Genomic DNA, 57671 nt, shown 5'->3' with positions numbered 1-57671 from the left:
TGATTTTGAGGCATTTAGAGAGGCCTTGGCTAAATTAAGTTTAAATGATGCTTCTCTATTTTACGAACCGGAATCTTCAGAGGCTTTGGGATTTGGTTTTCGTTGTGGCTTTTTAGGCATGTTGCATATGGAAATTGTGCAGGAGCGATTAGAGAGAGAATATAATCTTGATTTGATTTCTACTGCACCTACTGTAGTTTATCAAATAGTGACCCAGAAAGGTGAGACTTTACTAATTGATAACCCATCTCATTTGCCCCCAATTCCACAAATCAAAGAAATGTATGAGCCAATAGTCAGAGCCAATATTTTAGTCCCACAAGATTATTTAGGGCCTATTATAACTTTATGTGTTGAAAGACGTGGCGTTCAAGTCAATATGACTTATAGTGGTCGGCATGTTTCTGTTGTTTATGATATTCCCATGAGTGAAGTGGTATCTGATTTCTTTGATCGATTGAAATCAGTTAGTCGTGGTTATGCCTCTCTGGATTATAATTTCCAACGATTTCAGATTGCTGATTTAGTTAAGATGGATATATTAATTAATAGTGAGCGTGTTGATGCTCTTGCTGTGATTGTCCATCGAGATTCTGCTCAGAGCCGCGGAAGATTAATTGCAGAGAAGATGCAAGAGCTGATTCCAAGACAGATGTTTGATGTTGCTATCCAGGCAGCTTTAGGAAGTCATATTATTGCCAGGCAAACAGTGAAAGCATTACGTAAAAATGTTACTGCGAAATGTTATGGTGGTGATGTGACCCGTAAGCGAAAGCTATTGGAAAAACAAAAGGCTGGAAAGAAAAGAATGAAACAAGTTGGGCATGTGGAAATACCTCAGGAAGCATTTATGGCGGTGTTTCAAACTGATAAGAAAAAGTAGGGTGATGGGATTGTTATAATTATGGCGTGTTAATAATTTATCTTTTCTTAAAATTGTCTCGTGCTTTATGGTTGGAAAACCCGCGATGCAATAGGATATTGCAAACATATCGCGGCACGTGATTGTAGTAGGGTAATTATTAATAGAGCTTGGTTTCAAATTGGGGATATTGAGTTTATGAATTTCGCTTTAATACTAGTCATATTATCTGCTGTTAGCGGATTAATTGCTTTATTCGATTGGTTGTTTTGGGCAAAAAAACGTGCTCCTGGACAAAAACCTGGTCGCATAATTGAATATTCACGTTCTTTTTTCCCTGTATTTTTTATTGTCTTGTTATTACGATCTTTTTTAATTGAGCCTTTTCGTATTCCTTCTGGATCACTAGAGCCTACTTTGCTGGTTGGAGATTTTGTGGCAGTCAATAAATTTGCTTATGGTTTGAGGCTTCCTGTATGGGAAAAAAAGGTGGTGCCAATCGCCAACCCTAAGACTGGTGAGATTGCTGTTTTTCGTTGGCCACCTGAACCATCTTATGACTACATTAAAAGAGTTATTGGGGGGGCTGGTGACAGAATTTCTTACCATAATAAAAAATTAACTATTAATGGTAAAGAAGCAAAACAAACCTTTGTTGAGTACACTACGGATGAAAGTTCTGGAAAAGCAGTAACTAAGTATAAAGAGGATTTAAATGGTGTTGTACATGATATATTTATCAGACCTGATGTGCCTGCTGTAGATTTTGATGTGGTTGTGCCTGAAGGAAATTATTTTATGATGGGTGATAACCGCGATGATAGTGCTGATAGTCGATTCTGGGGATTTGTACCGGATAGCTATTTGAGAGGAAAAGCCTTTTTGGTCTGGATGAGTTGGAATGGGAAGACGGATAACGTACGTTGGTCGAAAATAGGTAGATTAATTAATTGAAGGAACAATTTATGGGAAAACAACAGGGAATGACATTAATTGGTATGCTGTTTACTGCTGTTGTAGTTGTTATGGCTGGAATATTTATTATGCGAGTAGTGCCAGTTTATATTCAACACTATTCTATTATACATTCGATAAAATCATTAAATTCAATTCCCGCCTCCTCTCTGTCAGGGGACCCATATGCGGATGTTGTGACATTAAGAGAAAGTGTGACCAAACGATTGGATATCAATGGAATAGAAGACTTGAAACCAGAGCAATTGATTATTAGTCCTGCTGGCACTAATAAGTTTAAAATCAGGCTAAAATATCAAGTCATTAAGCCATTAATATATAATATGAGCTTATTATTTAATTTTGAAAACAGTTTTGAGGTAACGGCAGGTAGTGAAAATTAATTTAGAAAAATTAAGTAGGCGTTTAAATTATCATTTTAATAATATCGCTTATTTGAAGCAGGCTTTGACTCATTGTAGTGCTGGTAGTGATAATTATGAGCGTTTTGAATTTCTAGGAGACTCTATATTAAGTTTCATTATTGCAAACGAACTGTTTAGTCGTTTTCCATTGCACAGCGAAGGACAGTTGAGTCGGTTGCGCTCTTTCCTGGTTAAAGGTGAAATGTTAGCAGAAGTAGCCAAGGAAATAGATCTCGGTGATTATCTTTTTCTCGGACAAGGCGAGTTAAGAAGTGGAGGATTTCGGCGAGCTTCTATATTGGCGGATGCTTTAGAGGCTGTATTAGCGGCTATTTATTTGGATGGCGGCATCAATGCTGCCAAGCAGACTATTTTAACACTTTATAGCTCAAGACTAGATGATCCTGATTTAACTCATTGCCTAAAGGATGCCAAAACACAATTACAGGAATTTTTGCAAGCATCAAAATATGCTCTACCTGAATATTCTTTGACAAAAATCGAGGGTGATGAACACGATCAAACGTTTTATGTCACTTGTACGGTGGAGGGAGTGGGGAACGTAGCTTATGGCCAAGGCCCAAATAGAAGAAAAGCCGAGCAGTTAGCAGCCAAATCTATGCTAGAGCAACTGCAAGGCTGATTGGCAATTTCTTTTATTTTTCCAAGCTTTCAATAATATAGCACACATCTAGCCATTCCTCTTCTGTGTTACTTAAAGAGCGATGAGTAATATCCCGTTCCTTCAATAAACCATCCAATTTGCTCTTGTGTTTGGAATCCTCATAAAGAGACGTATCGGCTAACTTCTTATCAAAATAGTGGAGTTGTTCCTGATAATGATTAATAAGCTGTTCCAGTTTTTTTAGCTTATTTTGATAGCTCTTTCTTTCCTTATATTCATCCATTGAAGTAGATAATTTGGATTCTTTTACTGAATCTCTGGATTGTAGCCAAATATAATAATCATCAAGATCTCCTTCAAACGGCTGTACTTTTCCTTGATAAATGAGGTAAAAGTTGTCAACGCTCGATTTAAGCAAATGGCGATCATGAGAAATCAAAATTAATGCGCCTTCATAAGTTTGCAGAGCTAATTCAATAGCTGAGCGCATACCAAGATCCAAATGGTTGGTTGGTTCATCAAGTAAAAGAAGATTTGGTTTTAACCAAACTAGCCTTGCTAATGCTAAGCGAGCTTTTTCTCCACCTGAAAAGTGGTGGATAGGTTGTACTGCCATATCTCCTATGAAATTAAATCCACCTAAAAAATCCCTTATGGTTTGTTCTCTCACTTCCGGTGAGAGAACTTGAATGGTTTCAACTGGGCTTAATTTACAGTCCAGTTGCTCCAGCTGATGTTGTGCGTAATAGCCTATTTGTAAATGGGGCGAGCGATGGATATCACCACTGTGTACTGGTAAATTACCCGTTAGGGTTTTAATTAACGTTGATTTTCCTTCCCCATTGGGACCTAATAATGCAAGCCTGTCTCCAGGATTAAGAGATAGTTTGATTTTTTTCAAGACAGGTGGTTGATTGGCATACCCTGCATCAACCTGGTTACATTGAATTAAAGGGTTTCCAGCGCGTGGACAAGGAAAAAAATCAAAAGAAAATGGGGAGTCAGCTTGTGCTGCTGCAATTATCTCCATTTTTTCTATGGCTTTGATTCGACTTTGTGCTTGTTTTGCTTTCGTTGCTTTTGCTTTAAACCTTGTGACAAAAGTCATCATATGTTTGATTTTGGTCTGTTGTTTTTCATGCATTGCTTGTTGTAAAGCCAGTTGTTGGGCATGTGTTTTCTCAAAACAACTATAATTTCCTGTATAGAGAGTTAGGTTTCGATTTTCTATGTGCAAGATATGACTCACAAAGGCATCAAGGAATTCTCTATCATGCGAAATAAGAATAATCGTACTTGGGCTTTGTTTTAAATAACGCTCTAACCAAAAGATGGCTTCCATATCCAAATGGTTGGTCGGTTCATCAAGAAGAAGAAGGGCAGCTGGTTTCATTAGGCAGCGGGCAAGGCTTAAGCGCATTCGCCATCCACCAGAGAAGCTGTTTACTGATTCTTGTTGTTGATCCCTGTTGAAACCCAGACCTGACATAATTGTAGCTGCTTGAGCTGGCTTGCTGTAGCCTCCTGACTGTTCTAATTCTTCGTGACAATACAAGACTTCTTCGTCATTGCCATTTTTTTCAGCATCAGACAGACGTCTCAGCAATTGGATATGTTCTACATCTCCACCAAGCACAAAATCCAAGGCCTTTTCATTACTATCAGGTAATTGTTGGGACAAATGGCTGATACTGAGCTGGGGATTAATTAAGTATTCTCCCGTATCAGCGGTTAGTTCGCCTAAGAGAAAATCAAATAAAGTCGATTTACCACAGCCATTGTGACCAATTAGACCTATTTTCTGCTTTTCATAAAGGCTGACATTAACTTTATCAAGTAAAACCTTATCGCCTCTGGACAAGGTTATTTGACGCAAGGTGAGCATGTTAAACCATAAATCATTAAACTAATGCATTATTTTATCATAAATTGATGGCAGCTTCCTATTTTTGAACTTTTTATAAAATTTACTCTCCAGGTTCAATCGTTTTTTTTCTGGCAGATTGATATCGTGCCTGTTTTTCTATATCTATATACCTGTCAGTTGTTGCACTTGAGCTATGGCCAGCATCATCTCTTACATGTTCTCGAGGCCTGATTTTTACGTCTTCTGATATTCCTGTATGCCTTAGCCAATGCACGGTAGCAGAAGACAGGTTATCAGCTTCCTCTGCTAATCCTTTTATTCGAAGTTGTTCACCTGCCATGTCAAAACATCTTTGAACTATACGTCGTATAGGTGCTGTATCACTCATCGGACCATTACCTCGAAGTTTAGGGAGCAAAGGAGAATTATCTGCGGGTGATGGAAGTGGTGTGAGGCCAAGAAATAGACGCCAGCGTGTGAGGCTTTCTAACATGGCATCGCTTACGGCAATTTGCCTCTCTTTATTTCCTTTTCCAACCGTTGTAAACCACCAATGACCATTACTGTCTTTGGAAAAATCATTCATACTGGGTATCCATCGGTCATTTGCAGCAAGTTCTGAAATTCGTAAATACATGCCAAATAACAAGCTTAATATAAAACGAGTCCGCTCATGTTTTTCAGGTGAGTCTTCCGCTAAGGTTTCAGCCGCTCGCAGAACTTCTTCCCATTGAATTAAACTTAACCGTCGTATAGGCGCATTGTTTTGTCTTTTGCGAATAAATTTGCTTTTTTGCCTGATGAGGGCGACTGGATTGGAAACAAGATATTCTTCGGCAATTAAAAAATTGAATAGGGTACTTAAAATAGCAAATATTTCCTGCACGGCACCCTGAGATAGCTTAAATTGATCTATTGATACACTATGGCCAATTTTTCTGGATGCTTTGCTTATAGTGACTACAAAAGGGCGCCATTCCTCATTGGGTGTCCGCTTACCATTTTTTTCGATGAATCGTGGGACTTTTTTTAAGCTAATCCATGATTTTGGCGGGTTTTGACAGAAATGAATGTACTGTTCAATATCATCACGTCTTAATGAATCGATAGAAGAATTTTTAATAAGCCACGACCATTGTAAGAGACGTTCTGTTTCTCTTCTGTAACTATTAAAGGTTCCTTCACTTCCTGTATAGCTCTTTAAAAAATTCAAACAGTAAGTGAAGTCATTATGAAATCGATTATCAGGCAGTATCACGTTGTCATGATTTTTATGAATGTGATTTAGATTATCAAACAAAGGTAAAAGTTTCGCTTTCATGATCGGACATAATTCGTAGATAATTAGTTATGCTAACTGAATTCCTGGATTTAGTCATTGTTTTGGTAAAGAGGGTCTGTTTGATAATCCTCCATAAAATGAGCTTTGCGATCTCAAAAAAATTTTGAAACTTTGTTCTCCCTGACGTAACTAAAATAATGACAAAAGTTAAGTTCAAATCAATGGAATAAAAATTAAATGTTAAAGGATATTGACCTTAAGGATAGCTCCTAGTATTATCTGCGCTCTGTCCTTGGGACGGGTTTCGGGGTGTAGCGCAGTCTGGTAGCGCGCCTGCTTTGGGAGCAGGATGTCGGGGGTTCGAATCCCTCCTCCCCGACCAATTAAGCGCCCGTAGCTCATCTGGATAGAGCATCGGCCTTCTAAGCCGAGGGTAGCAGGTTCGAATCCTGCCGGGCGCGCCAGCCGCCTTGTTTTTGTGGTACTGTAGCTGGAACAGGGTTTACGAAACCCTCCATAGTAAATAGAAATTTTTAATGAGGGAATTCAACTCAATTTAATAACCATGTTAAAAATTTTCTAATGTAGTGATTTGGGGATTTTCGTAAGCCCTGGGTGAAATGATTAGATTTATGGTGAGCGTAGCTCAGTTGGTAGAGCCCCGGGTTGTGATCCCGGTTGTCGTGGGTTCGAGTCCCATCGTTCACCCCATTTGTAGCAAATTTAATGTATAGTCTACCGCTAAAGATTCCATCTGAGTCTTTACAAGACTGAATTACTGATTGATAATCCAACCTGATTGCGAAAGTGGCGGAATTGGTAGACGCACTGGATTTAGGTTCCAGCGGGGCGACCCGTGAGAGTTCGAGTCTCTCCTTTCGCACCATTTCATGATAACTTCCAAGAGGTGAATTAATGCAAGTTTCTGTTGAGACCCTAAAAGGTTTGGAACGTAAGGTTACAGTTTCTGTGCCTACAGAGAAAGTTGAGGAAGAAGTGAGCTTGCGTCTCAGAAATCTTGCTCGCAAAGTTAAATTGGATGGTTTTCGTCCCGGGAAAGTACCATTTAATGTGGTAAAAAGTCGTTTTTCTGACAGTGTGCGCGAAGAGGTTGCGCGAGAAATGGTACAATCTACTTTGTATGAAGCTTTACAAAAAAACGAATTAATACCGGCAGGTTATCCTTCTGTTGAACCTTTAGAAATTGAACCAGGCAAAGATTTTAAATACACAGCAATATTTGAGGTGATGCCAGTTTTTGAAGTTGCTGAGTTAAATCAGGCTACTGTGGAGTTGATTCGCTCTGAAGTCACTGATAAAGATGTTGATGGCATGATTGAAAAATTGCGTGAACAAAATAAAGAATGGCATGAAGTGTCTCGCGCAGTTAAAAAAGGTGATAAAACAGTCATAGATTTCCAAGGATTCTTAGATGATAAACCTTTTGATGGGGGAAGTGCTGAGAATTATGAGCTTGTAATTGGTTCTGGATCAATGATTCCCGGGTTTGAAGATGGAATCGCAGGTGGAAAAATAGATAAGCCTTTTGATATAAAAGTCAATTTCCCTGAGGACTACGGTCACAATGATTTAGCTGGAAAGGAAGCGATTTTTAAGATTACTGTTAAGAAAGTAATGGAAGGTAAGTTGCCCCCTTTGGATGAAGCATTTGCAGAGAAATTCAATATTAAGGAAGGTGGTATCGAGGCGCTTAAAAAGGACATTAAGGAAAATATGGCTCGCGAATTGGAGCGGCGCGTCAGCATGATGAACAGAGAGAAATTGTTTGATAAATTAATGTCTGTGAACAAAGTTGATTTACCACTGGCTTTGATAGATAAGGAAATTGAGCATCTAAAACATGACATGTATCATCGTTTGTTTGGTCATGAACATAAAGAGAACGAAAAAATTCCTGATTTCCCAAGAGATTTGTTTGAAGAACAAGCCAATCGACGTGTACACTTAGGCTTACTCTTCGCAGAATACGTTAAAAAACATGAAATCGTCGCTGATACAGACAAAGTAAATGCTATGATTGATAAGTTTGCCAGTGCTTATGAAAGTCCAGATGAACTTCGTGCATGGTATCAAAGCAGCAAAGAGCATATGGCTGAGGTTGAAGCATTAGTTATGGAAGATATGGTTGCAGATAAAATAGCTGCAGATGCCAAACTTAAATATAAAAATATGGACTATGATTCAGTGATGAATCCCAAAAAGGGCACTGAGAAAAAAGGAGAGTAAGCATGCCAGGCTATTCGGATGATGTTATCCGCAATGCAAGCGGATTAATACCAATGGTGATTGAACAAACTTCACGTGGTGAACGTTCATATGACATTTACTCAAGGTTATTGAAAGAACGTATTATTTTTCTCTTGGGTGAAGTAGAAGATCATATGGCTAATTTGGTCGTTGCTCAATTGTTGTTTCTTGAGTCTGAAAATCCTGAGAAAGATATTTCTCTATATATCAATTCTCCTGGTGGTGTGGTTACAGCAGGTCTTGCAATATATGACACTATGCAATTTATTAAACCTGATGTAAGTACTTTGTGTATAGGGCAGGCAGCAAGTGCTGCTGCCTTATTACTTTGTGCTGGTGCTGACGGTAAACGGTTTTGCTTGCCTAACTCAAGAGTTATGATTCATCAACCCTTGGGTGGCTACAGGGGACAAGCAACTGATATAGAAATTCATGCGCGGGAGACACTTGCAGTCAGGGAACGCTTGAATAATATTATGGCTAAACACACCCAGAAAACACCTGATCAAATCATGCATGATACTGAAAGAGATAACTTTATGAGTGCTACCCAGGCAATGGAGTATGGCTTAATTGATAAAGTTCTCTATGACAGGCAAGTGACAGGGCATTCTACAGATCTATAATTTAACTAGATACTCCTTAATTTATCTAGGGTATAATCTAGGTTGGTTTGAAAGGAGTGTAGTAGCATTTTTTTGTCTGATTGGTTAAAATTTTACATGTAATTACTTAAAATATTAGTAAAAGCTGTAAGAAGGGGTTTAGTTATGAGTAAATCCGGTAACGGAAGTGGAGATAAGGTTCTGTACTGCTCTTTTTGTGGCAAGAGTCAACATGAAGTAAAAAAATTAATTGCAGGACCTTCTGTATTTGTGTGCGATGAATGTGTGGAATTATGTAATGATATCATTCGAGAGGAAACACATGAGTCTCATGAAGAAGCTGAAGCACGCTTGCCTGCACCAAAAGAAATATCTAATTTTCTTGATGAATATGTAATAGGGCAACAACATGCGAAAAAGGTTTTGTCAGTAGCGGTATATAATCATTATAAGCGACTGCAACATAAAAATGAGGATGGTGTAGAGCTCGGTAAAAGTAATATTTTGCTTATAGGGCCTACTGGAAGTGGTAAGACACTTTTAGCTCAAACCTTGGCTCGAATCCTAAATGTCCCGTTTGCTATGGCTGATGCCACTACTCTTACCGAGGCAGGTTATGTTGGTGAAGATGTAGAAAATATTATTCAAAAATTATTGCAGAAGTGTGACTACGATGTAGATAAAGCTCAGCAAGGTATTGTATATATTGATGAAATCGACAAGATTTCACGAAAATCAGATAATCCCTCTATTACCAGAGATGTTTCAGGTGAAGGTGTTCAGCAAGCGTTACTGAAATTAATTGAGGGTACTATTGCATCAGTCCCACCTCAAGGTGGTCGTAAGCATCCTCAACAAGAATTTTTGCAGGTGGATACCTCCAATATTTTATTTATTTGTGGTGGCGCCTTCGCAGGATTAGATAAAGTAATTCGTGAGCGCAGTGATAAATCAAGCATAGGATTCTCTGCCCAATTAAAAAGCAAAAAAGACAACAGTGATGAAATATCCAAAGTCTTGGGACAACTCGAAGCAGATGATTTAATTAAATATGGTTTGATTCCTGAGTTTGTGGGTCGCTTACCTGTTGTAACTACCCTGCAAGAACTTGATGAAACAGCTCTAATAGACATATTAACTCGACCTAAGAATGCTTTAACAAAACAGTTTCAATCTCTTTTCAAAATGGAAGGTGCTGAACTTGAATTTAGAGAAGAAGCTTTAATTGCTATTGCAAAAAAAGCATTGGCAAGAAAAATGGGTGCTCGAGGCTTGCGATCGATACTTGAAAATATTCTTTTAGACACCATGTATGACTTACCTTCTCTGGAAGGGGTGAACAAAGTTGTTATTGATGAGAGTGTAGTCAATGATTTGTCCAAGCCAATTCTCATTTATGAACAGGATGAGAAAAAAAGTGCTTCTGGTAGCGAGAAAAAGAGTGCTTCTGGTAGCAAGGATTAGTTAATTGTTTTGATTTCCACAATAAAGTCAAATCATTGTGGAAATCTTTTATGTTTCATCTTTAAAACACTTAAAACGAAATAGTACCAATTTCTGTTTTTTGAATATCAATAGCTTAACTCTCATTTTACGAATTGTTCACTAGCTCCAATATCTGTATACTCGTAAGTAACAAGATACGAAATTATAACTCAGAATTTTTCCTTTGAATAAGGGTCATTATGTCTAATGAAAATGAAATGATATCAAATGAGACTGTGAAAACTTCAACCTTGCCTGTACTACCGTTAAGGGATGTGGTGGTATACCCTCATATGGTTATACCACTCTTTGTAGGTCGGGGAAAATCGATAAAAGCTCTTGAAGCTGCGATGATTGATAATAAACAAATTTTTTTAGTCGCTCAGCGTAAATCGGCACATGATGATCCTGGCCCAGAAGATATCTATCAAGTGGGAACAGTATCCAGTGTTTTGCAATTACTGAAGTTACCCGATGGTACCGTAAAAGTTCTTGTGGAAGGCGAGCAGCGTGCTCGTGTTAAGGACTATAACCAAGATAAGGGATACCTTGAAGCTACTCTTGACCCAATTGAGGACGTAAGTTCAACGATACAAGAGCAGGAAATTGGAATTCTAATGCGATCGCTGATGTCGCAATTCGAGCAATATATAAAACTCAATAAAAAAATTCCCCCAGAAGTTCTATCTCCATTAGCAAGTATAGAAGAACCAGGTCGCTTGGCCGATACTGTTGCTGCTCACTTAACTCTTAAAGTGGATGACAAACAAGAATTACTTGAAACCATGGATGTGGGAACTCGGCTCGAGAAATTAATGGCTGCAATTGAAAATGAAATTGATCTATTGCATGTGGAGAAGCGTGTAAGAGGTCGGGTCAAGCGCCAAATGGAAAAGAGCCAAAGAGAATATTACCTAAATGAACAAATCAAGGCTATTCAAAAAGAATTAGGCGAGATGGGCGAGGAAGGCAATGAGATTGAACAACTTGAAAATTCAATCAAAAAAGCTGGAATGCCAAAAGAAGCCAAAGAAAAGGCATTAGCAGAATTGCATAAATTAAAAATGATGTCTCCAATGTCTGCTGAAGCCACCGTTATTCGGAATTATCTTGATTGGATGTTGATGGTTCCATGGAAAAAGCGAACTAAAATTCAATTTGATCTATTGAAAGCAGAAAAATTGCTTGATAAAGAGCACCATGGTCTTGAACGGGTCAAAGAACGTATTATTGAATACCTTGCTGTCCAACAAAGAGTAAAAAGAATGAAGGGACCCATTTTATGTTTGGTTGGACCTCCTGGAGTAGGTAAGACATCTCTTGGACAGTCAATCGCCAATGCTACAGGAAGAACTTTCATACGCATTGCTTTGGGTGGAGTGAGGGACGAAGCTGAGATTCGTGGCCACAGAAGAACCTATATAGGGTCAATGCCCGGTAAAATTATTCAAAAATTATGTAAGGCAGGAGTTAAAAATCCTCTTATCATGTTAGACGAAGTGGATAAAATGGCTATGGATTTTCGAGGTGATCCGGCGTCTGCATTATTAGAAGTATTAGACCCAGAACAAAATCATACGTTTAGCGATCATTACCTGGAAGTAGATTATGATTTGAGCGATGTCATGTTTATTGCTACCGCTAATTCACTCGAAATCCCAGCGCCATTATTAGATAGAATGGAAGTTATTCGATTACCAGGATACACGGAAGACGAAAAGGTCAGTATCGCTGAAAAATACTTAGTGCCGAAACAGATTCTATTGAATGGATTAACAAATGAAGAAATCCATATCAGCGAAGGCGCTATCAGGGATATTATTCGCTACTACACACGTGAAGCTGGGGTGCGCAATCTTGAAAGGGATATAGCAAGTATATGCAGAAAAGTTGTTAAAGAAATACTCTCAGGCAAAAAAGGTAAGAAAAGCAGAACAATCAGCATAACAGTCAGTAATATTACAAAGTATTTAGGAGTTAAAAAATATCGTTATGGCTTGGCTGAACAGTATAACCAGATTGGTCAAGTAACTGGCCTGGCGTGGACAAGTGTTGGTGGTGAACTCTTAACAATTGAGGCATCCATAATGCCAGGTAAGGGGAAAGTAACTCATACTGGCCAGCTAGGCGAAGTTATGCAGGAGTCGATACATGCTGCAATGACTGTGGTTAGAAGTCGTGCCAAGGCATTTGGACTGTCTGATGATTTTTATGAAAAACATGATTTTCATGTCCATGTTCCAGAAGGAGCAACACCTAAGGATGGCCCAAGTGCGGGTATAGGAATGTGTACTGTATTAGTTTCTATAGTGACTCAAATCCCGGTTAAGGCTGATGTGGCGATGACAGGCGAAATTACTCTACGCGGGCAGGTTCTCCCGATTGGTGGATTAAAAGAAAAATTATTGGCAGCACACCGTGGTGGCATTAAGCATGTCATTATTCCCGAGGAGAACGTAAAAGACCTTGAAGAAATCCCTGACAATATATTAAGAAAGCTCACGATTCATCCTGTTAAGACTATCGAACAGGTTCTGGAACTGGCTCTAGAAGGCAATCCTTGGGTAGAAGGGACAACAAATGCACAACCTGGTCCTGTATTGAGTAAAAGATCAAAAAAAATTAAAAATAATGATTTACACGCTCATTAATACAGAGTATATTTCTTTACGTAGCCCGCTGGTGGCGGGCTCTGCAAGGATGTACGAACTTGACTGGAGCAGTTGAATCTGTTTAAATCAGCTCCGGAATATGGATGATTAACTGTAAAGGGGAAAAGATGAATAAGAGTGAATTAGTTGATGCTATAGCAAGCGGTTCAGGTTTGACCAAAGCTGACGCAAGCAGAGTTCTTGAAACTTTTATGGCTACTGTAACTGATGTCTTAAAGAAAGGCGATCAAGTTGTAATACCTGGATTTGGTTCTTTTTCAACAGGTAATCGTTCAGCACGTACTGGCAGAAATCCGCAGACTGGAAAAACCATCCAAATCAAAGCGTCACGGGTAGCCAAGTTTAAAGCAGGTAAAAATCTGAAAGAAGCAGTACAACAAGCTTAAGTTTTCAGGGTGCTTAGCTCAGCTGGGAGAGCATCGCCCTTACAAGGCGAGGGTCGTAGGTTCGATCCCTACAGCACCCACCAAGAAATGGAGTGGTAGTTCAGTTGGTCAGAATACCGGCCTGTCACGCCGGGGGTCGCGGGTTCGAGCCCCGTCCACTCCGCCAGATAAACGCGCTGCAAGGCGCGTTTTTTTTATCAACTTATGGTACAATCGCTTTCATCAGGCTTTGTTAATATCAAAAATGGATCTCGGGACATGTTGCAGAAGTTAAATGAACACATTCAGGGTGTTGTAGCGTGGTTGGTTATTATATTAATTGCTATTACTTTTACACTTTTTGGTGTTGATTATTATTTTCAATCTCGACAAATATCCAATGCAAAGGTAGTGGTGAATGATAAACCAATTACTATGCAAGCATTTGAAACTAACTACAGACGTACACGAGCTCAACAAGATTTACCACAAATGACTGCTGTTGATGAAAAGAATCTGCAAAATCAAGTAATTAATCAAATGATAACAAATGAGGTTAGTATTCAAGCTGCCCGAAAGTTTGGATTTGAAGTTAGTCTAAATCAAGCAAATGCAGCTATAGTAAATATTCCTCAATTTCAAGAAGATGGACATTTTTCAGCTCAACGTTATCAACAAGCTTTGAGTGGCGCATTATTTACTCCTGAGACCTTTCAAAATGAAGTAAGACAAGGGATGCTCCTGAATCAACAACGCTTTGCATTTATGGGAACATCGTTCGCCCTGTCTGATGAAATAAAACGGTTTGTTCGATTATATATGCAAACCAGAGATTATGAGTATTTGACAGTTCCTTCGGCACGTTTTGAGCAACAAGCTAAAGTGTCTCAAAAGAATATTGAAGATTATTATAAGCAGAATCGCAAAAAATTCATGACTCCTGAACAAGTAGTGTTAGATTACGTACTTTTGTCTATGCATGATATCAAATCGCAAATCAAAATTTCAGATGAAGAAATCAAAAATTATTATGAAGAAAATAAGAGCAATTATTTGACACCAGCCCAATGGCAGGTTGCTCACATTTTATTTGCTATTCCTGAAAATGCCACTAAAGAGGAAGAGGATGTAATTAAGCAAAAGGCCGATGAAGTGTACTCCGATTTGCAAAAACATCCTGAGCAGTTTGATAAATTGGTTGTTTCTAAATCAGATGATAAGTTATCAATATCAAACAAAGGAATTCTTCCTTGGGTCACAGGAGGTCAGAATGAATATGATAGAGTGTTATCTAATTTAACAGAGCCAGGGCAAATTTCAATTCCAGCAAAAACAAAATACGGCTATGAAATTTTTAAATTAATTGCGTATAAACCGGTTACAACAAAATCCTTGTCACAAGTAGAATCTGTTATTAAAGATCAATTATTAAGTGATATGGCTCAGGCTAAATATGCCCAGGCTTTGGAGCAATTAACAGATTTAAGTTACCAGACTCCTGATTCACTAGACCCAGTGTCAGATTCTCTGAATCTGAAAATACAGCATACAGAGCCTTTTTCTCGCCATGGAGGCAAACAATCTATTACCAAAAATAAACAGGTTATCCATGCAGCATTTAGTAATGATGTTTTGGAGTTAGGAAATAATAGTGAACCTATACAGCTTGATAATGACTCAGTAATGGTTCTACGGGTAAATAAACACATTCCTTCAAAAGAACAAACCTTGGTTGAGGTACGAGATCAAATTGAAAAAATACTTGCAAAACAATATGCCGATGCAAAAGCAAAAGAAATTGGCACCAGTTTGCTACACCCGGTAGAGGATAAACAACAGCAAGCGTTAATCAATGATAATCAGCTTGAATGGCACTCTATAGCACAAGCTTCCAGAGACAGTGATAAATCCAATTCTTTAATTAATGACTTGGCATTTAATTTATTACGCCCAGAAAGTCGCGACGGTGTGATTTTGGATAATGGCGACTATGTTGTTGTTAAGCTAAAGCGTATTAATGATGGAAAGTTAAGTTCTTTAGATCAGGAACAAAGAGACAGTTTAATACAACAAATTGAAGCCAGCTATGGAATGATGGATTATGATTTGTATATTAATAATTTGCTTAATCGCGCCAAGATAACAAGGAATTAGAAGTTACAGGTGGGCAGTAAGTATGGCTTTAACTCCCAATTTACTAAATCACCATCAGGATTGTTTCAGAAAGGTGCTAGGGGATAATAACAACGAAATTTATACTGAAATATATTATGCTCCTCAGTACCATTTTGAGTCACCTAAAGCTAGCCTCTATCAATCGAAGAAGGAAGTTTAAAGTTTATTGTTCTTTTAACGTCATATTTTGAGCTTTACCTATATTTACTCAACAATGGAATTTTCTGTATTTTACCAACCCAAATATAATCCAAACAAAACCCATAATTAATAAATATAATAGTTACCAATGTAAAGATCTGGTTTTATTTAAATAGTTGATAATTAGTTCTATTACTCATCATTCTCAGCATAGTCAGGTAATTAACTTCATCGGATATAATCAACGCCAACCTGTATATAAACAGACTGGAAATGATAATGATCATGATAATTCAATAGGTTATTATCAGGTGGATTGCGACGCTCAGTTTAATAGCAAGACATCAGCAATATCAAAAGTGACCTCACTACGGTTTGGATGAAGCCACTACGAAATCAAAAGAGTCATTCCAGAATGGGATTTTTTATTCTGATCTTCAAATTCCAGAATTCTGTGTCAAAAACTTTTTAGTCAGCAATAAATGAGTATCGGCTTAGGGTTATTTTATGCCAACATAATTTATAATAAATACTTGGGGAAACAGAAGGAGATATTTCCCCCAAGCTGGAATTAAACTACCCTAATTCACTCATAGTTGATACAGCATGATAGCCTGCATCAACGTGTACTACCTCACCAGTGATACCAGAAGCAAGATCAGAACATAAAAATGCCGCAGTATTTCCAACTTCATCTGCAGTCACATTTCTTTGTAAAGGTGTAATATTAGCGTAAGCAGCATGGATTTTACGAAAATCTTTAATTCCTGCAGCTGCTAATGTTTTAATAGGGCCCGCTGATATCGCGTTGATTCGTAGTCCTCTTGAACCTAGACTTGCTGCAAGATATCGAACAGAAGCTTCCAGGCTTGCTTTGGCTACGCCCATGACATTGTAATTGGGCACAGCTTTTTCTGCACCATAATAGCTTAACGTTAAAATTGAGCCTTGTGTGTCAACCATCATAGGCAATGCTGCTTGAGATAGCCCTATTAAGCTGTAAGCACTAATATCATGAGCGATTTTAAATCCTTCTCTATTCGCACATTCCAAAAAATCACCACTAATTTGATCTGCGGGAGCATAAGCTACAGAATGAACCAAGATATCTAATTTATCCCAGTGATTGCGCAAATCATCAAATACTGATTTTATTTCCTCGTCACTTGCGACATCACACGGAAAGGTTAGAGTGGAATTGAACTCTGCCGCCATTGTTTCTACACGTGATTGTAATTTTTCATTTTGATAAGTAAAAGCTAGTTCAGCACCTTGAGTATGAAATGCTTTAGCAATACCGTACGCAATAGATCTATTGCTTGCTAGTCCAACAATAAGTGCTTTCTTTCCAGTTAAAAATCCCACAATATTACCTCCTCCCATTATTTTTAATTTAGTAGGGCGAAGTGAGTATTTCTTCGATCCTAGACTAAAATTGCATTTTCTTTTTGCTTGCTTTTAAAGTAGTAATAAAATATCAACTCCCTCTGGTGTGTGAGGCTAATAATTCTCGCATTTTAGCTTGAATCATCTCTATAGCTATTCTGTTTTCACCACCTCGCGGCACTATTATATCAGCATAGCGGCTTGATGGTTCTATAAATTGTAAATACATCGGGCGCACTGTAGTTTCATATTGATGAATTACTGATTCAAAAGATCTATGTCTTTCTACAACATCTCTTTTTAGACGCCGAGTCAGACATACATCAAGAGGAGTCGACATGAATATACGAATATCCATAATTTCACGCAGAGCTTTATCGCTGAAAAGCAGAATCCCTTCCAGTACAATAATGGCATGCTGACCTACTGTTCTTGTTTCGGGTAAGCGTAGATGTTTGGAGTGAGAATAAATTGGAATGTGAACCGCATTACCAACTCTTAATTGGCGAAGATGATCATAGAGTAGAGCATGGTCGAAAGAGTCAGGATGATCGTAATTTATTTTTTCTCTTTCGGGAAAAGGTAAGTGCCCGTTGTCTTTATAATAGGCATCCTCAGAGATAACGACAACTTGTTCGGAGCCTAATTCATTCACTATAGTATTTGCTAATAAGCTTTTTCCGGATGCTGAGGGACCGGAGATCCCTATAATAATCGCTTGCTTTGTCATGATGTGTTCATTAAAAATTTTGTACGAATAGTAAAGTTTTTTTAGTTAAAATTCAATCATTCTCTCCGGTCTTATGAAAGGTTATAGCCTTGAATTGATGTAAGAACAATTAATTTCCAAAGGAGACCTTGTTGTCCCTATGCAGGAGGGGAATCATTTCTCTAATAGTCCTTTAGTCCGATTAGAAATGGATTCTACCTGTGTGGAAAAGACCTGTTCTTTTGACATCTTAATCCAAGGTCACATCCTTATGAAAGATATGTAACACTTCAAATAAGGGTTGTCCAACAGCTGCCGCGGGTGGTTTAATCAGTAACAACGATGATAATGTTGGGGCAATATCTGTTGTAAATACCTGCCGAAATATGCGCTTGGGCTTTAAGCTGGGATGGACAAATAATAGAGGTACATAGGTATCGTATTGCCATGGACTACCATGAGCGACTCGATCTTCGCTTTTTGCGCCATGACTTTGGTATGGAGGTTGTACAATATATATATCACCTGCACGATAGGTATAGGACATGCGATCTACTTTTGCACTGAGCCAATCTTTTTCAATATCACGTATTGGTAATGGATAGGCTTTAAATATTCCTGGAAGAAGGCTAATCTCTTCTGCAATGTAAAGACTGATCTCGGCAATACTCAAATTTTTTTCCTTTATAATTTGATGGTCAAGGTATACAAAAGGAGGGGTTATTGACATTAAGGTTTGTGAAGGAAGATTGAAACGCTTGAATAATAACTGTTTGATAAACTCTCCAGTAGCTTCAATATTGATTGGTTTAATTTCCGGTATTTTATGAGATTTAAGATAAGATGGGCCGTCACTGACGCCATGGTCGGCTGTGAGTATAATTAAAGTATTGTTAAGCCCAACTTCCTTATCAATAATTTTAAAGAGTAGACTCAATGTGTTATCCAGAGCTATTAAATTATCTTCAGCCTCCAGGCTGTTAGGTCCAAATTGATGACCAATAGCGTCTACTGCGGAAAAGCTAATTGCCAGGTAATCCGTTTGACCAGCTGTTTGACCTAATTTTTCATTGACTAACAGCTGTTCAGCAAAATCTGCAGTAAGTTCGTCTGCTTTAGGTGTTCTGGAAAGCGATTTGAAATATTCTTCAGATGGGGGATTTGTTACATGATGGGGAAAAGTTTGGCCAAAGCTGCCATAATTATGGCGAAATGGAGGCGTATCAGCATTCTGATAGAATGATTTATCTTGAGCAAGGTTCCAGTCATATGCTTTGGGGTGATAATTTTTATTCCAGTTGTCTACCCATAAAGGATAACTGGAATAATAATAATTGCTTGTAATAAACCCCCCATTAGTTTTATCAAACCAAAACGCTTTTCCTGCATGCCCAGCCAGAGTGATTGCCGCTCTGTCCTTTAATGATACGGCAAAAGCCTTCCCTTTTTTTGCTAAAATAATCTCATCGCTTAATGTGGATGGTTTAAGATTCCGCGGTGAGCGACCTGACATTTCGTTATGGGTGTGCAAGGTTGGTAAAATTCTGGCCTGCTGATCTTCCATGCAGTACTTTAGTTGTCTTGTTTTTCTATCATACCAGTCATTATCAACGATACCGTGCAAAGAGGGGTAGCTTCCTGTCGCAATGGTGCTGTGCCCCGCACAGGTTGTTGTGTTGGCATGTGGGTGATGGGCATTATGGTAATCCAGGCCATGTGCCAGTAAATAGTTAAAACCAGAAGGTCCAAATTGCTTGTGGTAGCGATAAATTAAATCGCCACGCAATTGATCGACAACTATTTGTAGAATTAGCTTTGGTTGAGAGGGATCGGCATAGCAAATTAGGGTAGATAAGAATAGAAGAATTCCGCCAGCTATTTTTCTCATTTTAGAAACCACTTTAATAAGGCAAGTTGATGCGTAAATTAAATCAAATATTTTATAAAAACAATAAATAAATGTGTTTAATTAAATCAGAGGGATGAATTGTCAGCATGTCCAGATTATAACTCTTGCGTTGGGAGTTCAGATGTATAATGGAGTCCCTTATTCTAATGGAGTTCGATATCAAAAAATGATGCTATTTTTTTGATATCGAACCAGACTATTTTGGAGTGGGTCCCATATCAATGCTACACATCCCCGCTTTCGCTGAGGACAAGCTTTATGAGATAACATTCATTTCGCAAAATAAAAGGCATTTTCTTGCCTTAGTTTTTTTACTATGTCTTAAAGGGCACAAATCTATACCGAAAAGAAGTATTATTAAGGTGGTCAATAGCGCCAAAATCATTAAATTTTTTATTAAAATCAATAGATTGAAAATTAATTAAATAGTAAAAAGAAAAAGCATGACGAAAAGAAATAATTAGTTTAAACTGAGCTTCGGTGAAAGTATTTCACTAGTCCTGTTCATGGAGTTTAAGGAGAAAATGATGTCGTTTGATTTGGTCGCATATGAAAAATTAAAAGGGAGTATCAAGGAAAGTATTATCACGTTAATCAAGTCTCATAACGAAAAAGCCAAAATCATCGAGGATAAATTAGAAGAATCGGTGAAAGAGGTTTCCGAAGAGAGACAACCTCAGGTACTAACCCTGTTAACAACCATCTCACTACTGGATAATTCATCCAAGCCAACTGAGGAAAAAGCCCGTGTATTAAATGCGATAGCCTACTATATCCGGGACCAGATTGCAGCAACTTACAAATACACTTCGCCTGAAAACAGTGATTTCTATAAGTCACTTACTATATCACTTGAGTTAACAAAAGATAATAATCCTAATCGGGAAGATCTCGCGGATATGTATTCCACTTTAGAGAAATTCTTGCGTTCTCACGTTTATAATAAAGGCGATCCAAGGAAAGGTTATTTGGAGCAGCAGCCTTTCTCATTTAAGAACCACTCGTCTGCCTCACTTAAGAAATATTCGGTTGTTCAGGATATTCGTGAATTAGCTGGAAGAGTATATCGATTAAGAGATGAAATTATTGTTGCTGCTGAAGAACTGCATGCGTTGCAACAAAAGCCGAAACACTCCAAAAGTCTCTTGGGGGGTATGTTTAGTGGTACACCAAGCAAAGATTCAAAAGCACCAGATAACGGACAGAATATATCCAATGGGTTACACTAATTGCTTCACTGACATCTTATACCTCTTCATTTACGAAGGGGTATAGGACTCTTGCTCTACTGGATAGCCACTCATTGCCCAAGCCATGATTCCACCGTCCACGGAATAAACTTCGGAGTATCCTAAGCCTATTAAACACTGTGCAGCATATAATGATCTTACTCCACTTCGGCAATGTAAATAGATTGGTTCGTCTTTGTTCGGTATCCTGGTTTGAATTTCTAATAGAATGCGATCCTTAGGAATAAGGAGGGCTCCATGTATGTGCATAGTTTCCCATTCATCCAGTTCACGTACGTCAATCAAATTCAAATTTTTTTGATCATCCATTTGACGTTTTAATTCATGAACGTCTATGGTTTTGATATTATGCTTTGTCATAACGAGTTTCTCTCATGGCTGGTCTGGTTAAGGTAGAGTGGTGAAGTAACCAGTAAATGGTCGCAGTAATTACTCCACCAATTAAAGTTGCAAATGCCCAGGTAGGAGCAGAAACTAAAACTGGTTTTTGACCTAATCTGTAGAGACTTCCTGCGTCCCGGGCCACCGCTCCGGCAAAGATAAAATGCAAAAGACCATTAATTAACATAATTAAATAAAAAAATGTTTGAATTTGTGTACTGAATTGTTTTGCTAATTCATTGAGCATGAATCAGGCTCCTTGAGTTTGTCTTGACTGTCTCCATGATAACAGAAAAATAGCAGAAACCACTAAAGCAATTGCCAGGCTCTGTATGGAGGATGGAGTTTCATCAAAAACCAGGTATCCCCAGAATAAGCCAGTTAATGCGACAACACCACCGGTTAAACTATAAAAAACAGGTCCTGCCATTCGGATAAGAATAAAGAAAAGAAAATATCCTAAACTGGACAAAATAATCTCCAGGATGACAATTTGTTTTACAAGTGTAAACGGTGCTGAGAGAGAATAAAATGCATTCTGATTGAGAACAAGTGGTATTAACAGCAGTGATGCTGCTAATAACATGCCACAAGCTGCCTGGAGTGCGTTGATTTCCTTAGGTTGTTTGGCTCCTATATAAATTGAGCAAACAGCAAAGCCAAGAGGGCTGAGCATAGCCAATAAAGTCCAACTAGAATAAATTCCTGTAGTGTTTATTCCAATAATTGCGAGTATCCCTCCCATACCGAGTAACAAAGCCAGAAAGCGCCATCCATCAATTTTTTCTTGGCCGGACAGAAGGGCTAAAGGATAGACTAATAACGGGACAGTGTTAACCAACACCGCTAGCAATCCGGCAGGGATATGGCTGGCAATAAAATACATATTGGTATTGGGAATGGCGATACCTATTAACCCGCAAATAAAAAAATATGGCCAATAAACAGGGTGTAATGAATTGGTTTGTTTTGTGAGGAAACTGACAATAGTTAATAACACAGCAGGACCTAATGATTGCCAAAAGGCATAGCCCAAAGGGGTAACACCATTAGTCATTGCAAATTTTGCTAAAGTATATCCTGATCCCCAGATGAATCCTAAAAGAATAAGCAGAACGGTTGCTTTGATGGTTTTTCGGTAAAGCATAAAAGATATTTAGAACAATGATTTTTCACTCATTATGCCATTTTAAGTGGAAAATAACGACATAGAAATTTAGACTTTAAATTTTATATTGGTTTAAATTAGTTCCAATATACCCAGTAATTCTGATCCATCACCTCAATAGTAAAGATGGATAAAATGGTAATGGCCTTATACATAAATGATGTCAGCAATAATTGTTAAGAACATATAAATACTTTCATTTTATGAATAACATAGGTAACATCGATTGATTTTAAAATTTAGGGAGTATGGATGAACACGAATGAAATCCCCGTTCCACATTTGACTACCGCTCATTCTGGTCCTTTGCATCATGTGGAGAAAATAATTTTAAATAAGCTGGCCGAAATAGAATTCTGGTTTAGGAAAAAATGGCAGGAAACACCAGCTCCTTTAACTTCGTCTGTAGATTTACGACATGCGGGATTTAAACTGGCTCCTGTTGATACCAATTTATTCCCAGCCGGTTTTAACAACTTGAATCCAGAATTTCTCCCTTTGTGCATACAAGCAGCCCAATCAGCGTTGACAGAATATATACCAGATTGCACTAAAATTTTGATTCTTCCAGAAAGTCATACGCGAAATAAATATTACCTGCAGAGCCTAAATGTATTAAAAAACATTTTTATTAAAGCAGGCTTTATAGTACGAATAGGCAGTTTAGATCCAGAGTTGACAGAGCCAAAGGAAATACACCTGGAACACGGTGAAACTTTATTAATCGAACCCTTACAAAGGCAGGGTGACAAGATAGGGCTGGATGATTTCAATCCTTGCTTTTTGCTTTTAAATAATGATCTGTCTTCTGGTGTTCCCGAAATATTAGAGGGTATACAACAACGCATTAGGCCTACAGCCAAATTAGGTTGGGCTTCTCGTTTGAAGTCGAGTCATTTTCAATTTTTTGAAGAAGTAGCCAATGAATTTTCTGATTTGGTGAGTATCGACTCATGGTTTATTAATCCTTACTTTAGTGCTATAGAAGGTGTGGATTTTATGGCTCAGGAAGGAGTTGAACACCTGGCTCAGGAAGTGGATAAAATATTATCATTAATACATGATAAATACGCTACTTATGGAATAGAAGACAGACCCTTCGTTGTAGTGAAAGCGGACAATGGCACTTATGGCATGAGTGTTATGATGGTGCATGATGGAAATGAAATTAGGCAATTGAATAGAAAACAACGGACCAGAATGTCCACCAGTAAAGGAAGCAGAAAAGTAGACAGGGTAATTATTCAGGAAGGAGTTTACACGTTCGAAACCATGCCTGATGGTTCAGTGGCAGAACCGGTAGTATATATGATAGGTCAATTTGTAGTGGGTGGGTTTTATCGCGTTCACAAGAGCAAAGGCATTGATGAAAATCTCAATGCTCCGGGAATGCATTTTGAGCCTTTGGCTTTTGCACAAGCTTGTAATATGCCTTGTGATGATTTGGAAGTAGTAGATTATACCAATCGTTTCTACGTATATGGGGTGATTGCTCGATTAGCTGCCTTGGCAGCGGCGCGTGAAATTGCAGCAATCGGAGGCGAATGATGAAACTAGCAGTTCTCATGGATCCATTACATCTAATAAAACCCTATAAAGACTCTACTGTCGCCATGATTAAAAGTGCGCAGAACTTGGGTTGGTCATGTGCCTACTTTACTCCAAATGAATTGTATTGCAGTGACGGACATGCTTATGCACATGTTCATGATATTAGGATTGGGGATGAGCATAGCGTGGATTGGGCTAAGGCCAAGGATTTAGGTAATAAATCATTAAGTGATTTCGATATTATTCTGATGCGTAAAGATCCACCCTTTGACATGGAGTATATTTATGCAACCTATGCTTTGGATCTAGCTGAACAGGATGGTGTATTAGTAGCGAATAAGCCGCAAAGTTTACGTGATGCTAATGAGAAATTCTTTACATTAAATTTCCCTCAATGTTGTCCACCGACTCTTGTATCAAAAGATTTTCAGAAATTAAAAGAATTTTGGCGGGCTCATCAACAAGTTATTTTTAAACCTCTTGAAGGAATGGGGGGCAGTTCCGTTTTTTATGTTGATAAAGAGGGTAAAAATTTAGCAGTTATTTTGGAGGTATTAACCAAGGGACAGACAAAGTGCATTATGGCTCAACGTTATATTCCTGAGATAACGACATCAGGAGATAAGCGAATTCTTTTAATCAATGGAGAACCTGTGCCTTTTGCCTTGGCTCGCATTCCAGCAAAAGGAGATCTTCGAGGAAACTTGGCTGCGGGCGCAAAAGGTGAAGTAGTTCCTATTACCGCAAGAGATAGATGGATTTGTGAACAAATAGGCCCAGAGTTAAGAGAAAGAGGGCTGTATTTTGTGGGTATCGATGTCATTGGTGATTATTTAACAGAGATTAACGTGACCAGCCCAACTTGTATTCAAGAAATTGCTGCTGAAACGGGGTTAAATATAGCCGGTGATTATTTGAAATGTCTTGAACAGTTGTGTTTACTTTAGTTTCCGCAGCATTTTCTGCATCAGATACCAAACATATGGTGTGCAGCATAACTGGTTATTCTACGTGCCAACTATATCCGCTTCCTTACGGTCGCGGCTCGGATTATAATGACGCAAAACCGAGCCGGGACCGTAAGGAAGCGGATGTGTAATGACCTCCACATCCAGTATCAACAGGATAATATCAAATGGCATAATTAACCGAATAAATCAGTTAACGCTAACTTTAAAAAAACTATATTTTAACAGGGGCGTGAACGATTACGATAATTCCACAGGACTTGTCCCGAGGGTTGTCCTCGGGATACACAAAACTTGTGGTTATTTTATTAGATAAAGCCCGCTGCTTTATTCCTCAACATAGTCAGAGCCTAACTGGCTATTGGGTACTTTTGTTTGTTGCATTGTTGTTTTATTTGCTCCGGCATCCTCTACAAAGAGTGTTCCGGTATCTTGTTCAGTACCAGCAATAAGGTAATTTCTATGCTGCAAGTAGGCGTCTCTGATGAAGGTGTATTTATCCAAAGCTTCATTCAGCAAGGGCTCTGAGCTAAATAACTGTGTTCTTAAGTCAATATAACGCAATCCAATTAAACCATAAACCAGACCAGCATCATCAATGTAAACATAAGGACTCCAGAGAGCAAACTGGAATAGCCATCCAGCCCCATCCCGGAGAGTGCTAGGACCTAAAAATGGTATTACAAGATAAGGTGATTTTTTATCTCCCCATTTGGCAAGTGTTAGACCCAGATCATTATAATGAGGTGGCAAACCAAATTTTTCCGCTACGTCAAACAGTCCAGCCACACCGATAGTTGAGTTGATGAAGAGTCTCCAACTGTCCTTAATTACCCATTTTCCTTCTGCTTGTAGGATATCACTAGCAATAGTGGGGAACATATCCAGATTATTGAAGGCATTATTTACTCCTTTCCTTACAAATCCAGGTACTACAGCCTTATACAATTTGGCTGGAGGTTTTAATACGGTAGCATCAAATGCCATATTGAAGTTGTGTACTTTACGATTAAAGGGTTCAAAAGGATCTACTGGATTTGTTCCTTTATGTGCACAGCTTGTTAAAATAAAGGACCCAATAAGACCAGACAACATTAAGATTAGGCGCATAATTATTCTATTTATTAGATACTTAAAACGATGTTACACCAGTTTTTAGTTCTTGCAAACAAGAGCTTTGATATTGACAATAGACTTCTTCAGTAACTATAGTGGGTGGCTTGCTTGGTTGGTGCAGAACTCAAGTCCCATGTACTGATGATTACACTCCAGTTCTACGCTTCTCTTCTCCTGGCCTTCATTCAACACAGCGATTTTCTGAAGAAATCTATTGAATAGCCTGCTTTCTGGCAAGGTTGTAAGCATTTGTGCTGTTCAACTATGTCCATGCAGCTTGTCGAAATACATATATCCTGTTCTAAAACAAAATATATGGATTATGTAAAAGACTTAATGCAGGTAATTAAAATTGTAACAAAAAGGTTACTGGGCCATCATTACATAAATATACTTGCATATTAGCACCAAAACATCCGTTTTGAGTGTTTGGGTAGCGCTGTTGGGCAAGTGTTAATAAATTATCAAAAAGTTGCCGCCCAAATTCTGAGGGTGCTGCGTTTGAAAAACTTGGGCGGAGTCCCTTTTGTGTATCCGCCATCAGCGTGAATTGTGGTACTAATAGCAATCCCCCGTTGACATCCTTTAAACTGAGGTTCATTTTTCCGTTCTGGTCTTCAAATATACGATAATTGATGCATTTATCCAGCATGCGATTGATATTTTCAAGGGAATCATTGGGCTCAAAACCACAGAGTATGAGTAGACCATGATTTATTTGGCCAACTGTTTGGTCATTAATATCAACGCGAGCTTCTTTAACTCTTTGTATCACTGTTAACATGCATCAAGACCTTGTTTCGAGATTTCCTTACTGGCATAAATGAGTGCATCGACAATCCCTGACTCTCTATCCGAATGTCCAGCGTCTCTAACAATTCTGAGGTTAGAGGCAGGGATGGCCTGGTGTAGTTCCCACGCACTGGATAAAGGACTAACCAAGTCAAATCGACCATGGACAATGTAGGTAGGAATGTGCCTTATTTTATGGACATTGTCCATGACCTGGTTTTCTTCAATAAAGTAATGATTAATAATGTAATAGGACTCGAGTGTAGCTAATGCCAGGGCAAAATGAGGGTCACTATATTGATCAATAACATATAAATGAGGTTGTAAACTACTGCATCTGGCTTGCCAAAGTGCCCAGTTTTTTGCAGCAGCCATTCGAGCTAATTCATTAGCACCTTGCAGACATTCCGCATAGTATTTTGGAATATTAGCAAGCTTGTTTTCAGGAATAGAGTTGATGAATTCTTCCCAATAATCAGGATAAACGAGACTAGCCCCATGCTTATAGAACCAATCAATGTCCTTCTGTCGGCCTAAAAATATTTGGTGAAGAAGTAGTGCCTTAATTTGTTGAGGAAATTTTTGTGCATAGAGTAATGCTAATAGGGAACCCCATCCACCACCAGATAATACAAATTCTCTCAATCCTAGATAATCTCTAATAACATCGATGTCTTCGATTAAATGCTGTGTTTTGTTTTCATTGATTTCCAAATGTGGAGTGGAGCGACCACAACCGCGTTGATCAAATAGAATCATTCGATATCGTTGCGGATCAAAGAAACGTCTTAGATGTGGATCTGCCTCAGCTCCTGGACCATGATGCAGTACAATAACCGGTATGCCTTCAGGATTTCCAGTTTCTTCCAAATAAAGCGTATGCAGTTTACTAACCTTTAATTCATGTTGTGTGTAAGGTTTAATTGCAGGGTAGAGGGTATGCATTTTAGTCCTTTATCATAATGTCATTGTATTATAATAATTTTAAGATGGTTTAAAAAATAACTGTATTTTGCGCTTCGATTAGTTCGAAAGCAATACTTGTGCAGGTTTTATCAATATATTATCGAAGAATTTTTATATTTTTTACGGAATTGATTATATCTTTGCATTACAGGTTAAATTGAAGATAATACTTACACTTTTTCTGTTGGAAATATTCTATGACCGTGGCAGCGCTTCTCAAGGGATTAAACGAAAGGCAACATAAGGCTGTAACTTCTCCATTAGGTAACATGCTGGTTTTAGCTGGTGCAGGCAGCGGGAAAACGCGAGTACTAGTGAGCCGTATTGCCTGGTTAATTGAAGAACAACATCTTTCTCCTCATTCCATACTGGCAGTTACCTTTACAAATAAAGCAGCCGGTGAAATGAGGACAAGGCTGAGCAACATGCTTTCAACACCTATCTTTGGTTTATGGGTTGGTACTTTTCACGGATTGTGTCATCGATTATTACGCCGTCATTATAAAGAAGCTAATCTTCCAGAGCAGTTTCATATCCTGGATTCAGAAGACCAGGCACGTGTTATTAAGCGCGTTATTCTTTCGCTTAATCTTGATCCAGAACAATGGCAAGTCAAACAAGCTCAAGCATTTATTAATGGCAAAAAGGACGAAGGTTTACGTCCCCAACATATTAATACTCTACACTATGGTCCAACGAAAACTTTGGTTTCAATTTATAAAACATATGAAGAGGTTTGCCAAACATCAGGAGTAATAGACTTCGCTGAGTTATTATTACGAACTCATGAGTTGCTCCGAGATAATGAAGAGATTCTTTCTCATTATCGCGAACGCTTCCAGGCTATTTTAGTTGATGAGTTTCAAGATACTAACACGATTCAATACGCATGGATTCGTTTGCTTGCTGGAGAGCATACTGCTGTTTTGGCAGTAGGAGATGATGATCAATCAATTTATGGCTGGCGTGGGGCTAAAGTGGAAAACATCCAGCAATTTGTTAATGATTTTAAAGATACCCATATCATAAGGCTTGAACAAAATTATAGATCAACAGCGACGATATTGAATGCAGCGAATGCCTTAATTATCAACAATAGTGCTCGTATGGGTAAAGAACTATGGACTGCAGGCGGTTCAGGAGAAAAAATTCTTGTATACAGCGCATTCAATGAATTAGATGAAGCGCGCTTTATTACTGAACGAATTGGCATGGAGTTGAATCAAGGTGCCAGTGCTGATGAGATTGCAATTTTATATCGTTCAAATGCCCAATCCCGTGTTTTGGAGGAATCTCTGTTACGAGCAGGCATCGCATATAGAATATATGGGGGAGTTCGTTTCTTTGATAGGGCAGAGATCAAAGATACTTTGGCCTACTTGCGATTGTTAGTTAATCCAAATGATGACACGGCTTTTGAAAGAGTGGTTAATTTTCCTACTCGAGGCCTAGGTGAAAAAACTTTGGACGAGGTACGCCATTACGCCAGAGCAGAGCAATGTTCATTGTGGAACGCATCCAAAGCCATACTTCAATCGGAAGTATTAGCGCAAAGAGCAGGTTCAGCATTATCGAAATTTATTGATTTGATCGGAAAGTTACAGGTTATGACCGCTAATAAGGAATTGGATGATCAGATTTCGGATGTAATCCAGCATAGTGGTTTATATGCTCATTTTAGCAAAATTAAAGGAGATAAATCAGAGTCACGCTTGGATAACTTGCAAGAATTAATCAATGCAGCGAAACAATTTCGTTATGAGTACGAGGAGGAAGATGAACTACCTTTAGTGAATTCATTTCTTGCTCATGCTTCATTAGAATCAGGGGAATTACAAGCCGATGAACATGAGCGATCCGTCCATTTAATGACTTTGCATGCCGCTAAGGGGCTTGAGTTTCCCATTGTGTTTTTGGTAGGTATGGAAGAAGGAATATTTCCCGGAAGACAATCTATTGAAGAGCCTGGTCGCTTAGAAGAAGAGCGGCGACTATGCTATGTTGGAATGACACGAGCCATGCGTAAATTGGTTTTATCTTATGCTGAAGTCAGAAGGCAATATGGCCGTGAGGAGTATCATAGATCTTCGAGATTTTTACGAGAAATTCCTCAACAATTTCTTGAAGAAGTACGAGTTAAAACACGATTTCATTCACCTGGTACTACTAAAAATAAATTACCTTTAACCGAAGAGATAGCAGGGATTGCTATTGGACGAAATGTACAGCATGCTAAATTTGGTCAAGGAGTCGTTCTGGCAATTGAAGGTAGTGGGGCACATACTCGAGTCCAAGTAAAATTCGATGAACAAGGTGTGAAATGGCTGGTTTTAGCCTATGCTAATCTAACTGAATGTTTATAAGACTGGACTTAAGTCGTAACTATTCAGCTCAGTTCACCGAAAAGCCATATTTGGCGTATCATGAACGGAAATAATTCTGAAAATGCTCACATATTCCTTCTATGCTACGCTTTTTCAGACATGGTTGTATTGAATTTTTTTTCCGTGGATGCTAGGGTGCGTTTGGCAACGAAAATTTGTTATACTTTACAGAGTTTTGAGCAGATTTAACTCCTGATAAAGTTATCTGCGGAATAGACCTCTTGCATAACTGGTGTATTTTATTTTAATGCACGGTGCATACATTTTGAGGAGCAGAGTTTACCAGTAGCAAATGTGCGCCGCATCAATAAAACAACAGGCAACAATTATGCAAAAGGTCTAATGTAATTGGTGTCATTAATTAACTATTAACAAGGGGAATTGTGTGAAATTTACAAATTTATTAACAGCTGGAGCATTAGCTACCGCATTAGTATCACCCGTAATTATGGCAGCGGATACAAGCAACGCCTCTTTGTCAGATGCCCAAAAAAAAGAAATTGAAAAAGTGATTCATGATTATTTGGTTAATAATCCAGAAGTATTATTGGAGGCTTCACAAGCTTTACAACAAAAACAACAACAAAACATGCAGCAACAAGCTCAATCTGCAATCCAGGAAAATGCTGAACAACTTTTTCAAGGCAAATTAACTACAATTGGTAATCCTAAAGGCAATGTGACACTGGTTGAATTCTTTGATTATCAATGCATTCATTGTAAAAAAATGGCGCCCACTATCGAAAACCTGGTTAAAAAAGACAGTGGATTACGAGTTATATACAAAGAATTTCCAATCTTTGGTAAGAGCTCTGAATTGGCTTCCAGAGTTGCTCTTGCTGCAGGTATGCAAGGTAAATATCAAGCCATGCATAATGCCTTGATTAAAACGGACAAACGTTTGGATGAAAAAGTTGTCATGGATGCTGCCAAATCCTTAGGTCTGGATATGCAAAAGCTCAAAAAAGATATGGACAGTAAAGAAGTGACTGACATATTGGATGCTAATCGTCAATTGGCTGAAAAATTACATTTAATGGGCACACCTGCATTTATAATTGGCTCCACACCAGATGGTCAGTATAAAAAAGGCAGTGAATCTTCTTTTGTACCTGGTGCTACAAGCGAACAATCATTGCGTGAGTTGATCAAGAAATCCGCAGGTAATTAAGTATCCTTTGAATACTTAGGCTCATTTATCCCAGTTGTTCTCAGCTGGGACAATATTACGGTATAGGTTAGTGCTAAGCCCAATATTAATAATCAATGTGTTTTATTGGACTGAATAATTAATTCTCTAATTGAATGTTGAGATCCTGATATAAAGAGGGATTAGTACTAACTTACCTTATAAAAGGTCAAATTTGTTTTTTGAGACTTTCATGAATAAACCTACTACTTTTCAGGAAATTATATTAACCTTGCAGCAATATTGGGCTGAACTTGGTTGTGTTATTTTGCAGCCTTTGGATCTGGAAGTTGGTGCTGGCACGTTTCATCCGGCAACCTTTTTGAGAGCTATTGGACCAGAGCCCTGGTCAGCTGCTTATGTTCAACCATCCAGAAGGCCAACTGATGGTCGTTACGGAGAGAATCCAAATCGTGTTCAACATTATTACCAATTTCAGGTTGTATTAAAACCATCACCAATTGATATACAAGATAAGTATTTAGATTCATTGCGAGCGCTTGGAGTAGATCCTTTACTTGATGACATTCGTTTTGTTGAGGACAATTGGGAATCACCAACTTTAGGAGCTTGGGGTTTGGGCTGGGAAGTATGGCAAAATGGTATGGAAGTTTCTCAATTCACTTATTTTCAACAAGTCGGCGGGCTTGTATGCAAACCAATAACGGGTGAATTAACTTATGGTTTAGAACGCATCTCAATGTTTGTTTTAGGGGTAGATAATTTATTTGATTTGCCTTGGTGTAAAACGGCTAATGGCATTGTGACCTATGGTGATGTCTTCCATCAAAATGAAGTAGAGATGTCAGCATACAACTTTGAACAGGCTAATGTTGAGGAATTATTTAGGCAGTTTGATTATTATGAAGGTGAAGCGCAAAAACTGATTGCTTTGCAATTACCTCTCCCAGCTTACGAAATGGTGATAAAAGCTTCTCATTCATTTAATTTGCTGGATGCACGTAAGGCCATTTCAGTGACTGAAAGACAGAGATATATTTTGCGTGTAAGGCATCTATCCAGAGCAGTCGCTCAAGCTTATTATCAAGCGCGTGAATCGTTAGGTTTCCCTATGCAAAAGGTGTTGTGTCATGGTCAATGATTTTATTTTTGAATTAGGGTGTGAAGAGCTCCCTTCAGGCGCTGTTTTGCCTTTGGCAAATGAGTTTGCTATTCAGCTATTAGCGGCTTTAGACAAAGCTCAATTAAGTTATGGCAAAGTAAGACGATATGCGACACCGAGACGTTTGGCTATTGTTATTTATGATTTGCAGACTGAACAGAAAAGTCAGAAAATTACACGACGAGGCCCTGCTGTGATTGCAGCTTATGATAATGAAGGCAAACCAACACCTGCATTGTTAGGGTTTGCAAAGTCTTGTGGTGTGGAAGTAGACGCACTGGTTAAAATTCAAACCGATAAAGGGGAATGGATTGTTTTTGAAACACAGAGTGAGGGTACTAAAACAAAAGAGTTATTACCCGCATTAGTAAGTCAATCTTTAGCGTCTTTGCCTATAACGAAACCCATGCGATGGGGTGAGGGTGATGATGAATTTGCCAGACCAGTGCATTGGGCAGTAATGCTTTATGGAAATGAGATACTGGTACACAACATTTTTGGTGTTACAACAGGTCGATACAGCAGAGGACATCGGTTCCATCACCCACAAGAAATCAGCATAAATTCAGCAGATAGTTATGAAGCTCAAATGAGGGATGCTTATGTTATTGCGGATTTTGATGTCAGGCGACAAACGATTATTAAACAGGTGCAGCAATTGGCATCTTTCCATGATGCCTCAGCGATTATGCCCGAGGAGTTAATTGATGAGGTAACTTCTATTGTGGAGTGGCCACAGGCTTTAATTGCAAATTTTGAACAAGAATTTTTAGAGGTTCCGGCGGAGGCTCTGATTGCTTCCATGCAATCCCATCAAAAATGTTTCGCTTTAAAAAACAGTGATGGTGAATTGTTACCTCATTTTATTACAGTATCTAATATAACAAGTTCTAACCCAGAGCAAGTGGTATTAGGAAATGAGAAGGTGATGAGGGCGAGATTGAGTGATGCCGCCTTTTTCTTTAAACAAGATAAAAAACAGCCTTTAAGTGCGCATATACCTTCTACCGAACAAGTCATTTTTCAGGTAAAGCTTGGCAGTATGTATGATAAGGTACAACGAATCAGGGCGATGATGAGTCATTTAAGTCAATGCCTTAATTTATCACTTAATCTGGCCGAGAAAGCAGCTTTATTAAGCAAATGTGATTTAATGACAGGAATGGTTGGTGAATTTCCCGAGCTACAGGGGATTATGGGTTATTATTATGCGCTTAATGATGGAGAGGGCTCTGTTGTTGCCAAAGCTTTGACTGAGCAATATATGCCTCGATTTGCAGGTGATGGTTTGCCTTCGAGCGATCTGGGTAAGGCGCTTTCTCTCGCAGATCGTGTTGATACTTTAGTAGGTATTTTTGCGATAGGCCAAAAACCTACGGGGGTGAAGGATCCTTTTAAATTACGACGCCATGCACTGGCAGTAGTTCGTTTATTAATTTCAATACCGGTACCGCTTAATTTGTCCACCTTAATTAAAGAAGCTATAACGAATTATGGTAATGTACTGCCTCAAGACAAGAATTTAGTTGCTGAATTAAAAACATTTATTCTTGAGCGACTTCAGTCTTATTATCAAAATCAGAATGTAAATGCTGACTTGGTTCATGCGGTTCGCGCACGCCAGGATGATTGGTTATATGATTTGGATAAACGCATACTGGCCTTACAGTCATTTATTACCATGCCGGAAGCGGCATCATTATCTGCTGCGTGCAAGCGGGTAGGTAATATATTAGCTCAAGCGACTGATTCAGATAAGCTAACAAATGTTAATGAGAAACTTATAGAAGAGGGTGCTGAAAAAGCCTTATATGAACATCTCAATAAAATTACTAAAAAGGTAGAAGCTTTATATATCGCTGCAGATTATACAGAATTACTTAAACTTTTAGCAGGTCTTAAAGAACCCGTTGATGCTTTTTTTGATCATGTAATGGTTATGGTGGAAGACGAATTATTGAAACGGAACAGGCTTGCTCTTTTGCAGCGTTTACAAGAGCTGCTGCAGGGTGTTGCCGACATTTCTTTGTTATAGATTTTTATGGCTCGAATTATATTGTTAGACAGAGATGGCGTAATTAATTCAGATTCGCTGAATTATATTAAGAGTGTGGATGAATTTATTATTATACCTAATAGTATTGCTGCTATAGCGCGCTTAAGTTCAGCGGGTTATAAAATTGGTGTTGCAACGAATCAATCGGGTGTTTCAAGAGGGCTCTATACTGAAGATGATTTGTTAGCGATTCATCATAAGATGCTGCAAGTGGTTGAAGAAGCAGGTGGTCAGATTGAAGCCATTGAGTATTGTATTCATCTTCCTGAAGAGGGGTGCTTTTGCCGTAAACCTCAGCCTGGAATGTTAAAGGCTTTGGCCAAAAAATTACATTGTTCTTTGGAAGGTGTATCTTTTGTAGGTGACAGGGTTTCCGATATACAAGCTGCGCTGGCAGCTGGTGCACAACCCGTTATTGTACTTTCAAATATGACGAATAGGTCTGAGCTGAAAGAATATCCTGATGTGCCTGTTTATCATTCCTTATCACAGTATGTTGATCAATTACTAATATCACAATGAGAACAATAAAAACTGTTGGTTATGAAAGCGATGAGCTAAAAGACAAAGCACAAATACTGGCTGAGAAGTTGAATTTGCGGCTGGAAAAGGATGCCGATACTTGTCTTTTTGTTTCTTCTGAGAAACTCGTTTTAAAAACTCCTGAATTTTCTCCATTGTCTGCAGATTTTGCTGCAATCACTTGGAGTAAAAGAAGAGGGGAGGGTAAGAAACAGGGATTGGTGCGGGCTTGTAAGCCGACTAAAGACATTAAAATTTTAGATACCACCGCCGGTTGGGGAAAAGATGCGGCTATTTTAGCATCTTTTGGTGCTGAGGTTATTATGTTGGAGCGCCATCCCATTATGGCTGCATTGCTTGCTGATGCATTATCTCACAGAAATGAATCTGATGAACAAAAAATGCGTATATCTCTGATTGAGGGAGACGCTTTTTTGTTCTTGCAAAGTTTACAGACAAGTGATTATCCTGACATTATTTACATAGATCCAATGCACCCTGAGCGTAATAAATCGGCTTTGGTTAAAAAGGAAATGCAAATTTTGCAGCAATTGATTGGAGTGGATGATGATGCATTGGAATTAATTAAGATGTCCTTAACTCGTGCCAGGTTAAGAGTGGTAGTGAAATGGCCACAAAAAATCAAACCATTACTACTTCCAGATGCATCCATAGAAGGGAAAACCATAAGATTTGATATTTATACTTCCCAATCTTCACTTTAACTTAACGTGTACGAAATAACTCGGACATTTGGACGCTCAATATTACTGAAATCTGTAATCGTTCACAGACTGTGTTTAAAAGTAGAGTTCTTGTATTGTGAATCATAACTGGTTATTCACGTGCTAACTGTGTCCGCTTCCTTATGGTCGCGGCTCGATTTTGCCGCATTATATATCCGAGCCGCGACCGTAAGGAAGCGGATGTGTAATGCGCGCCGAGTATGACATAATTGCAGAAGTCAGAAGTCCTTTTTTGGAGGACGCAATACATATTATACCACCTGTTTCACTAAAGCGGATGAAAGATAGGGCAGGCGTCCTGACAAGCCTAAACCAAGGGAGAAGCTTTGAACGTATTGTCCACGAATTCAATCAGTTAAGGCTAACATTAGAAGACCCTATTACTGCGCTTTTGTTCAATCAGAACGTGGTACTCTTACAGTAATCTTAACGTCCAAATGTCCAAATTATTTCACACGTGTTCCTTAACCAAATTCATCTAGCTCTTCTCTTAAGCGCCTTTCTTCAAAGAGATCTTCTATTTTTCTACGCCTTTCCAATTTGGTTGAAGGACTTGCTTCTGGAATAACAGCTTCAGTATCACTAAAATCAATTGTTTCATTATCAAATTCATCAAAGCGACGAGTACTCATAGCCATCTCCTTAGCTAACCCGTTGAATTCCATTTTATTCTCAGTGATACCAAGTATCTTGAATATAATGTATAAAATATCAGAATTTGAAGATTAGGGGTAGTGAAATTTTTTGAGCAGATTCAGATAAAATATTTATTGGGTGAATTCGGAATAGCAATAGATTCCGAATTCATTCTAGCCATATTAATGTGGTGTTGTATTACTAAGCCCATGAGTGTCTTCATGTTCTGTTTCGGTTTGTTGTTCCAGTTGTTTTTGTTTCTCTTTTAAAGCGGTTATTTCTTCTTTAACAGCAACTGTATTTAATGGCGTTGTAGAAGTTTTTGGAGATGCTAATTCTTCATAAGTTTTTTGTATTTCCGGAGCTTTCGACATAATATCCTGATAGGTTTTTTTATCATGTTCGAAGAGTTTTTGGGCGTCCATTTTAGTGCCATTGACATTAATAGTAATTTTTTCTGGTGGGTAACCTGCTTCAATACAGGCTCTAAAAGCTTGCCTCCCTCTTTCCATAGCCACATCTTCGCTATTGGGAAAATTACAGTTCATTTCAATAGAATCATATCCTTTAGCTTTGATGGCTTGCGCAATAAGCATCATATCCGCCTGGACATTTTGTCTGGGGTCCTGATAATAACGAGGATTTATCATGGGGAGTTGCATCACAAAGCTGCCATCTTTTTGTTGATGGATCTCTCTTCCAGTATCACTCGTGATCTTTTTTATAGTGTCAATTTTAACGCCTGATAAAGTAATTTTATCTGGTGAAATTCCTACCTGTACAGTAGTAGTTTCAGGAGGAAGCCCCATTTTTTCACGTTGCGCGGCTATCAATCCTTCCAGTTCCATGAGCATCTCTTTATTTTTATTTTTTTTAGCATTTTCATAGAGATTCGCAACAAACAGCAATTCGGTAGCCTGGCTTGCTGATGCCTTATGTAATTTATCCAGTGATTCGCTGGTGGATTTATCAAATTCTTCCAATTGTTTTTTATGGGATTCTTTTAAGTCAGTTAATAGATTTTTTTTAACGGTCTCAACATCTGGGTCACTAGTTAAACTCAATGCTTTTTTTAAGTTGGGTACAAAATCCGGATTTTTTGCAGTATCAAATTGTTCCTCCAGCGCTTTGATTTCATGTTGTTGTTGAGCAAGGATTTTATTCCTCCCTTCATCAACATATTCCTTCATTGTTCCAATGAGGTCCTCTGCCCTGAATTTTTGTGGAATTAAATTAACGAGTTTTTGAAAAGTTGAAGTGGAATCTGTAAAAGTTTTTTGTGCCTCATCAAATTGCTTACTTTTTTCCAAGCTCTTGTTTAATCCTTCTCTGACTATTTTTGCTTCAGGACTATCGACAGTTAATTTATCATGAATTGACACATCGCCCGGGGCTTTGGTTTTTGAAAATCCATGGAAATCACTAATTCTTGAATTGACAAGTTTGTCAAAGGCATCAGAGCTAAACGTTGCATTGTCACCTAACCCAATGGTATCCCGATAATCCTTCTCTAAACTGCTTAATTGCTTTGCAGTGTATTTGCTGGTTCGGCTTTCTGATTTCAGGTATTTACCGAATAAAGGTATGGAGTTGTAAAAAGCCATGTCTATTACCTCGGATAGTATTATCTAAATTAATTATAACAGTTTTTTATTAAGCGGAAATTAAGTTAATAATTCATTTCAGCTTATTGCATAACCAATTGATTGTAAATTAAAAAAACAATGGTTATGCAAGACTGTTATTAATTACCATGCAGGTATTGCGTCATCACCAAATAATTCTTTCGCTTTTTCTTTTACCTCTTCAGAGTTCAATGCTTTCACAAACAATTCCAATTGTGGCCTTTTTTGTGTGTCACGACGCACTACAATAATATTGGCATAAGGCGAGTCCTTGCTTTCAGTAAACAATGCGTCTTTGGATGGGCTCAGCCCGGCTGGCAAGGCAAATGTAGTATTGATCACTGCGGCATCAACGTCAGGAAGTACTCTCGGCAATTGGGCTGCGTCCATTTCTTTAAATTTGAATTTTTTAGGGTTACTTTCTATATCTTGTATACCACTATTCGTTGTATTTTTCAGAGTAATTAAATGTGCTTTTTCCAAAAGTAAAAAAGCGCGCATTTCATTACTGGGGTCATTGGGTACTGCAATAATTCCATTTTCAGGTAATTCACTGAGTGTTTTATATTTCTTGGAATAGATACCCATTGGATAAACAAACGTTCTTCCTATCGCTTGTAAGTCATAGCCGTGAGACAGGATAGCGGCTTTTAGGTAAGGTAAATGCTGGTAAACATTCGCATCCAGACTGCCGTCCTGCAATGCTTCATTTGGTAAATTATAATCATTAAATTCGACAATTTTTACGGTGAGACCATACTCTTTTTCAGCAACCTGTTTTGCTGTTTCTATGAGTTCTGTTTCAGGGCCTGCAATTGTTCCTATAACCAACGTATTGGGAGCTGGCTTACTACTGCAGGCTACCAGGCTGATGATTAATATCAAATAACTTAAAATTCGCATTGAACCTCCCAATTAGTGATGTATGCAACGTTTTGCCAGATAATCTCCAGCCGTTTGTATGAGCTGAACCAAAATGATTAGCACAATGACAGTAGATATCATAACTCCTGCGTTAAAGCGTTGATAGCCATAATTAATGGCTAAAGTACCCAGTCCTCCAGCTCCCACAGCTCCAGCCATGGCCGAATAGTTAACCAGAGTTATCGCTGTAACAGTAATGGCATGAATTAATCCTGATTTTGCCTCAGGAAGTATAATATGCAAAATAATTTGTCTGGTGCTGGCACCCATGGCATATCCTGTTTCAATGAGACCAGGTGGTAAGGCTTGGAAAACATTATCAATCAGTCTGGCAAAAAAAGGGGTGGCGCCAACGGTTAATGGAACAATTGCTGCATTAATTCCTATGCTGGTACCTACAATGAGTCTGGTAAAAGGAATAATAGCAACAAGCAAAATAATAAAGGGGATAGAACGAAAAATATTAATCAAGGCAGATAGAGTCTTGCATAACTTGGGATTTGGTTTTATCCGGGCAGATGAGTACAGTAATATACCTAGAGGCAGGCCGAGCAGCACTGCAAAAAGAGTACTCAAGAATACCATATATAGGGTTTCCCCTGTCGCACTCAGTAAATCATAAGCCATCTGGTAGGACATAGCCTAAAACCTCCACAGTAATATCAGCTTGTGTGCAACGATTGATGAATGCTTCAAGCAATAATGGATTCGCTGTTAACTCAACGATTAAAACACCACAGGTGACTCCATCGAAACGATCTATATTAGCCAACAGAATATTGATATCCATATTCAAATCTCTGCTGGTTTGGCTAATAAAAGGCACAGTTGCTTCCTCTCCCTGAAAAAACAGCCTCAGAAGGGGTTTTTCAGTAGAATAGTCTGCAAGTCTGCGTGTGAGGCATGCTGGTAGTACCGGGCTAATTTGGGCGTAAAGCATACTACGAGCAAGACTATCAGGTTTATTGAACACATTAGACAAGGCAGTGGTTTCAACAATTTCTCCATCTACCATGACAGAAAGCCTTTTGCAGATTCGTTTCACCACATCCATCTCATGAGTGATTAAAACAATAGTAATGCCATATAATTCATTAATTTTTTTCAGAAGGGACAGGATGGCGTCTGTGGTTGCCGGATCGAGTGCTGATGTTGCTTCATCACAAAGCAATATTTTGGGGGAACAACTCAGTGCCCGTGCGATGGCTACCCTTTGTTTTTGTCCTCCACTCAGTTGAGAAGGAAAAGCATTTTTTTTATCAGTTAATTCAACAACAGGCAGTAATTCTTCAATTTTTTGTCTGATGGATTCCTCATCTATGCCTTGGATTCTCATCGGAAGAGCGATATTGTCAAAAACAGTTTTTGAGTTTAATAAATTAAAATGTTGGAAGATCATAGAAATTTTATGGCGTGCCAATGCCAAGTCTTTTCGAGAAAGGCTCATCAGGTTTTGGCCATCGATGATAACCTCACCTTCATCAGGTTTTTCCAGTAAATTAATACAACGCAATAAAGTGGACTTTCCTGCCCCACTTTTACCTATAACTCCAAATATTTCACCTTCCTGAATAAACAAATTAATATCGTTTAAGGCTAACTTGCCAGAGAAAGATTTTTTTAATCCGCATAACTCAATCATTATTATAACCTGGGACTATAGCTTGCAGGAGGGCATAAAGAGGGAATAGTAAGCTACCGCTTTAGCCGTATTTTCAAAAGAATAACTTGGGATTTTTTCTAATTTCAAAATAAAATAGCATCATAAGTATTTTAATCTTGATTTTAGATTTTCTTATAATTTAGAAGCTTAATCTTTTGAGCGTCCGCAAGCTGAGTTTTCAAATCGACGCTGTCCAACAGTATACACAAACTGATTTAATAAAAAAAGAAAATTCTTTGTTTAATAGAACTATGTTGCCACTATTTCCTCAAAAGAATTATTTAGTCAGGATTGACAAGTCCAGTTCTTATTGGCAACCTTATGCCGGTTTTAAAACAAGGAGCAGTACTGATGAAAAAGATGTTTTTTGTGGTTTTCTTTTTGTGTTCTTTGGCAGTGCAAGCTGGAGAGCTGGGAAATTTTCAAGATATTGTGGATGCTGTGTCTGCAGGTAAGCGAATAACTTTTGTAATTAATTTAAAAAAATGTATTTCTGAAATGCCTTTAAATCCTGCAATAGTCTCGGTTACTCCAAATGCAGTTATGGTGGCTGGCAACAATCGAGTGACTGCATCTGACCGACATTTTACTCTTGATGATCCTGTCGCACGCGGCACACCTATGTTTGATTATAGTAAATTTAATCTCGATTCTGAAGGCGATGCGTCAATTAAAACGACTGTGTTAAATGCCAGTACTTATGAGCGTCTCGGCAGCTATCAAATGAATTGTAAATTAGGCGAAGGATTTAAGGTATTCGAATAAAGATAGACCCAATATAGTAATCGTTTCCGACCCGGTTAAAACATAGTGTCTTTGAATGTTAGCCATAGCTGATTATGCCATTTGGTATACGGTTCACGCTGGATTCTGGAATATTATACATCCGGTCGCGGCCTGATAAGTCCGCGGCTCGGTTTTGCGCCATTATAATCCGAGCCGCGACCTGAAAGATCCCCACAAAAATATACATTTTTAGTAATGACTCTGTCATCCCTGCGAAGGCAGGGATCCATTTTGCAATGTACATCCTAAGTTTCATTAGGGTATTCTATCCTGCCAACTTCGCAAAAAACTCTACATCATATGGAAAAACAATATTATGTTTATATTCTTGCCAGCAAAAAATATGGAACTTTATATGTTGGCTTTACCAGCAATTTGACTCAACGTATCTATGAGCATAGGGAAAATTTAGTCGATGGATTTACTAAAAAATATCATGTACATGAACTGGTTTATTTTGAAGTTCACTCTAATGTTTATGAAGCAATTACTAGAGAAAAGCAAATAAAAAGATGGAAAAGACAATGGAAAATTAACTTAATTGAGTCAAACAATCCTCAGTGGATTAATTTGAGTTACGAACTATTTTGATGGATGGATCCCTGCCTTCGCAGGGATGACAGAATCTAGGGGATAACAGAAGCATTTAAAATTGTACAAATTCGTGGGGATTCATCAGGCCGCGGCTCGGTTTTGCGCCATTATAATCTGAGCCGCGACCGTAAGGAAGCGGATATCCACAATATATCTTCAACACGGTTTGTGAACGATTACGATTTCATTGAGCGGGGAGCTCCCACTCAATCGCTCACATTGCGGATTTTAATCCTTTAGCTCTTCCCTGTCCTTAAAATAATCCAAAGTTTGTGGATTAGCCAGAGATTGTAAATTGCTTATTTGCTGACCATGAACGACTTGTCTGACAGCAAGTTCTACTATTTTCCCACTGAGTGTTCTGGGAATATCAGGAACCTGTAGTATTTTTGCAGGAACGTGCCTGGGGGAAGCATTTTTTCTAATGGTTGTTTTAATCGTATTGATTAATTCTTCATCCAATGTTTTTCCATCACGTAATTTAACAAATAACACAATACGTACATCATCCTGCCAGTCTTGCCCTATAACTACACTGTCGATAACAGCATCTACTTTTTCTACTTGCCTGTATATTTCAGCGGTTCCTATACGTACACCCCCAGGATTTAAGACGGCATCAGAACGACCATAGATAATTAAGCCATTGTGGGCAGTTATTTCAGCAAAATCTCCATGTGCCCACACTCCCTGAAATCGTTCAAAATAGGCGTGCGTGTATGCTTGTCTGTCTTTATCATTCCAAAATCCTACAGGCATTGAGGGAAATGGTTTGGTGCAAACCAATTCACCGCGCTTTTGTTTCACTGAGTTTCCTTGTTCATCAAACACTTCGACTCCCATACCAAGCCCAATACATTGTAATTCACCTCGATAGACTGGAAGAATAGGATTTCCTAAAGCAAAACAAGAGATGATATCAGTTCCTCCTGAAATAGAGCTCAACTGTAGGTCCCTTTTTATGTTCTTATAGACGAAATCATAGTTTTTAGGAAGGAGGGGAGAGCCAGTAGACAGGATGCAGCGCAACTCCGATAAACGAAATTCGTTTTTTGGTTTAACCCCTGACTTTTCAATAGCAGATATAAATTTGGCACTGGTTCCGAATACAGTGACCTTTTCTTCATCGATTAATCGAAACATTCTATTATCTGTCGGGTAAGTAGGTGAACCTTCGTATAATGTAATGGTGGCTCCTAATGCCAATGCTGAAACTGTCCAGTTCCACATCATCCATCCACAAGTTGTATAAAAACATAAATTATCCGTGGACTTAATATCTGAATGCAGACCTAATTCTTTCAGATGCTGAATTAGCGTGCCACCTGCCCCATGAATAATACATTTAGGCCTACCAGTTGTTCCTGATGAAAATAAAATATAAACGGGGTGGTCAAAAGGAAGAGAAACAAAATCACAATCAGATGCTGGCTTTATAAAATCATTCCAATTGGAGGCATTGGGTTGATGTTTGAGTTCAATGTTCTCATTAATGTTAGGGCAAATAACCACATGTCGTAGAGAGGGGATTGCAGCAGAAAGTTGAACAACCTTTTCTGAACTGCTGTACTTTTTACCTTGGTATTGATGGCCATCACAAATAAAGAGGGCTTTGGGTTCAATTTGACCCAGGCGATCAAGAGCAGCCTGAGTACCAAAGTCTGGTGAACAAGAAGACCAAATGGCGCCTAACGAGGTTGTCGCCAGCATGGCAATGATTGTATAAGAAGTATTTGGCATAACTGCTGCGACGCGATCCCCTATTCCAATTCCAACTGCTTTGAGACCTGCAGCACACTGAGCTACTTTTTCGTACAATTCAGCATAACTAATGACACTTTTATTATCGTTTTCATCCAGGCTTATTAAGGCGGGATGCTTGTCTCTACGACTTAATAATTTTTGGGCAAAATTGAAATGAGCCCCTGAAAACCATCGTGATTCAATCATGTTGGAGGAATAATTCAGAATTTGATGAGGCGGTGTATCAAAATTTAGTTTAAAAAAAAGGCATAAAGACTCCCAGAATGATTCTGGATGCTTTACAGACCAGGTATATAAATCCTGATAACTCTCAAAAATTTGACAATGCTTTTTGGCGGCAAAATCCATAAATTGACGCATTCTTGTTTGCTCGGGGTTCTGGGGTGTCCATGCTATATCGTTCATGAAAATTTCTCTCATAGTTTTATTTTGTAGTAATAAGTGTGAAGTTGTTAGATTGACATGATCTGGTTTAGTTGTTGCTGAGTGCATAACGAAGTTCAACACTCAATTTTTAGCTCCTCCCTTTGCCCTATTTAGAAACTCAATGAGTATCAAATTTCAAGTGAATCTAAACTAATAATTATAGAATCCCCTAATTACATGGGTTAGCCAGCATAGCATTAGCAACTTTGGATTGATTTTTTCGTCCTAATACTTTACAAATCAAGTCACCAGCAGCAACAATTTTAAATATATCTACTCCTGTATCGATACCTAGTCCATGCATCAGGTATAGCACATCCTCTGTTGCAACATTTCCACTGGCTCCACGTGCATATGGGCAACCTCCAAGTCCTGCAACTGAACTGTCAAAACGGTTTACTCCATATTCCAGAGAAGCATATATATTGGCTATGGCCTGTCCATAAGTGTCATGAAAATGCATTGCCAATTGAGTAACCGGTAGTATTGGTAATAGGACATCAAGAAGCAATTGAGTTTGTTTGGGAGTGCCTACACCAATAGTATCTCCAAGTGAAACTTCATGCACGCCAAGATCCAGAAGCATTTTTGTTACCTCAGCGACTTGTTTAGGCTGTATATACCCCTCATAAGGACAACCCAAGACACAAGAGATATATCCCCTTACTTTCATTTGATTAGTTTTTGCCAATTCTAAAACAGGCTTGAAGCGTTCTATGCTTTCTTTAATAGAGCAATTAATGTTGCGTTGATTAAATAATTCACTGGCTGCAGTGAATACAGCGATACTTCGCACTCCTGATTCCAACGCTTTAAGCATCCCTCGTTCATTTGGGACCAGAGCAGAGTAATTTATGGAAGATACCTTATTAATAGATTGAAATACTTCCTCGTTATCAGCTAGCTGGGGAATTGCTTTTGCTGAAACGAAACTGGTGACTTCTATGTGCTTCAAACCTGTTTGACTAAGTAAGTTGATTAATTCAATTTTCTTGTCGCTAGGTAGGTACGACGGCTCATTTTGTAAGCCATCTCTGGGGCCCACTTCAATTATTGTCACATGTTGGGGATAGTCCATAAAATATTCTCTTAGGTATCTGATTCACTCAGTGCGAGCAACTCTGCTCCTTCACTCACCTGAGCACCCACAGAATAAAAAATATCCGATAATACGCCATCAATTGGAGCGTGAATAGTGTGTTCCATTTTCATAGCCTCCAGAACAACTAAACTTTCCCCGGCTTTTACTTGTTCACCAATGTTTTTTAAAATAGCCACTACAGTAGCAGGCATTGGTGCAGTCAATTGTCCTTTATGTCCAGAGGTTTGGGCGTCCAGTTTACTCCATTGGAAACGTTCGACTGATATTTGTCCTTTATCAGTATAAAAGGTCATGTGATGTTTTTTAATGTCTACTTGAGCTTTTATAGTTTGTTGATTGATTTCAATAATAAGTTGGTCAAGATCAAACCTGGCTTGAATAATAACTTCTTTATTATGGATGATTGCTTTAAATTTCTCTTTATCCAAAGGGGTTATCTGAGTTTCTATCGTTGTGGAATCCAGTTGATAGCGCCAACTCCAATGGCTCGAAAGGTGCATTTGCCAGGCAAATGTATCTTGCAATAAAGGATCTTCAATGCGGTTAAGGGTACATAAATAATCACAGCTTATAGCCAAAAGTATAGCCATCTCATTATCGGGCTTTGGTAACTCGATGATTTCATTCTCTAAAAAATCAGTACTTACCTTGGCTGCTTTGAATTGTGGATGTTTGCAAATAGCTTGCAAAAAGGGGATATTGGTTTTTACTCCACCAATATAATAATGAGTTAGGCTTTGTGTCAATTTTTGTAGCGCTTCTTCTCTGTTTTGCCCCCAGACAATAAGTTTGGCAATCATTGGATCATAATACATGGTAATTTCTGAAGAAAGAGTAACGCCTGTATCAATGCGGATACCATCCCCTGATGGTTCTTTTAAAAAATGAAGTTGGCCAATTGAAGGAATAAAGCCATGGTAAGGATCTTCGGCGTATATACGGCATTCAATAGCATGGCCTTGAGCTTGAATCTGATTTTGAGACAAGGGTAAAATTTCATTCGCAGCGATTTTTAATTGCCAGGAAACAAGATCAAGTCCAGTAATCATTTCTGTGACTGGATGTTCGACTTGAAGTCTTGTATTCATTTCCATAAAGTAGAATTTGTCGTCACCATCTACCAGAAATTCCACTGTACCGGCACCTCTATAATCGATAGAGCGGGCAACCTCGCAAGCAGCTTGAGCCAGTTTTTGGCGTAGTGCGGGTGATAAATTGGGTGCGGGCGCCTCCTCGATAATTTTCTGGTGTCTGCGCTGAATGGAGCAATCTCTTTCAAACAAATGCACAACATTCCCATGATTGTCTGCCATAACCTGTACTTCAACATGGCGGGGATTAAGAACTAATTTTTCTATTATCATCGTGTCGTCTGCAAAAGATGACATAGATTCTCGCTTGGCCCCGGCTAGTGCATCCGGGAATTCATTTTCTTCATATACTGCTCGCATGCCTTTTCCGCCACCACCATTAGCAGCTTTAATTAAGACTGGAAATCCTATTTTTTTTGCTTCATTCAACAATGTTTCTTCAGATTGTCCACCACCATGATAACCAGGAGTGAGTGGAACTTTGGTTTTTTCAAGAAGTTGTTTTGCTAATTGTTTGGAAGCCATTGCTTCCATAGCTTTGATAGATGGTCCGATAAATAGAATTCCTGCCTGCTCACAAGCTTTTGCAAAATCAGGATTTTCAGATAAAAACCCATAGCCTGGATGAATAGCTTGAGCTCCACTTTCTTTAGCTGCCTTAATGATATGCTCGATATTCAAGTAACTGTCTTTAGCTGATGCTTCTCCAATATAATAAGCTGCGTCAGCTAATTGCACATGAAGGCTATTTCTATCCGCCGCTGAATAAACAGCAATGGCCTGAATACCCATAGAATGTGCTGTTTTAATAATTCTACAGGCTATTTCACCTCGATTAGCAATTAGTATTTTATTGAACATGTCCAGAACCTTTATTCCAGTTGGGTGTTTCTTTATTGAGAAATGCATTAAGGCCTTCTTGCCCTTCAGCAGAAACTCTTTTATGAGCAATCAGAGAGGCAGTGTAATGAACTAACTCTTCATCTATTTTTTTATTGGCAACATATTGTGCCAGTTGCTTTGAAATTTTAACGGCTTCTGGTGCATTATTGCCAATTTGTGTGGCATATTTGAGAGTAAATTCTAATAATGCCTCTTCAATAATACAATGTTGGATCAAGTTGAGTGAGTAAGCTCGAGTAGCATCAAAAATTTCAGCGCTCATAAATAGCATTTTCGCTACACGCTCACCTATTGCTTTAACTACATATGGGCTGATTACTGCAGGGATAAGACCTAGTTTTACTTCGGAAAAACAAAAACGAGCTGAATTCGCAGCTATTGCTATGTCACATGCTGCAACTAGTCCTGCTCCTCCACCAAACGCAGAGCCTTGAACCATGGCGATAGTTGGCTTTGGACTTTGATTTAAACTATACATCAAATTGCCAAGTACCATACTGTCTCTTAAATTTTCTTCTTCAGTAAAGTTAGCCATGTTTTGCATCCAGGCCAAATCAGCGCCTGCTGAAAAATGTTTTCCATTGGCTTTAAGTACTATGACTCGAACTTTAGCGTCCTGGATAGCCGAGTTGAGTTGCACTTGCATTTCGGTTAACAGTTGATTATCAAATGCATTGTGTTTATTAACACGATTCATTGTTATCAAACATACTCTATCTTGAATTTCGTATAATAAATCACTCATATTAACGTTCCTTTTACATGCGAAACACACCAAAACGAGTGTCTTCAATTGGCGCATTTAAGGCTGCAGATAAACCAAGTCCCAATATTTTACGAGTATCCTGTGGAGCAATTACTCCATCATCCCAGAGTCTGGCGCTGGCATAGTAAGGATTGCCTTGAGTTTCATACTGATTTCGCATTTGTGTTTTAAATAGTTCCTCTTCTTCAATAGACCATTCTTTCCCTTGTTTGGCATGTTTCTCTCTAGTAATCTGGGCCAGAACATTAGCTGCTTGATCTCCCCCCATCACAGAAATACGAGAATTTGGCCAAGTCCAGATAAAGCGTGAATTATATGCTCTTCCACACATAGCATAATTCCCGGCACCAAAACTGCCGCCAACGATTACAGTGAATTTTGGTACATTTGCATTTGCCACTGCTGTTACCATTTTGGCACCATGTTTGGCGATACCAGATGCCTCATATTTAGAACCGACCATAAAACCTGTGATGTTTTGTAGAAATACAAGTGGGATTTTTCTCTGGCAACACAGCTCAATAAAATGGCTACCTTTTAGCGCACTTTCACTAAATAGAATGCCATTATTAGCAACAATTCCTATAGGATAACCATACAAGCGAGCAAAGCCGCAAACCAGAGTGGTTCCGAAAAGTGCTTTAAACTCATCAAATTCTGATCCATCCACCACACGAGCAATAATTTCTCTGATATCAAAAGGTTTTCTGAGATCAGTAGGAATTATTCCATTAAGATCTTCGCTATCATAAAGGGGAGGGATCGTATCAACCCGGTGAATGGGATCGATTTTCTTGCGATTCAGATTACTAATGGCCACTCTCGCCAGATGAAGTGCATGAGCATCATGCTCTGCATAGTGGTCGGATACACCGGAATGACGACAATGTACTTCGGCACCACCCAACTCTTCAGCACTGATCACTTCACCTGTTGCCGCTTTGACAAGTGGTGGCCCCCCCAGAAATATCGTTGCCTGATTCTTTACCATAATAGACTCATCTGCCATCGCTGGTACATAGGCTCCTCCTGCAGTACATGAACCCATGACTACAGCAATTTGTGGGATATTTTGTGCAGACAATTGTGCCTGATTATAAAAAACACGTCCAAAATGGTCTTTGTCAGGAAAAACTTCATCCTGGAGAGGCAAGAATGCACCACCCGAATCGACTAAATAGATACATGGCAGATGATTTGTCATTGCGATTTCTTGAGCACGCAAATGTTTTTTTACTGTCAGAGGATAGTAGGTTCCTCCTTTCACTGTAGCATCGTTGATAACTATAACGCATTCGGTTCCAGCAACTCTTCCAATTCCTGTAATTATTCCCGCGGCAGGTATATTATCTTCATACACTTGATATGCTGCCAGTTGTGATAGCTCAAGAAATGGAGTGCCTGGATCCAGTAACTGATGCAGGCGTTCTCTGGGAAGTAATTTGCCATGTTGTTGATGCCTGGCTCGCGCTTTTTCATCCCCACCTAGAGCGATTTGATTCACTTTTTCTCGCAAATCATCCACTAAGGCTTGCATACTGATTTGATTATTTTTGAATTCCTGACTACCTGTATTGATGTGAGTAGTTAACTTGGCCATTGTTTTATCCTTACCGAATCAAAATATCGCTCAAGACGATGACGGTCCAGATTATCCAGACAATTGCGAGAAAATGGGGCATTTCTTTGCCTTTGAGAGCACGGTAGATAAGTGCTGGAATTCCTGTAATGATTATAGGCAATAGCATAAGTACTAAGACTTTTCTGATGATCAGCCCCCAACCTGTCTGGCTGAAAATAGGCGTTAACTTTATATTCACATAGGTAAAAAACATGTCAATATAAACTACAATAAGATGGGCATATTTTGCAAAGACTACGATGAGAATACTTAGCAGAAAGTAAATGAGACTATGTCTTAGCATGTACATCCTTTATTATTATTGTTATAACCAAATTTGGTTTTAATTTGAAAAACTTTACCACGCTGCAAACAAAGTTTGTAGCTGGATTATATATAAAAAGCCCGGGTAAAAGCTTTATTTTTACCCGGGCCATATTAACTTGTTAAATCAACTCGATTGCCATAGCTGTGGCTTCGCCACCACCTATACATAAAGAAGCAACTCCACGTTTTTTGCCCTGATGTTTTAAAGCGTGCATTAGGGTAACAAGAATACGAGCTCCTGAAGCGCCAATTGGATGACCCAAAGCACAAGCTCCACCGTGTATATTGACCTGTTCCGGGTTTAATTCGAGTTGGGTAATCGCTGCCATAGCAACAACAGCAAAAGCTTCATTAATTTCATAGAGATCAACATCATCTTGTCTCCATGAGGCTTTGTTCATTACTTTACGAATGGCATCAACAGGAGCAGTTGTAAACCATTGTGGCGCTTGTGAGTGGCTGGCATGAGCAATAATTCTTGCCAAGGGAGTAATACCTCGTTTTTCTGCATTTGCGGCACTCATTAAAATTAAGCTGGCTGCCCCATCAGAAATGGAACTTGAGTTCGCTGCTGTTACAGTACCGTCTGCTTGAAATGCTGGTTTTAATTGGGTGATTTTAGCAAGTTTTGCTTCGTCTGGCCCCTCATCAATTGAAATGGTTATATCCCCTTTGCGGGTAGTTAAAGTAACTGGAGCTATTTCTTCCTTGAAAGCACCTCTTTCAATAGCCTTAAGTGCTCGAGTCATTGAACGTAAAGCAAATTCGTCTTGTTGCTCTCTGCTGAAGTTGAAGTGTTTGGCTGTTGCCTCAGCAAAACAACCCATTAATAGTCCTTTGTCATAAGCGTCTTCCAGACCGTCAAGAAACATATGATCTTTTAGCTCGCCGTGTCCAAGTCGATATCCTGAACGAGCTTTCGACAAGAGATAGGGGGCATTGCTCATACTTTCCATTCCACTGGCAAGTACTACATTAGCTGAGCCTGCCTTGATTATGTCGTGACCGAGCATCACAGCTTTCATGCCTGAGCCACACATTTTGTTAATGGTTGTTGCGCCTGCAGAATTAGGTATTCCTGCCTTAATTGCTGCTTGTCTTCCAGGTGCTTGACCAATACCTGCCTGTAATACACATCCGCTGATTACTTCATCGATTTCTGCGGGAGCGATGCCTGATTGGGAAAGTGCTGCCATATGAGCTACTGCACCTAACTCAGGTGAAGAAAGTGCCGATAAATTACCTAGCATGGCTCCCATCGGGGTTCTTTTTGCTGCAACTATCACAACATCATTATGTTCCATTCCCTTATTCCTTATGCTGTTTCTTTAAAAAGTTCACGACCAATTAGCATTCTTCTGATTTCAGAAGTGCCTGCCCCAATTTCATATAACTTTGCATCTCGTAACAAACGTCCAGTAGGATATTCATTAATATATCCATTCCCTCCTAGAATTTGTATTGATTGTAAAGCCATTTGAGTTGCTCTTTCTGCGGTATATAAAATGACCCCAGCAGCATCTTTACGGCTAACAATATTTTTATCACAAGCTTTGGCAACCGCATATAGATAAGCTCTGCAAGCATTTAATTCCGTGTACATATCAGCAAGTTTACCCTGAATAAATTGAAACTCACCTATTGCCTGATTAAACTGTTTACGCTCATGTACATAAGGTAATACGACATCCATACAGGCTTGCATGATACCAACTGGTCCAGCAGCAAGAATAGTGCGCTCATAATCCAGGCCACTCATTAATACTTTGACCCCTTGATTAATTACTCCCAGCACATTTTCTGAAGGAATCTCACATTGTTCAAATACTAGTTCGCAAGTATTGGAACCACGCATGCCTAGTTTGTCCAATTTTTGAGCCGTTTTGAATCCTGACATGCCTTTTTCGATAATAAACGCCGTAATTCCTTTGCTTCCCGCCTGCTTGTCAGTTTTAGCATATACAACCAGAACATCAGCGTCAGGACCATTGGTAATCCACATTTTAGTGCCGTCGAGAATGTACTTGTTGCCTGAAGAGCGGGCATGTAACTGCATGCTGACTACATCAGACCCTGAGTTAGACTCACTCATAGCCAGCGCACCAATATATTCTCCACTTATAAGTTTAGGCAAATATTTTTGTTTTTGCTCGTTGGTTCCATTCAGATAGATTTGATTGACGCACAAATTGGAGTGAGCACCATAGCTTAACCCAACCGAAGCGGAAGCTCTGGAAATTTCTTCCATTGCTATGGTATGAGCTAAATAACCCATATTGGCACCACCATATTCTTCACTTACAGTGATGCCGAGTAATCCCATTTCTCCCAGTTTTCGCCAGAGGTGATTAGGGAAAGTATTTTTCTCATCGATTTGAGCTGCTAAAGGGGCTATTTCTGTCTGGGCAAAATGGTAGACACTGTGCCTTAACATGTCATATGTTTCACCCAGTTGATAGTCTAGGCCTGTGTACATGAATGACTTCCTGTTACGTTAATAAATACGCTAGACTATACCCAAATGAAACGTACTTGTCACCTTCATGATTGTTTATGGAGCAATCTATTTTAAAATGATTCTTTACCTAGGCAAAAAAATCACCTAATCTTTTGCCAAAGCGTGATCCAAATGGATTTAGATAGAGGAGTGTTTTTGATGAGAAAACTGGTACTATGGGGACATGGAATCGAAGAATACCGTGAGATGTTTGACTTACCCCGGGAGGAAAAAAATTCAACTATATTGGAATATGGTTGCGGTCCCAGTGCTGTTAATTACCAGCAAACTCAGTTGCATAAGAAGGTAGTTAGTTGTGACCCTTTGTTTGTATTGGATAAGGATACCCTGTTCGCTAAAGCAAAAATGATTTTTGCAAATATGGCGGAAGAGGTGAAGCAACATCAGGATCAATTTGATTTTAGTCGTAGTGGTAGTTTGGACAAATTGTCTCAGGAAAGACAGGAAGGAATGAAGCTTTTTTTTGCGGATTACGAGCAGGGTAAAGCAGATGGTAGATATCTTGGTGTGACAGATTATCATTTACCATTTGCTGATTTTGCATTTGATTATGCCCTGAGTTCTCATTATTTTTTTGCAGATCTGGAAGATCAAACTGTTGATTTTCATCTGTTTGCAATTCGTGAGTTGGCTAGAGTAGCTAAAGAAGTGAGAATTTTTCCTTTAATTGATAGAGAAGGGAAAACCTCGCAGTTTCTGGGGCCAGTTTTATTGGGTTTGCAACAAGATAATTATGGTGTGGAAGTGAAGGAAGTTGACTTTCATTTACATAAATCAGGTAATGCAATGCTCAGAGTCTGGGCACAACAATGTGTTGTTTAATTGATCTTTACTTTAAGCCATCAATTTATGTGTAGGGATGAAAAATGGATGCATCAAACAAAAAAAACAGTAAGTCCGCACTTTCTTTGAGATCTCATATTATTGCCGCACTGTTAAGTTCTGGAGCAGCAGCAATCCTGTTATGGCTGGCATCGGGGATGAGTTTGGCAGCTGTGATTGTTGATTCGTTTAACCTGGGGTTTTATATCGGCTTTATGCTGCTTATGAGTGCTGCGCCAGCTGTGCTGGCTTCACCGATTATTTTACCCGGTCTATTGCTTACTGTGTCAGGGCTGCTTCTTGGAGCATCCGCAGTTGCGTTTGCTTTTAAATTAAAAAGCATTTTCGGCTTGACTCAAAATAAATCCGGGAACAGCTTAGCCAGAGAATCAAGTTCAGAGGACAAATCGGAATTACTCATCAAACATGATGATTTGAATAATCAATCCAGTAATCTGGGTAAGGGCAAAGACAGTTCTTTGAAGAAAAAATATGATTATATAAGGTATTGGGGAAGTTTAAGCTTAACCTCGTTTGTGAGTTCTGGCGCGACGGCTTTATTAGGATGGTTCGCTACTGACCTGGTTGTTTCCCTTTCCATAATTCCTGTATTCCTGACAGGAATGACACTTGCAATCGTTTTGGTCCCTTTGTCAATTGCATTATCTGGAGTTTTTGCCTTACCAGCGTTTACTGCTCTTATGTTTACTTTAGGGGGATTTTCTGTGGGCTCGGTTGCCGCAGCACTTACGTCTTACTTTTTATCTGATGGCTGTGCACAAGATAACGGCGTCAAGGCAGTGATTGAAGGTTCAAAAGATAATTCTTGTGAAAACCAGGAATCCCATAAAAAAATGCTACATGGATTAAAAAGTGACAAATTGAGCAGCAACGAAGAATTAATAAATTCTGAACGAAGCGAGCAAACATCAAGGGTTTCAAAAATAACTAAAGATGATAATAATAGTATTAAAGAAGAAGAGATTAATGCAAAAGAGGAATACAGCTTTTGCGGTTTAAAATTGTAGAGTAGTTTTAGGAGTGATGTTATGTATTCCCTACTGCGTCCTTTGCTTTTCAGAATGGATGCTGAAAAAGCTCATTCATTGACTTTGTCTGCATTACATTGCATACCACGCATTTGTTTTCGACAACCGATTGGTAAACCTGTGCATGCTATGGGTCTTGTGTTCCCTCATCAAGTAGGGTTAGCGGCTGGTTTAGACAAAAATGGCGAACATCTGGATGCGTTGGCCAAATTGGGGTTTTCATTTATTGAATTAGGGACGGTAACACCCAGAGGACAAACAGGTAATCCGAAACCAAGGCTATTTCGTATCCCGGAGGCGAATGCCATTATTAACAGGATGGGTTTTAATAACTTAGGGGTTGATGCTTTGGTAGAGAATGTGAGGAATGCCAGCTATAAAGGAATATTGGGAATAAATATTGGAAAGAATAAAGAAACAACTTTGGATAAAGCGGCTGAAGATTATCTCTATTGTTTACGAAAAGTATATAACTATGCGTCGTATATTACTATCAATATTTCTTCACCAAATACTCCAGATTTACGACAGCTACAACAACAGGATTATTTTGCCGGATTACTGACCCAGTTGCAAAGAGAACAAGTAAAATTGGCAGATCAATACGGACGTCATGTTCCCTTGGTTATTAAAGTATCTCCAGACGAGTCTGATGAAACACTAAAACAAATGACAGAAATTATTTTGCAGTGTGGTATTGAAGGCATTATTGCTACGAATACCACCTGCTCTCGTGAGCTAGTGAAAAACTTGCCTTATGCTGAAGAGCAGGGCGGATTAAGTGGTAGGCCACTGACTGCATTATCTACTCATTGTTTGCGCTTATTAAAACAATATGTTGGAAGTGCAGTGACTTTGATAGGCGTAGGCGGTATTGATAGCCTAACGAGTGCTGAAGATAAGATCAATGCGGGTGCTTCTTTACTACAAATCTATAGTGGTTTGGTTTATCAGGGGCCTGAGTTGATCTGCGATATTGTGTCAGGTTTAAATGTCAACAAGTCTTGATAGTGGAAAATTGATGTACATTACCAAAGAATTAACGGCACGAATGGAAGGATGTATTAAGAAGAGCCACATTGAAGTGACGAAACAGTATTCTCAGGGGAAAATCCTGGAGGTGAACGGTGGCGCAGCCTGTTTTTCCGGTTTTGATTCATTCCTGTCTCAAGTAGTTGGCTGGGGATTTAAGACTGAACCAAAGCAATATAAAGCTGAAATTGAAACTATAGAACATTTTTATAAATCATTAGGCCATAACCGTATTGATATTGAGTTATGTCCTTTTGTGGGGAATCACTTAATCAATTTCTTAAGTCAACGTGGTTATCAAGTAACGGAATTAAATAACGTTTCAGTTCTTAATTTAAAGAATTATAACTTGTTTACTGGTTATGATGATGATTGGTTTATTATAAGAGAAGTAAAACAATCTGAATTGGAAGAGTGGGCAAAAAGAGTAGCCATTGGGTTTGGTTTTCCTGAAGCTCAGGAACAATTTTATAAGTATGCGAGTGCAAAAGGAATTTTAGCATTTTCTGCTTATGATAAAGACAATCTGATTGCTGGGGCCACAATGGCTATTCATGGTGATGTTTGTGATTTAGGTGTTACCAGCACATTACCTATTTATCGAGGAAAAGGACTTCAAAAAAAACTGTTGTTTGCCCGTTTAAACCTGGCTAAGCAGTATGGCTTAGAGTTGGCAACGGTAACAACGGAACCAGGGACAGTTTCTGATCTTAATGTGCAAAAAGCAGGTTTTTGTTGTGCTTATACCCGAGTAAAATTGACCAGGGAATTATAAGGATTTCACATGAACATTGCTAGTAGGGCGAAATCATACCTGGCTATATATTTCAAATATGATCAAATTAGTACAACAGACTTCTTTCCAACTCACTGAGATGAGGAGCGCCGTATCGATTAAACAATTTCCCACTGCAGTAGAGTTTTCGAATAAGTCCGATTTACAATCAATTTGTTAATTTATTGTTGATCAATGATGTATAATCGCTTTTTTATTTTTCTAACTGGGGCTCAAAATGTCTTCTTTCAATATCGATGCCATTAAAAAATTATTAGAAGAAAAGAAGCAATTAGCACATATCAAGTCTTCAGAGCCCCATGATTATGCCAGTGTGAAGCAGCGTGTGCTGCAATTGGAGTTAGAGCAAGAGATAGGGTATTTATCCGAGCTTCTTGAAACCCCGGACACATTCGAAGCCCGATTTAAAGAACGATGTGCCCAAAGAGAAGAGGGTACAGTCGATGCCATTGGTTTTAAGCAAATATCGTCTACTGCAACCAATCAATTGTATTGGGAAATAGCAGAACTTGTTTTTAAACCCCGAACTATGACTGACATGCTGGCTATCCTGGTGCCGCATGTGAAAAAACAACTTCTGGTAACGCTTCCACAAGACATCACATTCTCAGGCTCATTTAAAGCAGCATTTAAAGACATAGAGCCCGTTTTGGACTTAAAAAAAGATACATTGGATTTAACAAACCAAGCTCTTTTGTCTGATTTGTCCCATTATGTGATAAGCGGGGAGATGATTTTTGATGTTCGGTCTATACAAAATCTCCCGCTACGCAGTCAGGTCAAATTATATGAATACTTAAAGAAAGACTATCCCGAGCTTTGTGATGCCTTGTATGAACATAACCATGCGCTCAGAACATTGAAAGACGATATCGCTCTTTTTAAGAATCAAGGGACAACCCCTAAGGAGGCCCTGGAGCGGTTAATCAAAGGATTGACCTTGGGCGGGGAGAGGATGACAGGCAGTGAATATGCGAGCGAAACCGCTGAAGAAGCCATTAAAATGTTTTTTTCTTTTATGAAAAGCCTGCCTTCCGAGACACAAGACCATTTAAGAAACGCTCAAGGCAATCATGGCAGTTTAGGCAGCATCATCGATAATGAGATAAATAAAGGGACTTGTGTTGAGACAGCAGCTATGCATTTACGCTCTGTCGTAGAAGCCAATCAAAACACACCACTATTCAATCAACCCGCTCATATGACTAAAGAAAGCCTGAGGCAATTGGAAAAAAAATACAAACAAATTCCCCCTCTGCAAGAGGATACGGGCTATCGCAAATT

The 57671-nt window shown here is 38.8% G+C and carries 50 protein-coding genes and 6 tRNA genes (2 of these 56 running past the window's edge); 32 read left to right on the top strand and 24 right to left on the bottom strand.

Annotated elements, in window-relative coordinates; translation table 11 throughout:
- The 4 genes from lepA to rnc form a co-directional block, all read left to right on the top strand.
- On the top strand, nucleotides 1-883 hold the 3' end of the coding sequence (gene lepA / locus ACZ5EK_RS09805) for a translation elongation factor 4 (protein WP_464429326.1). Its footprint begins 950 nt before the window's first position; 883 of the gene's 1833 nt are visible here — the last part of the coding sequence; its start codon lies off the left edge, out of view; the stop codon is at nucleotides 881-883.
- A 177-nt stretch (nucleotides 884-1060) separates the two neighbouring features.
- On the top strand, nucleotides 1061-1816 hold the full coding sequence (gene lepB / locus ACZ5EK_RS09800) for a signal peptidase I (RefSeq protein WP_464429325.1): 756 nt from the start codon (nucleotides 1061-1063) through the stop codon (nucleotides 1814-1816).
- 11 nt (nucleotides 1817-1827) lie between these two features.
- Nucleotides 1828-2220 (top strand): DUF4845 domain-containing protein, encoded by a 393-nt coding sequence (locus ACZ5EK_RS09795; RefSeq protein WP_464429324.1) that lies wholly within the window; start codon nucleotides 1828-1830, stop codon nucleotides 2218-2220.
- The gene (gene rnc, locus ACZ5EK_RS09790) at nucleotides 2210-2884 is read left to right on the top strand and encodes a ribonuclease III (RefSeq protein WP_464429323.1); all 675 of its coding nucleotides are present in this window, start codon (nucleotides 2210-2212) and stop codon (nucleotides 2882-2884) included. Before ACZ5EK_RS09795 ends, rnc begins: the two co-directional genes overlap by 11 nt.
- A gap of 13 nt (nucleotides 2885-2897) precedes the next feature.
- On the opposite strand, the gene ACZ5EK_RS09785 is transcribed toward rnc, so the two are convergent.
- The gene (locus ACZ5EK_RS09785; protein ID WP_464429322.1) at nucleotides 2898-4751 is read right to left on the bottom strand and encodes an ABC-F family ATP-binding cassette domain-containing protein; all 1854 of its coding nucleotides are present in this window, start codon (nucleotides 4749-4751) and stop codon (nucleotides 2898-2900) included.
- Nucleotides 4752-4833: 82 nt separating this feature from the next.
- On the bottom strand, nucleotides 4834-6054 hold the full coding sequence (locus tag ACZ5EK_RS09780; RefSeq protein ID WP_464429321.1) for a tyrosine-type recombinase/integrase: 1221 nt from the start codon (nucleotides 6052-6054) through the stop codon (nucleotides 4834-4836).
- A 266-nt stretch (nucleotides 6055-6320) separates the two neighbouring features.
- On the opposite strand from ACZ5EK_RS09780, the gene ACZ5EK_RS09775 reads away from it, so the two are divergent.
- From ACZ5EK_RS09775 to ACZ5EK_RS09720, 12 genes are all read left to right on the top strand, one after another.
- Nucleotides 6321-6397: transfer RNA gene (locus tag ACZ5EK_RS09775), tRNA-Pro, on the top strand.
- Between the two features lie 5 nt (nucleotides 6398-6402).
- A tRNA-Arg gene (locus ACZ5EK_RS09770) sits at nucleotides 6403-6479 on the top strand.
- 171 nt (nucleotides 6480-6650) lie between these two features.
- Nucleotides 6651-6726 (top strand) — tRNA-His (locus tag ACZ5EK_RS09765).
- A gap of 90 nt (nucleotides 6727-6816) precedes the next feature.
- Nucleotides 6817-6901, top strand: a tRNA-Leu gene (locus ACZ5EK_RS09760).
- Nucleotides 6902-6930: 29 nt separating this feature from the next.
- Nucleotides 6931-8262: a trigger factor gene (gene tig, locus ACZ5EK_RS09755; RefSeq protein WP_464429320.1), complete on the top strand. Its 1332-nt coding sequence runs from the start codon at nucleotides 6931-6933 to the stop codon at nucleotides 8260-8262.
- 2 nt (nucleotides 8263-8264) lie between these two features.
- Nucleotides 8265-8909: an ATP-dependent Clp endopeptidase proteolytic subunit ClpP gene (clpP, locus tag ACZ5EK_RS09750; RefSeq protein WP_464429319.1), complete on the top strand. Its 645-nt coding sequence runs from the start codon at nucleotides 8265-8267 to the stop codon at nucleotides 8907-8909.
- 144 nt (nucleotides 8910-9053) lie between these two features.
- Nucleotides 9054-10352 (top strand): ATP-dependent Clp protease ATP-binding subunit ClpX, encoded by a 1299-nt coding sequence (clpX, locus tag ACZ5EK_RS09745; protein WP_464429318.1) that lies wholly within the window; start codon nucleotides 9054-9056, stop codon nucleotides 10350-10352.
- A 221-nt stretch (nucleotides 10353-10573) separates the two neighbouring features.
- Nucleotides 10574-13024 (top strand): endopeptidase La, encoded by a 2451-nt coding sequence (gene lon / locus ACZ5EK_RS09740; protein ID WP_464429317.1) that lies wholly within the window; start codon nucleotides 10574-10576, stop codon nucleotides 13022-13024.
- Nucleotides 13025-13152: 128 nt separating this feature from the next.
- Complete coding sequence (locus ACZ5EK_RS09735; protein ID WP_011214112.1) at nucleotides 13153-13431, top strand: HU family DNA-binding protein; 279 nt, start codon at nucleotides 13153-13155, stop codon at nucleotides 13429-13431.
- Nucleotides 13432-13438: 7 nt separating this feature from the next.
- A tRNA-Val gene (locus tag ACZ5EK_RS09730) sits at nucleotides 13439-13514 on the top strand.
- A gap of 6 nt (nucleotides 13515-13520) precedes the next feature.
- Nucleotides 13521-13597 (top strand) — tRNA-Asp (locus tag ACZ5EK_RS09725).
- 92 nt (nucleotides 13598-13689) lie between these two features.
- A complete protein-coding gene (locus ACZ5EK_RS09720) occupies nucleotides 13690-15564 on the top strand; it encodes a SurA N-terminal domain-containing protein (protein WP_464429316.1) in 1875 nt (624 codons plus the stop codon).
- A gap of 738 nt (nucleotides 15565-16302) precedes the next feature.
- Here ACZ5EK_RS09720 and ACZ5EK_RS09715 read toward each other — a convergent pair.
- The 3 genes from ACZ5EK_RS09715 to ACZ5EK_RS09705 form a co-directional block, all read right to left on the bottom strand.
- The gene (locus ACZ5EK_RS09715; protein ID WP_464429315.1) at nucleotides 16303-17109 is read right to left on the bottom strand and encodes an enoyl-ACP reductase FabI; all 807 of its coding nucleotides are present in this window, start codon (nucleotides 17107-17109) and stop codon (nucleotides 16303-16305) included.
- Between the two features lie 94 nt (nucleotides 17110-17203).
- Nucleotides 17204-17842, bottom strand: a complete 639-nt coding sequence (gene udk, locus ACZ5EK_RS09710; RefSeq protein ID WP_464429314.1) for a uridine kinase — start codon at nucleotides 17840-17842, stop codon at nucleotides 17204-17206.
- Nucleotides 17843-18071: 229 nt separating this feature from the next.
- Nucleotides 18072-19709: an alkaline phosphatase family protein gene (locus ACZ5EK_RS09705; RefSeq protein WP_464429313.1), complete on the bottom strand. Its 1638-nt coding sequence runs from the start codon at nucleotides 19707-19709 to the stop codon at nucleotides 18072-18074.
- A gap of 545 nt (nucleotides 19710-20254) precedes the next feature.
- Between ACZ5EK_RS09705 and ACZ5EK_RS09700 the strand changes: the two genes are divergently transcribed.
- Nucleotides 20255-20959, top strand: coding sequence for a Dot/Icm T4SS effector Lem14 (locus ACZ5EK_RS09700; RefSeq protein ID WP_464429312.1), 705 nt, complete (start codon nucleotides 20255-20257; stop codon nucleotides 20957-20959).
- 30 nt (nucleotides 20960-20989) lie between these two features.
- Here ACZ5EK_RS09700 and ACZ5EK_RS09695 read toward each other — a convergent pair whose 3' ends face one another.
- From ACZ5EK_RS09695 to ACZ5EK_RS09685, 3 genes are read right to left on the bottom strand one after another with little or no spacing between them, the layout of a single operon-like run.
- The gene (locus ACZ5EK_RS09695; RefSeq protein ID WP_464429311.1) at nucleotides 20990-21340 is read right to left on the bottom strand and encodes a rhodanese-like domain-containing protein; all 351 of its coding nucleotides are present in this window, start codon (nucleotides 21338-21340) and stop codon (nucleotides 20990-20992) included.
- Complete coding sequence (locus ACZ5EK_RS09690; RefSeq protein WP_464429310.1) at nucleotides 21327-21608, bottom strand: hypothetical protein; 282 nt, start codon at nucleotides 21606-21608, stop codon at nucleotides 21327-21329. Before ACZ5EK_RS09690 ends, ACZ5EK_RS09695 begins: the two co-directional genes overlap by 14 nt.
- A gap of 3 nt (nucleotides 21609-21611) precedes the next feature.
- Nucleotides 21612-22508: a DMT family transporter gene (locus ACZ5EK_RS09685; RefSeq protein WP_464429309.1), complete on the bottom strand. Its 897-nt coding sequence runs from the start codon at nucleotides 22506-22508 to the stop codon at nucleotides 21612-21614.
- A gap of 273 nt (nucleotides 22509-22781) precedes the next feature.
- Between ACZ5EK_RS09685 and gshA the strand changes: the two genes are divergently transcribed.
- Nucleotides 22782-24077, top strand: a complete 1296-nt coding sequence (gene gshA / locus ACZ5EK_RS09680; protein WP_464429308.1) for a glutamate--cysteine ligase — start codon at nucleotides 22782-22784, stop codon at nucleotides 24075-24077.
- Nucleotides 24077-25027: a glutathione synthase gene (gene gshB, locus ACZ5EK_RS09675; RefSeq protein WP_464432482.1), complete on the top strand. Its 951-nt coding sequence runs from the start codon at nucleotides 24077-24079 to the stop codon at nucleotides 25025-25027. Before gshA ends, gshB begins: the two co-directional genes overlap by 1 nt.
- 348 nt (nucleotides 25028-25375) lie before the next feature.
- Here the strand turns inward: gshB and ACZ5EK_RS09670 are convergent, their stop codons facing one another.
- The 3 genes from ACZ5EK_RS09670 to pip all read right to left on the bottom strand — a co-directional run bounded on the left by ACZ5EK_RS09670 (nucleotide 25376) and on the right by pip (nucleotide 27901).
- A complete protein-coding gene (locus ACZ5EK_RS09670) occupies nucleotides 25376-26158 on the bottom strand; it encodes an MlaA family lipoprotein (RefSeq protein WP_464429307.1) in 783 nt (260 codons plus the stop codon).
- A gap of 352 nt (nucleotides 26159-26510) precedes the next feature.
- Nucleotides 26511-26948, bottom strand: a complete 438-nt coding sequence (gene dtd / locus ACZ5EK_RS09665; protein ID WP_464429306.1) for a D-aminoacyl-tRNA deacylase — start codon at nucleotides 26946-26948, stop codon at nucleotides 26511-26513.
- Complete coding sequence (gene pip / locus ACZ5EK_RS09660; RefSeq protein WP_464429305.1) at nucleotides 26942-27901, bottom strand: prolyl aminopeptidase; 960 nt, start codon at nucleotides 27899-27901, stop codon at nucleotides 26942-26944. The genes dtd and pip overlap by 7 nt, the downstream gene beginning before the upstream one ends.
- Nucleotides 27902-28119: 218 nt before the next feature.
- Between pip and uvrD the strand changes: the two genes are divergently transcribed.
- The 6 genes from uvrD to ACZ5EK_RS09630 all read left to right on the top strand — a co-directional run bounded on the left by uvrD (nucleotide 28120) and on the right by ACZ5EK_RS09630 (nucleotide 35921).
- Nucleotides 28120-30285: a DNA helicase II gene (gene uvrD / locus ACZ5EK_RS09655; protein WP_464429304.1), complete on the top strand. Its 2166-nt coding sequence runs from the start codon at nucleotides 28120-28122 to the stop codon at nucleotides 30283-30285.
- A gap of 406 nt (nucleotides 30286-30691) precedes the next feature.
- Complete coding sequence (locus ACZ5EK_RS09650; protein WP_464429303.1) at nucleotides 30692-31477, top strand: DsbA family protein; 786 nt, start codon at nucleotides 30692-30694, stop codon at nucleotides 31475-31477.
- Between the two features lie 211 nt (nucleotides 31478-31688).
- On the top strand, nucleotides 31689-32597 hold the full coding sequence (gene glyQ, locus ACZ5EK_RS09645) for a glycine--tRNA ligase subunit alpha (RefSeq protein WP_464429302.1): 909 nt from the start codon (nucleotides 31689-31691) through the stop codon (nucleotides 32595-32597).
- Nucleotides 32587-34653, top strand: a complete 2067-nt coding sequence (gene glyS, locus ACZ5EK_RS09640) for a glycine--tRNA ligase subunit beta (RefSeq protein WP_464429301.1) — start codon at nucleotides 32587-32589, stop codon at nucleotides 34651-34653. Before glyQ ends, glyS begins: the two co-directional genes overlap by 11 nt.
- 6 nt (nucleotides 34654-34659) lie before the next feature.
- A complete protein-coding gene (gene gmhB, locus ACZ5EK_RS09635; RefSeq protein ID WP_464429300.1) occupies nucleotides 34660-35196 on the top strand; it encodes a D-glycero-beta-D-manno-heptose 1,7-bisphosphate 7-phosphatase in 537 nt (178 codons plus the stop codon).
- Nucleotides 35193-35921 (top strand): class I SAM-dependent methyltransferase, encoded by a 729-nt coding sequence (locus ACZ5EK_RS09630; protein WP_464429299.1) that lies wholly within the window; start codon nucleotides 35193-35195, stop codon nucleotides 35919-35921. The genes gmhB and ACZ5EK_RS09630 overlap by 4 nt, the downstream gene beginning before the upstream one ends.
- 485 nt (nucleotides 35922-36406) lie before the next feature.
- On the opposite strand, the gene ACZ5EK_RS09625 is transcribed toward ACZ5EK_RS09630, so the two are convergent.
- From ACZ5EK_RS09625 to ACZ5EK_RS09605, 5 genes are all read right to left on the bottom strand, one after another.
- Nucleotides 36407-36574, bottom strand: coding sequence for a PA3496 family putative envelope integrity protein (locus tag ACZ5EK_RS09625; protein ID WP_464429298.1), 168 nt, complete (start codon nucleotides 36572-36574; stop codon nucleotides 36407-36409).
- 186 nt (nucleotides 36575-36760) lie between these two features.
- Nucleotides 36761-38182: a Dot/Icm T4SS effector Ceg25 gene (locus ACZ5EK_RS09620; protein ID WP_464429297.1), complete on the bottom strand. Its 1422-nt coding sequence runs from the start codon at nucleotides 38180-38182 to the stop codon at nucleotides 36761-36763.
- 144 nt (nucleotides 38183-38326) lie between these two features.
- Nucleotides 38327-39106, bottom strand: a complete 780-nt coding sequence (locus ACZ5EK_RS09615) for a MetQ/NlpA family ABC transporter substrate-binding protein (protein WP_464429296.1) — start codon at nucleotides 39104-39106, stop codon at nucleotides 38327-38329.
- Between the two features lie 12 nt (nucleotides 39107-39118).
- A complete protein-coding gene (locus ACZ5EK_RS09610) occupies nucleotides 39119-39766 on the bottom strand; it encodes a methionine ABC transporter permease (RefSeq protein ID WP_464429295.1) in 648 nt (215 codons plus the stop codon).
- Entirely contained in the window at nucleotides 39744-40769 is a 1026-nt protein-coding gene (locus ACZ5EK_RS09605; protein WP_464429294.1) for a methionine ABC transporter ATP-binding protein, read from the bottom strand. The genes ACZ5EK_RS09610 and ACZ5EK_RS09605 overlap by 23 nt, the downstream gene beginning before the upstream one ends.
- Nucleotides 40770-41141: 372 nt before the next feature.
- On the opposite strand from ACZ5EK_RS09605, the gene ACZ5EK_RS09600 reads away from it, so the two are divergent.
- The gene (locus ACZ5EK_RS09600; protein WP_464429293.1) at nucleotides 41142-41555 is read left to right on the top strand and encodes a VirK family protein; all 414 of its coding nucleotides are present in this window, start codon (nucleotides 41142-41144) and stop codon (nucleotides 41553-41555) included.
- A 321-nt stretch (nucleotides 41556-41876) separates the two neighbouring features.
- Complete coding sequence (locus ACZ5EK_RS09595) at nucleotides 41877-42167, top strand: GIY-YIG nuclease family protein (protein ID WP_464429274.1); 291 nt, start codon at nucleotides 41877-41879, stop codon at nucleotides 42165-42167.
- Between the two features lie 231 nt (nucleotides 42168-42398).
- Here the strand turns inward: ACZ5EK_RS09595 and ACZ5EK_RS09590 are convergent, their stop codons facing one another.
- The 8 genes from ACZ5EK_RS09590 to ACZ5EK_RS09555 all read right to left on the bottom strand — a co-directional run bounded on the left by ACZ5EK_RS09590 (nucleotide 42399) and on the right by ACZ5EK_RS09555 (nucleotide 52646).
- Nucleotides 42399-44339: an acetoacetate--CoA ligase gene (locus ACZ5EK_RS09590; protein ID WP_464429292.1), complete on the bottom strand. Its 1941-nt coding sequence runs from the start codon at nucleotides 44337-44339 to the stop codon at nucleotides 42399-42401.
- 190 nt (nucleotides 44340-44529) lie between these two features.
- The gene (locus tag ACZ5EK_RS09585) at nucleotides 44530-45438 is read right to left on the bottom strand and encodes a hydroxymethylglutaryl-CoA lyase (protein WP_464429291.1); all 909 of its coding nucleotides are present in this window, start codon (nucleotides 45436-45438) and stop codon (nucleotides 44530-44532) included.
- A gap of 11 nt (nucleotides 45439-45449) precedes the next feature.
- Nucleotides 45450-47414, bottom strand: coding sequence for an acetyl/propionyl/methylcrotonyl-CoA carboxylase subunit alpha (locus ACZ5EK_RS09580; protein WP_464429290.1), 1965 nt, complete (start codon nucleotides 47412-47414; stop codon nucleotides 45450-45452).
- Nucleotides 47404-48201: an enoyl-CoA hydratase-related protein gene (locus ACZ5EK_RS09575; RefSeq protein ID WP_464429289.1), complete on the bottom strand. Its 798-nt coding sequence runs from the start codon at nucleotides 48199-48201 to the stop codon at nucleotides 47404-47406. The genes ACZ5EK_RS09580 and ACZ5EK_RS09575 overlap by 11 nt, the downstream gene beginning before the upstream one ends.
- A 13-nt stretch (nucleotides 48202-48214) precedes the next feature.
- Nucleotides 48215-49822 (bottom strand): carboxyl transferase domain-containing protein, encoded by a 1608-nt coding sequence (locus tag ACZ5EK_RS09570; protein WP_464429288.1) that lies wholly within the window; start codon nucleotides 49820-49822, stop codon nucleotides 48215-48217.
- 10 nt (nucleotides 49823-49832) lie between these two features.
- The gene (locus tag ACZ5EK_RS09565; RefSeq protein ID WP_464429287.1) at nucleotides 49833-50147 is read right to left on the bottom strand and encodes a hypothetical protein; all 315 of its coding nucleotides are present in this window, start codon (nucleotides 50145-50147) and stop codon (nucleotides 49833-49835) included.
- A 142-nt stretch (nucleotides 50148-50289) separates the two neighbouring features.
- Nucleotides 50290-51474, bottom strand: a complete 1185-nt coding sequence (locus ACZ5EK_RS09560; RefSeq protein WP_464429286.1) for a thiolase family protein — start codon at nucleotides 51472-51474, stop codon at nucleotides 50290-50292.
- Between the two features lie 11 nt (nucleotides 51475-51485).
- Nucleotides 51486-52646: an isovaleryl-CoA dehydrogenase gene (locus ACZ5EK_RS09555; protein WP_464429285.1), complete on the bottom strand. Its 1161-nt coding sequence runs from the start codon at nucleotides 52644-52646 to the stop codon at nucleotides 51486-51488.
- 180 nt (nucleotides 52647-52826) lie between these two features.
- Between ACZ5EK_RS09555 and ACZ5EK_RS09550 the strand changes: the two genes are divergently transcribed.
- From ACZ5EK_RS09550 to ACZ5EK_RS09530, 5 genes are all read left to right on the top strand, one after another.
- Entirely contained in the window at nucleotides 52827-53510 is a 684-nt protein-coding gene (locus ACZ5EK_RS09550) for a hypothetical protein (RefSeq protein WP_464429284.1), read from the top strand.
- A gap of 44 nt (nucleotides 53511-53554) precedes the next feature.
- A complete protein-coding gene (locus tag ACZ5EK_RS09545) occupies nucleotides 53555-54538 on the top strand; it encodes a hypothetical protein (protein WP_464429283.1) in 984 nt (327 codons plus the stop codon).
- Between the two features lie 21 nt (nucleotides 54539-54559).
- Nucleotides 54560-55567 (top strand): quinone-dependent dihydroorotate dehydrogenase, encoded by a 1008-nt coding sequence (locus ACZ5EK_RS09540; protein ID WP_464429282.1) that lies wholly within the window; start codon nucleotides 54560-54562, stop codon nucleotides 55565-55567.
- Between the two features lie 13 nt (nucleotides 55568-55580).
- Complete coding sequence (locus ACZ5EK_RS09535) at nucleotides 55581-56366, top strand: GNAT family N-acetyltransferase (RefSeq protein WP_464432481.1); 786 nt, start codon at nucleotides 55581-55583, stop codon at nucleotides 56364-56366.
- A 238-nt stretch (nucleotides 56367-56604) separates the two neighbouring features.
- Nucleotides 56605-57671 carry the 5' portion of a hypothetical protein gene (locus ACZ5EK_RS09530; RefSeq protein WP_464429281.1) on the top strand. It continues 1897 nt past the right edge of the window, so 1067 of the gene's 2964 nt are visible here — the first part of the coding sequence; the start codon lies at nucleotides 56605-56607; its stop codon lies off the right edge, out of view.

Source organism: Legionella sp. JM-2024, assembly GCF_055389095.1.
Note: the sequence above shows the minus strand (reverse complement) of the source record. Positions and strands in the feature narration are given on the sequence as shown.

What these genes read in the sequence shown, in the direction of transcription:
- lepB (WP_464429325.1), top strand. Translation starts at nt 1,061, where the DNA reads ATGAATTTCGCTTTAATACTAGTCATATTATCTGCTGTTAGCGGATTA.
- ACZ5EK_RS09795 (WP_464429324.1), top strand. Translation starts at nt 1,828, where the DNA reads ATGGGAAAACAACAGGGAATGACATTAATTGGTATGCTGTTTACTGCT.
- ACZ5EK_RS09785 (WP_464429322.1), bottom strand. Translation starts at nt 4,751, where the DNA reads ATGCTCACCTTGCGTCAAATAACCTTGTCCAGAGGCGATAAGGTTTTA.
- ACZ5EK_RS09780 (WP_464429321.1), bottom strand. Translation starts at nt 6,054, where the DNA reads ATGAAAGCGAAACTTTTACCTTTGTTTGATAATCTAAATCACATTCAT.
- tig (WP_464429320.1), top strand. Translation starts at nt 6,931, where the DNA reads ATGCAAGTTTCTGTTGAGACCCTAAAAGGTTTGGAACGTAAGGTTACA.
- clpP (WP_464429319.1), top strand. Translation starts at nt 8,265, where the DNA reads ATGCCAGGCTATTCGGATGATGTTATCCGCAATGCAAGCGGATTAATA.
- clpX (WP_464429318.1), top strand. Translation starts at nt 9,054, where the DNA reads ATGAGTAAATCCGGTAACGGAAGTGGAGATAAGGTTCTGTACTGCTCT.
- lon (WP_464429317.1), top strand. Translation starts at nt 10,574, where the DNA reads ATGTCTAATGAAAATGAAATGATATCAAATGAGACTGTGAAAACTTCA.
- ACZ5EK_RS09735 (WP_011214112.1), top strand. Translation starts at nt 13,153, where the DNA reads ATGAATAAGAGTGAATTAGTTGATGCTATAGCAAGCGGTTCAGGTTTG.
- ACZ5EK_RS09720 (WP_464429316.1), top strand. Translation starts at nt 13,690, where the DNA reads ATGTTGCAGAAGTTAAATGAACACATTCAGGGTGTTGTAGCGTGGTTG.
- ACZ5EK_RS09715 (WP_464429315.1), bottom strand. Translation starts at nt 17,109, where the DNA reads ATGGGAGGAGGTAATATTGTGGGATTTTTAACTGGAAAGAAAGCACTT.
- udk (WP_464429314.1), bottom strand. Translation starts at nt 17,842, where the DNA reads ATGACAAAGCAAGCGATTATTATAGGGATCTCCGGTCCCTCAGCATCC.
- ACZ5EK_RS09705 (WP_464429313.1), bottom strand. Translation starts at nt 19,709, where the DNA reads ATGAGAAAAATAGCTGGCGGAATTCTTCTATTCTTATCTACCCTAATT.
- ACZ5EK_RS09700 (WP_464429312.1), top strand. Translation starts at nt 20,255, where the DNA reads ATGATGTCGTTTGATTTGGTCGCATATGAAAAATTAAAAGGGAGTATC.
- ACZ5EK_RS09695 (WP_464429311.1), bottom strand. Translation starts at nt 21,340, where the DNA reads ATGACAAAGCATAATATCAAAACCATAGACGTTCATGAATTAAAACGT.
- ACZ5EK_RS09690 (WP_464429310.1), bottom strand. Translation starts at nt 21,608, where the DNA reads ATGCTCAATGAATTAGCAAAACAATTCAGTACACAAATTCAAACATTT.
- ACZ5EK_RS09685 (WP_464429309.1), bottom strand. Translation starts at nt 22,508, where the DNA reads ATGCTTTACCGAAAAACCATCAAAGCAACCGTTCTGCTTATTCTTTTA.
- gshA (WP_464429308.1), top strand. Translation starts at nt 22,782, where the DNA reads ATGAACACGAATGAAATCCCCGTTCCACATTTGACTACCGCTCATTCT.
- gshB (WP_464432482.1), top strand. Translation starts at nt 24,077, where the DNA reads ATGAAACTAGCAGTTCTCATGGATCCATTACATCTAATAAAACCCTAT.
- ACZ5EK_RS09670 (WP_464429307.1), bottom strand. Translation starts at nt 26,158, where the DNA reads ATGCGCCTAATCTTAATGTTGTCTGGTCTTATTGGGTCCTTTATTTTA.
- dtd (WP_464429306.1), bottom strand. Translation starts at nt 26,948, where the DNA reads ATGTTAACAGTGATACAAAGAGTTAAAGAAGCTCGCGTTGATATTAAT.
- pip (WP_464429305.1), bottom strand. Translation starts at nt 27,901, where the DNA reads ATGCATACCCTCTACCCTGCAATTAAACCTTACACACAACATGAATTA.
- uvrD (WP_464429304.1), top strand. Translation starts at nt 28,120, where the DNA reads ATGACCGTGGCAGCGCTTCTCAAGGGATTAAACGAAAGGCAACATAAG.
- glyQ (WP_464429302.1), top strand. Translation starts at nt 31,689, where the DNA reads ATGAATAAACCTACTACTTTTCAGGAAATTATATTAACCTTGCAGCAA.
- glyS (WP_464429301.1), top strand. Translation starts at nt 32,587, where the DNA reads ATGGTCAATGATTTTATTTTTGAATTAGGGTGTGAAGAGCTCCCTTCA.
- gmhB (WP_464429300.1), top strand. Translation starts at nt 34,660, where the DNA reads ATGGCTCGAATTATATTGTTAGACAGAGATGGCGTAATTAATTCAGAT.
- ACZ5EK_RS09630 (WP_464429299.1), top strand. Translation starts at nt 35,193, where the DNA reads ATGAGAACAATAAAAACTGTTGGTTATGAAAGCGATGAGCTAAAAGAC.
- ACZ5EK_RS09625 (WP_464429298.1), bottom strand. Translation starts at nt 36,574, where the DNA reads ATGAGTACTCGTCGCTTTGATGAATTTGATAATGAAACAATTGATTTT.
- ACZ5EK_RS09620 (WP_464429297.1), bottom strand. Translation starts at nt 38,182, where the DNA reads ATGGCTTTTTACAACTCCATACCTTTATTCGGTAAATACCTGAAATCA.
- ACZ5EK_RS09615 (WP_464429296.1), bottom strand. Translation starts at nt 39,106, where the DNA reads ATGCGAATTTTAAGTTATTTGATATTAATCATCAGCCTGGTAGCCTGC.
- ACZ5EK_RS09610 (WP_464429295.1), bottom strand. Translation starts at nt 39,766, where the DNA reads ATGTCCTACCAGATGGCTTATGATTTACTGAGTGCGACAGGGGAAACC.
- ACZ5EK_RS09605 (WP_464429294.1), bottom strand. Translation starts at nt 40,769, where the DNA reads ATGATTGAGTTATGCGGATTAAAAAAATCTTTCTCTGGCAAGTTAGCC.
- ACZ5EK_RS09600 (WP_464429293.1), top strand. Translation starts at nt 41,142, where the DNA reads ATGAAAAAGATGTTTTTTGTGGTTTTCTTTTTGTGTTCTTTGGCAGTG.
- ACZ5EK_RS09595 (WP_464429274.1), top strand. Translation starts at nt 41,877, where the DNA reads ATGGAAAAACAATATTATGTTTATATTCTTGCCAGCAAAAAATATGGA.
- ACZ5EK_RS09590 (WP_464429292.1), bottom strand. Translation starts at nt 44,339, where the DNA reads ATGAACGATATAGCATGGACACCCCAGAACCCCGAGCAAACAAGAATG.
- ACZ5EK_RS09585 (WP_464429291.1), bottom strand. Translation starts at nt 45,438, where the DNA reads ATGGACTATCCCCAACATGTGACAATAATTGAAGTGGGCCCCAGAGAT.
- ACZ5EK_RS09580 (WP_464429290.1), bottom strand. Translation starts at nt 47,414, where the DNA reads ATGTTCAATAAAATACTAATTGCTAATCGAGGTGAAATAGCCTGTAGA.
- ACZ5EK_RS09575 (WP_464429289.1), bottom strand. Translation starts at nt 48,201, where the DNA reads ATGAGTGATTTATTATACGAAATTCAAGATAGAGTATGTTTGATAACA.
- ACZ5EK_RS09570 (WP_464429288.1), bottom strand. Translation starts at nt 49,822, where the DNA reads ATGGCCAAGTTAACTACTCACATCAATACAGGTAGTCAGGAATTCAAA.
- ACZ5EK_RS09565 (WP_464429287.1), bottom strand. Translation starts at nt 50,147, where the DNA reads ATGCTAAGACATAGTCTCATTTACTTTCTGCTAAGTATTCTCATCGTA.
- ACZ5EK_RS09560 (WP_464429286.1), bottom strand. Translation starts at nt 51,474, where the DNA reads ATGGAACATAATGATGTTGTGATAGTTGCAGCAAAAAGAACCCCGATG.
- ACZ5EK_RS09555 (WP_464429285.1), bottom strand. Translation starts at nt 52,646, where the DNA reads ATGTACACAGGCCTAGACTATCAACTGGGTGAAACATATGACATGTTA.
- ACZ5EK_RS09550 (WP_464429284.1), top strand. Translation starts at nt 52,827, where the DNA reads ATGAGAAAACTGGTACTATGGGGACATGGAATCGAAGAATACCGTGAG.
- ACZ5EK_RS09545 (WP_464429283.1), top strand. Translation starts at nt 53,555, where the DNA reads ATGGATGCATCAAACAAAAAAAACAGTAAGTCCGCACTTTCTTTGAGA.
- ACZ5EK_RS09540 (WP_464429282.1), top strand. Translation starts at nt 54,560, where the DNA reads ATGTATTCCCTACTGCGTCCTTTGCTTTTCAGAATGGATGCTGAAAAA.
- ACZ5EK_RS09535 (WP_464432481.1), top strand. Translation starts at nt 55,581, where the DNA reads ATGTACATTACCAAAGAATTAACGGCACGAATGGAAGGATGTATTAAG.